General features: G+C 36.9%; 48 protein-coding genes and 1 other RNA gene (2 of these 49 cut by a window edge). 23 read left to right on the top strand and 26 right to left on the bottom strand.

All coding sequences use genetic code 11. The annotated features are described in order from the left end of the window. Both JML65_RS14675 and rpsU read right to left on the bottom strand, forming a co-directional pair. Positions 1-281 carry the 5' end (the start) of a tyrosine-type recombinase/integrase gene (locus JML65_RS14675; RefSeq protein WP_202271259.1) on the bottom strand. It extends 607 nt beyond the left edge of the window, so the window shows 281 of its 888 coding nt (coding positions 1-281); the start codon lies at positions 279-281; its stop codon lies off the left edge, out of view. Positions 282-364: 83 nt separating this feature from the next. Continuing rightward, positions 365-562 carry a 30S ribosomal protein S21 gene (gene rpsU / locus JML65_RS14670; RefSeq protein ID WP_047493530.1) on the bottom strand — a complete coding sequence of 66 codons (198 nt, stop codon included), beginning with the start codon at positions 560-562 and terminating at the stop codon, positions 365-367. A gap of 313 nt (positions 563-875) precedes the next feature. Between rpsU and ssrA the strand changes: the two genes are divergently transcribed. Further along, positions 876-1274: a transfer-messenger RNA gene (gene ssrA, locus JML65_RS14665) on the top strand. A 138-nt stretch (positions 1275-1412) separates the two neighbouring features. On the opposite strand, the gene JML65_RS14660 is transcribed toward ssrA, so the two are convergent. Then, positions 1413-1745, bottom strand: a complete 333-nt coding sequence (locus tag JML65_RS14660; RefSeq protein ID WP_202271258.1) for a hypothetical protein — start codon at positions 1743-1745, stop codon at positions 1413-1415. Between the two features lie 18 nt (positions 1746-1763). After that, positions 1764-2219: a hypothetical protein gene (locus JML65_RS14655; protein ID WP_123863264.1), complete on the bottom strand. Its 456-nt coding sequence runs from the start codon at positions 2217-2219 to the stop codon at positions 1764-1766. 147 nt (positions 2220-2366) lie between these two features. Between JML65_RS14655 and map the strand changes: the two genes are divergently transcribed. From map to pyk, 6 genes are all read left to right on the top strand, one after another. Continuing rightward, positions 2367-3131 carry a type I methionyl aminopeptidase gene (gene map, locus JML65_RS14650; protein WP_202271257.1) on the top strand — a complete coding sequence of 255 codons (765 nt, stop codon included), beginning with the start codon at positions 2367-2369 and terminating at the stop codon, positions 3129-3131. 459 nt (positions 3132-3590) lie between these two features. Then, positions 3591-3830 carry an acyl carrier protein gene (locus JML65_RS14645; RefSeq protein WP_002976354.1) on the top strand — a complete coding sequence of 80 codons (240 nt, stop codon included), beginning with the start codon at positions 3591-3593 and terminating at the stop codon, positions 3828-3830. 34 nt (positions 3831-3864) lie between these two features. Next, on the top strand, positions 3865-5109 hold the full coding sequence (fabF, locus tag JML65_RS14640; RefSeq protein ID WP_047493506.1) for a beta-ketoacyl-ACP synthase II: 1245 nt from the start codon (positions 3865-3867) through the stop codon (positions 5107-5109). Positions 5110-5118: 9 nt separating this feature from the next. Beyond that, positions 5119-5883 carry a ribonuclease III gene (gene rnc, locus JML65_RS14635; RefSeq protein ID WP_047493503.1) on the top strand — a complete coding sequence of 255 codons (765 nt, stop codon included), beginning with the start codon at positions 5119-5121 and terminating at the stop codon, positions 5881-5883. After that, positions 5861-6334, top strand: coding sequence for an IPExxxVDY family protein (locus JML65_RS14630; RefSeq protein ID WP_115916387.1), 474 nt, complete (start codon positions 5861-5863; stop codon positions 6332-6334). Before rnc ends, JML65_RS14630 begins: the two co-directional genes overlap by 23 nt. Continuing rightward, the gene (pyk, locus tag JML65_RS14625) at positions 6327-7772 is read left to right on the top strand and encodes a pyruvate kinase (RefSeq protein ID WP_047493496.1); all 1446 of its coding nucleotides are present in this window, start codon (positions 6327-6329) and stop codon (positions 7770-7772) included. The genes JML65_RS14630 and pyk overlap by 8 nt, the downstream gene beginning before the upstream one ends. 100 nt (positions 7773-7872) lie before the next feature. Here pyk and JML65_RS14620 read toward each other — a convergent pair whose 3' ends face one another. From JML65_RS14620 to hutI, 4 genes are all read right to left on the bottom strand, one after another. Further along, complete coding sequence (locus JML65_RS14620; protein ID WP_202271256.1) at positions 7873-9165, bottom strand: aldehyde dehydrogenase family protein; 1293 nt, start codon at positions 9163-9165, stop codon at positions 7873-7875. A 138-nt stretch (positions 9166-9303) separates the two neighbouring features. Continuing rightward, a complete protein-coding gene (gene hutG / locus JML65_RS14615; RefSeq protein WP_047488979.1) occupies positions 9304-10227 on the bottom strand; it encodes a formimidoylglutamase in 924 nt (307 codons plus the stop codon). Between the two features lie 100 nt (positions 10228-10327). Continuing rightward, positions 10328-11404 carry a DUF695 domain-containing protein gene (locus tag JML65_RS14610; RefSeq protein ID WP_202271255.1) on the bottom strand — a complete coding sequence of 359 codons (1077 nt, stop codon included), beginning with the start codon at positions 11402-11404 and terminating at the stop codon, positions 10328-10330. Positions 11405-11423: 19 nt separating this feature from the next. After that, a complete protein-coding gene (gene hutI / locus JML65_RS14605) occupies positions 11424-12650 on the bottom strand; it encodes an imidazolonepropionase (protein WP_202271254.1) in 1227 nt (408 codons plus the stop codon). A 309-nt stretch (positions 12651-12959) separates the two neighbouring features. Here hutI and ruvB point away from each other — a divergent pair, with 309 nt between their 5' ends. The 4 genes from ruvB to coaE are packed head-to-tail and all read left to right on the top strand — an operon-like array spanning position 12960 to position 16141. Next, positions 12960-13982: a Holliday junction branch migration DNA helicase RuvB gene (ruvB, locus tag JML65_RS14600; RefSeq protein WP_047488973.1), complete on the top strand. Its 1023-nt coding sequence runs from the start codon at positions 12960-12962 to the stop codon at positions 13980-13982. 30 nt (positions 13983-14012) lie between these two features. Further along, positions 14013-14624, top strand: a complete 612-nt coding sequence (locus tag JML65_RS14595) for an FMN-binding negative transcriptional regulator (protein ID WP_115916379.1) — start codon at positions 14013-14015, stop codon at positions 14622-14624. A gap of 11 nt (positions 14625-14635) precedes the next feature. Next, positions 14636-15502 (top strand): MBL fold metallo-hydrolase, encoded by an 867-nt coding sequence (locus JML65_RS14590; protein ID WP_047488960.1) that lies wholly within the window; start codon positions 14636-14638, stop codon positions 15500-15502. A gap of 9 nt (positions 15503-15511) precedes the next feature. Continuing rightward, a complete protein-coding gene (gene coaE, locus JML65_RS14585; RefSeq protein WP_047488957.1) occupies positions 15512-16141 on the top strand; it encodes a dephospho-CoA kinase in 630 nt (209 codons plus the stop codon). Positions 16142-16194: 53 nt separating this feature from the next. Here the strand turns inward: coaE and JML65_RS14580 are convergent, their stop codons facing one another. From JML65_RS14580 to lpxB, 14 genes are all read right to left on the bottom strand, one after another. Further along, positions 16195-21216: a GEVED domain-containing protein gene (locus JML65_RS14580; RefSeq protein WP_202271253.1), complete on the bottom strand. Its 5022-nt coding sequence runs from the start codon at positions 21214-21216 to the stop codon at positions 16195-16197. Between the two features lie 259 nt (positions 21217-21475). Further along, entirely contained in the window at positions 21476-26185 is a 4710-nt protein-coding gene (locus tag JML65_RS14575; RefSeq protein ID WP_237390891.1) for a GEVED domain-containing protein, read from the bottom strand. 289 nt (positions 26186-26474) lie between these two features. Further along, positions 26475-29456, bottom strand: coding sequence for a reprolysin-like metallopeptidase (locus JML65_RS14570; protein ID WP_202271251.1), 2982 nt, complete (start codon positions 29454-29456; stop codon positions 26475-26477). 305 nt (positions 29457-29761) lie between these two features. Continuing rightward, positions 29762-30421 (bottom strand): DUF6048 family protein, encoded by a 660-nt coding sequence (locus JML65_RS14565; RefSeq protein WP_047488950.1) that lies wholly within the window; start codon positions 30419-30421, stop codon positions 29762-29764. Continuing rightward, positions 30387-30863: a DUF6452 family protein gene (locus tag JML65_RS14560; RefSeq protein WP_202271250.1), complete on the bottom strand. Its 477-nt coding sequence runs from the start codon at positions 30861-30863 to the stop codon at positions 30387-30389. Before JML65_RS14560 ends, JML65_RS14565 begins: the two co-directional genes overlap by 35 nt. Before the next feature lie 31 nt (positions 30864-30894). After that, complete coding sequence (gene rlmD / locus JML65_RS14555) at positions 30895-32304, bottom strand: 23S rRNA (uracil(1939)-C(5))-methyltransferase RlmD (RefSeq protein ID WP_047488941.1); 1410 nt, start codon at positions 32302-32304, stop codon at positions 30895-30897. Beyond that, positions 32273-32461, bottom strand: coding sequence for a hypothetical protein (locus JML65_RS23860; protein WP_047488938.1), 189 nt, complete (start codon positions 32459-32461; stop codon positions 32273-32275). Before JML65_RS23860 ends, rlmD begins: the two co-directional genes overlap by 32 nt. 15 nt (positions 32462-32476) lie before the next feature. Continuing rightward, a complete protein-coding gene (locus JML65_RS14550) occupies positions 32477-34021 on the bottom strand; it encodes a TlpA family protein disulfide reductase (protein ID WP_047488934.1) in 1545 nt (514 codons plus the stop codon). 309 nt (positions 34022-34330) lie between these two features. Beyond that, positions 34331-35098, bottom strand: coding sequence for a succinate dehydrogenase/fumarate reductase iron-sulfur subunit (locus tag JML65_RS14545; protein WP_047488931.1), 768 nt, complete (start codon positions 35096-35098; stop codon positions 34331-34333). A gap of 24 nt (positions 35099-35122) precedes the next feature. Next, complete coding sequence (locus JML65_RS14540; RefSeq protein ID WP_047488928.1) at positions 35123-37135, bottom strand: fumarate reductase/succinate dehydrogenase flavoprotein subunit; 2013 nt, start codon at positions 37133-37135, stop codon at positions 35123-35125. A gap of 15 nt (positions 37136-37150) precedes the next feature. Beyond that, positions 37151-37813, bottom strand: a complete 663-nt coding sequence (locus JML65_RS14535) for a succinate dehydrogenase cytochrome b subunit (RefSeq protein ID WP_047488924.1) — start codon at positions 37811-37813, stop codon at positions 37151-37153. Between the two features lie 146 nt (positions 37814-37959). Next, positions 37960-39732: a ComEC/Rec2 family competence protein gene (locus JML65_RS14530; protein WP_202271249.1), complete on the bottom strand. Its 1773-nt coding sequence runs from the start codon at positions 39730-39732 to the stop codon at positions 37960-37962. A 147-nt stretch (positions 39733-39879) separates the two neighbouring features. Further along, positions 39880-40971 carry a glycoside hydrolase family 99 protein gene (locus JML65_RS14525; RefSeq protein WP_202271248.1) on the bottom strand — a complete coding sequence of 364 codons (1092 nt, stop codon included), beginning with the start codon at positions 40969-40971 and terminating at the stop codon, positions 39880-39882. Between the two features lie 40 nt (positions 40972-41011). After that, positions 41012-42115, bottom strand: a complete 1104-nt coding sequence (lpxB, locus tag JML65_RS14520; RefSeq protein ID WP_047489041.1) for a lipid-A-disaccharide synthase — start codon at positions 42113-42115, stop codon at positions 41012-41014. Between the two features lie 159 nt (positions 42116-42274). Here lpxB and JML65_RS14515 point away from each other — a divergent pair, with 159 nt between their 5' ends. The 3 genes from JML65_RS14515 to JML65_RS14505 all read left to right on the top strand — a co-directional run bounded on the left by JML65_RS14515 (position 42275) and on the right by JML65_RS14505 (position 44786). Further along, positions 42275-42784 carry a DUF2480 family protein gene (locus JML65_RS14515; RefSeq protein WP_047488918.1) on the top strand — a complete coding sequence of 170 codons (510 nt, stop codon included), beginning with the start codon at positions 42275-42277 and terminating at the stop codon, positions 42782-42784. Between the two features lie 2 nt (positions 42785-42786). After that, positions 42787-44046, top strand: a complete 1260-nt coding sequence (locus JML65_RS14510) for a protein O-mannosyl-transferase family (RefSeq protein WP_202271247.1) — start codon at positions 42787-42789, stop codon at positions 44044-44046. An 83-nt stretch (positions 44047-44129) separates the two neighbouring features. Next, positions 44130-44786, top strand: a complete 657-nt coding sequence (locus JML65_RS14505; RefSeq protein WP_047488909.1) for a DUF937 domain-containing protein — start codon at positions 44130-44132, stop codon at positions 44784-44786. A 60-nt stretch (positions 44787-44846) separates the two neighbouring features. Here the strand turns inward: JML65_RS14505 and JML65_RS14500 are convergent, their stop codons facing one another. Together JML65_RS14500 and JML65_RS14495 are read right to left on the bottom strand one after the other, a co-directional pair. Next, positions 44847-44966, bottom strand: a complete 120-nt coding sequence (locus JML65_RS14500) for a 30S ribosomal protein THX (protein WP_081989009.1) — start codon at positions 44964-44966, stop codon at positions 44847-44849. 129 nt (positions 44967-45095) lie between these two features. Continuing rightward, the gene (locus JML65_RS14495) at positions 45096-46490 is read right to left on the bottom strand and encodes an MATE family efflux transporter (protein ID WP_047488906.1); all 1395 of its coding nucleotides are present in this window, start codon (positions 46488-46490) and stop codon (positions 45096-45098) included. Positions 46491-46700: 210 nt separating this feature from the next. On the opposite strand from JML65_RS14495, the gene JML65_RS14490 reads away from it, so the two are divergent. The 6 genes from JML65_RS14490 (at position 46701) to JML65_RS14465 (ending at position 52195) form a co-directional block, all read left to right on the top strand. Continuing rightward, positions 46701-47285, top strand: coding sequence for a DUF2975 domain-containing protein (locus JML65_RS14490; RefSeq protein WP_202271246.1), 585 nt, complete (start codon positions 46701-46703; stop codon positions 47283-47285). A 2-nt stretch (positions 47286-47287) separates the two neighbouring features. Continuing rightward, positions 47288-47491, top strand: a complete 204-nt coding sequence (locus tag JML65_RS14485; RefSeq protein ID WP_047488898.1) for a helix-turn-helix domain-containing protein — start codon at positions 47288-47290, stop codon at positions 47489-47491. A 12-nt stretch (positions 47492-47503) separates the two neighbouring features. Continuing rightward, positions 47504-47950 (top strand): ankyrin repeat domain-containing protein, encoded by a 447-nt coding sequence (locus JML65_RS14480; protein WP_202271245.1) that lies wholly within the window; start codon positions 47504-47506, stop codon positions 47948-47950. A gap of 173 nt (positions 47951-48123) precedes the next feature. Continuing rightward, complete coding sequence (locus tag JML65_RS14475) at positions 48124-48483, top strand: ankyrin repeat domain-containing protein (protein ID WP_202271244.1); 360 nt, start codon at positions 48124-48126, stop codon at positions 48481-48483. A gap of 134 nt (positions 48484-48617) precedes the next feature. Continuing rightward, the gene (gene aspS, locus JML65_RS14470) at positions 48618-50372 is read left to right on the top strand and encodes an aspartate--tRNA ligase (RefSeq protein ID WP_202271243.1); all 1755 of its coding nucleotides are present in this window, start codon (positions 48618-48620) and stop codon (positions 50370-50372) included. A gap of 497 nt (positions 50373-50869) precedes the next feature. After that, complete coding sequence (locus JML65_RS14465) at positions 50870-52195, top strand: M12 family metallopeptidase (RefSeq protein WP_202271242.1); 1326 nt, start codon at positions 50870-50872, stop codon at positions 52193-52195. A gap of 98 nt (positions 52196-52293) precedes the next feature. Here JML65_RS14465 and JML65_RS14460 read toward each other — a convergent pair whose 3' ends face one another. Together JML65_RS14460 and JML65_RS14455 are read right to left on the bottom strand one after the other, a co-directional pair. Beyond that, complete coding sequence (locus JML65_RS14460; protein ID WP_202271241.1) at positions 52294-53568, bottom strand: adenylosuccinate synthase; 1275 nt, start codon at positions 53566-53568, stop codon at positions 52294-52296. A gap of 209 nt (positions 53569-53777) precedes the next feature. Beyond that, positions 53778-54347 carry a Crp/Fnr family transcriptional regulator gene (locus JML65_RS14455; RefSeq protein WP_202271240.1) on the bottom strand — a complete coding sequence of 190 codons (570 nt, stop codon included), beginning with the start codon at positions 54345-54347 and terminating at the stop codon, positions 53778-53780. 143 nt (positions 54348-54490) lie between these two features. Between JML65_RS14455 and JML65_RS14450 the strand changes: the two genes are divergently transcribed. The 3 genes from JML65_RS14450 to ligD form a co-directional block, all read left to right on the top strand. Next, complete coding sequence (locus JML65_RS14450; protein ID WP_084085729.1) at positions 54491-55276, top strand: Ku protein; 786 nt, start codon at positions 54491-54493, stop codon at positions 55274-55276. Continuing rightward, complete coding sequence (locus JML65_RS14445) at positions 55276-55881, top strand: DNA polymerase ligase N-terminal domain-containing protein (RefSeq protein ID WP_202271239.1); 606 nt, start codon at positions 55276-55278, stop codon at positions 55879-55881. The genes JML65_RS14450 and JML65_RS14445 overlap by 1 nt, the downstream gene beginning before the upstream one ends. A gap of 71 nt (positions 55882-55952) precedes the next feature. Beyond that, positions 55953-57671, top strand: partial view of a DNA ligase D gene (ligD, locus tag JML65_RS14440; RefSeq protein WP_202271238.1) — the 5' portion only. 162 nt of this gene lie beyond the right edge of the window; 1719 of the gene's 1881 nt are visible here — the first part of the coding sequence; the start codon lies at positions 55953-55955; the stop codon falls past the right edge of the window.

Raw genomic sequence — 57671 nt, 5'->3', positions numbered from 1 at the left:
TCTACAGGAGAAACCTTAATTTCACCTATTTTTAAAAGGAAAAGGAAAAAACTGCGGAGGGAGGATAATTTTCTGTTGATACTTCTTTTTGAAATACCATGCTCACTTAATTCTACAATAAAGTTTCGGATGATTTTTTTATCTGCCTTAAAGATATCTTCTGACGACTCTGTTTTAAGGTAGAAACAAGAAAAGTCATCAAGGTCTTTTCTGTAGCTTGTAATAGTATGAGGAGAATACCTCTTTTCGAACTCTAAATATTCTAAAAACTTATTCAGCATTACTTCAGGTATAAAAACGAAAAATTCACTCCTCAAATATAAGAATTTAAGGAGTGAATTAGTATATGGTCTAAGAAAAAATCTTAAGCCTGTTCTTCTTTACTAAGTGCTCTTTGTTTGTAAGCAGCTTTCAGTCTAGATTGTCTTAAAGTCACAGAAGGCTTAATAAACTGTTGTCTAGATCTTAATTGACGAACTGTACCTGTTTTATCAAATTTTCTCTTGTATTTCTTCAGAGCTCTGTCGATGGATTCACCATCTTTTACTGGTATTATTAACATATTTTACATCTCATTTTGGATTGCAAAACTAGACATTTTTTCTTAAATCACAAAATATATACCCAAAAACTATCACATTTAAACTCAATATAGGATTAAAAACCCAGTATTAAAGGGCAATGCATGCGCTAATTATTTTATCCACAATTAATTAACATTCCGTGATAAGCATCCTGTTTTATTGATCCTACCCCTACCCTTTTCTCCTCTCAATCACACCAAATATACCTTCTTATCACTTATTCGTCACAAAAAAGACCTACAATAATGATATATAAACAAAAAGCATTATCTTTGCATTCACTTTATTCATGGGGTTGACTGGTTTCGACAGCAAGATCAATGGGTAAGTAAGCATGCAGAGAACCGTAGCGCGATCTCTTTAATCCCTTGCTACACAACTTTAACTGGCAACGAAGAGTTCGCTCTTGCAGCTTAATATCGAAGTATAGTAGATCAAGCGTTTTCCTGAAGATAGTAAGGAAGCAAGATATCTCACAAATGCTCTGTTCTGCGGCGTTTGATCCTGGGATATAGGAATGCGGGAATAAGGTTTCAGATGCTTTGGCTGAAACTCGAAAACTTTAGAAGACAAGCTGGAAGTTGGGTGTCTGCCCTCTGCCTTCAGTCGAAAATCAATGGTAGAATAAGCATGTAGAAATCTTATGTATTGCTTGTTTGGACGAGGGTTCGAATCCCTCCAACTCCACTAAAAAGATAAAAGAGAATTTGTAAATCATTACATTTTCTCTTTTTTATTTTACATCCAAAACGCTCCAATTTTAAACAAAAAAAAGAGCAAATGAATCATTCTTCACCTGCCCTTTATTAAGTTGTAACAAATCTTTGTTTATAAAATAGTCCAGCCTATTGCTGTATTTACCGTATTTCTTACGACATCCAGTGCTGCATTAATTGCATTTTCAACCGCTAATATCGTCAACCCATCTATGGTTAAGAGAACAATTCTCATGGACCCCTTTTGCATTTCAAGATACAATTTCGCTTTCTCTTCAGTGATTTTCCCATCAGATTTTAGCTTATTAATTAACTTGATATTGTCTACGAAAGAGTTTAATTCTGCTTTTGCGTAAGGCTGAGCATCATTCCAGTCATTGGTGAATGATTGTTTCATTGCTGTCAGCATATCTTTCAATAATTGACTATAGTCTATATCTGCCATTTTAATTCGTTTTTATGGTTATTTTTTTTCACCTCTTTTCAGGCCAAGCTGTAATTTAGTAAGGGCTGTAAAAATAGTATTACACTGGCTGTTGATAAGATCCACCTCGGAAACATCATTAAAACCCAACTTATGGACCTTCTCTAAATTGTCTATGTATGTGGCCAATGTAGAAACCTGATCCTGTACTATTTTATTATTATCGATGGCATTAGTGCGGATTTTAAGGGTTTCCAGATCCACTTTAACCTCCTGATAAAAGGGTTTATAGTTAACATACTTAGCCTTATCTGTACCAATTTCATCCCGGATTTTAACGACAAATCCGGTCACCTTTTCCTGCAGCGCTACAATCTTCTTGTCTGTGAGTTCGTCATAATCACTGATAAGCTTAATAGAGGTGCAGCTAGTCAATATAACAAGCAGGAAGCTCATCAGTATTGATATTCGTTTGTTTAAAATAATTGAATTCATGGAATTAAATTGTAATGGTTTTAGCTAGTCTAAATTTACCTGTTTTTCTTTATCAAAGACAAATAAATTTATATTTTAATGAATGTATACCTATATATATCAATAAAATAAAGATATAATACTTACATTTAAGAAAAAAAAAGAAAAATGTCAATAACAAATGAATATGAATTAACCGGAATGCAGAAAGTAAGTGAAGCAGTTGCATATACTTTGAAGGAGATGATTCATTATGCACAACCTGGCATGACGACCAAAGATCTTGACGAATATGGCGCCAAGATACTTTCAGGGTTCGGTGCCAATTCTGCTCCTTATCTTACCTATGGATTTCCAGGCTGGACATGCATAAGTGTAAATAATGAATTTTGCCACGGTATCCCTACAGAACAACGGATTTTACAGGAAGGAGACTTAATCAATATTGATGTTTCCGCAGAGCTTAACGGTTTCTGGGCAGACAACGGAGGTTCTTTTATTGTTGGAGAAGACATCAACCAACATCAAAAATTAGTAGATGCCTCTAAATACATATTGGAAAAAGCAATCAGCAATATAAAAGGAGGGGTAAAAATAGCAGACATCGGACAGCTTATGGAAACAGAAGCTAAAAAAAGAGGTTTTAAAGTCATTAAAAATCTTGGAGGTCATGGCGTAGGGAGAAGCCTTCATGAAGAACCGGATGAATTACTGAATTATAGAAATCGTTTCGATTCCAGGCGGTTCAAAAAAAATTCTGTAGTAGCCATTGAAACTTTTATTTCCACCTCTTCAACTATTGCAGTAGAGCTTAAGGACGGATGGACTATGGTAGGTAATAAGGGTGGACATATGGCTCAGCATGAACACACCATTCTGATTACCGATGGAGAACCTGTGATTTTAACAGAAATGAATGGTATATTGAATTAAAAACATTCATACGGCAACTTCGATCCGGGGTAAAAAGAATTAAAAACGAGCTTTATTTAAAAGATAATGGCTGTATTATATAAAAATTTCACCCCGAATCCGACCAAAGATCATTCTATTTTTCATGCAGCTTAGCTTTCAATATCAGAGATGCCAATGCAATAAACTTTGGAATTCAAGAAAGCTCCAGATGTCTTAGTTCTAATACTTTATTTATAAAATCAGGAGTCAAAAAAACAGAGATTTAAAAGATACAGGTCCTTACTTTACCCTCAATCTCTTTTAGAATTGATTTCACACCCATATAGAAACACAAAATATAACCTACTGAAAACGAAAACACTAAAGTCTAAAGTTCCAAAATGAAGGCTACAGGTCCACAAAAAAGACTAAAAAAATGTTTTATCGTAAAGAATTTTATATATTTGCACCATCTAACAATTAAAAAAATAATTTACTATGTCAGACATTGCATCAAGAGTAAAAGCTATCATCGCTGATAAGCTTGACGTTGAAGAAACAGAAGTAACTCCTGAAGCTAGCTTCACTAACGATTTAGGAGCTGATTCACTAGATACAGTTGAGTTAATCATGGAATTTGAAAAAGAATTTAATATTCAAATCCCTGATGACCAGGCTGAAAAAATTACTACTGTAGGACACGCTATCGCTTACATCGAAGAAGTAGTAAATAAATAATATTCTTCAACAAAAAAGAAATTAAACAAAGTTTATGGAATTAAAAAGAGTAGTTGTAACCGGTTTTGGAGCAATAACACCGATTGGAAATAATGCAAAAGAATACTGGGAAAACCTTGTGAAAGGTGAGAGCGGTGCCGCTCCGATTACTCTTTTTGATGCCACAAACTTTAAGACAAAGTTCGCTTGCGAAGTGAAAAATTTCGATCCTTTACAGCATTTCGATAAGAAAGAGGCTAAAAAAATGGACCGAAATACCCAATTGGGACTTGTTGCAGCCAGAGAGGCTGTAGCACATTCCAAAATTATGGAAGACAATGTAGATAAAAACAGAGTCGGTGTAATTTGGGGCTCCGGAATCGGAGGTTTAGAGACTTTTGAGACAGAAGTTTTAGGATGGGCAAACACGGAAATTCCGAGATTCAACCCATTCTTTATTCCTAAAATGATCGCGGATATTACGCCGGGACATATCTCAATAGAATACGGCTTCCACGGACCTAATTATACCACTGTATCTGCATGTGCTTCTTCAGCCAATGCTCTAATTGATTCCAAAATGCTGATCCAGCTAGGAAAAGCAGACGTTATTGTATGTGGAGGCTCAGAAGCAGCCGTTACAGCAAGTGGTGTCGGTGGATTTAATGCAATGATGGCACTTTCTACAAGAAATGATGATCCAACTACCGCTTCAAGACCTTTTGACAAAGACAGAGATGGATTTGTATTAGGAGAAGGGGCAGGATGTATTATTCTTGAAGAATATGAGCACGCGGTAAAACGTGGTGCTACAATTTATGCAGAATTACAAGGGGGAGGTTTAAGTGCTGACGCACACCATATGACCGCTCCTCATCCTGAAGGCCTTGGTGCTTATCTGGTAATGAAAAGTTGTTTGGAAGATGCAGGCTTAACTGCTGATGAAGTAGACCACATCAATATGCATGGTACCTCTACTCCATTAGGAGATATTGCTGAATCCAACGCAATTTCAAAGTTATTAGGCGAGCATGCTTATGACATTCAGATTAATTCTACAAAATCAATGACAGGTCACCTTCTGGGTGCCGCAGGTGTTATTGAAGCTATCGCTGCACTGGGAACTATTATTCATGGTATCGTTCCTCCTACCATCAACCATTTTACTGATGATGAAAATATTGACAGCAGACTAAACTTTACGTTTAATACAGCTGTGAAGAAAGATGTAAAAGTAGCCATGAGTAATACTTTTGGATTTGGTGGGCATAACGCTTGCGTTCTATTTAAGAAAATCTAAATTCAATGAATGGAGTTACAGAAATACTTTTCTAAATTCCTTCTTAAAAAAAGAAAAAGACAGTTAACGGAAAGAGAATATTTTCTCAGTACCGAGCTTAAAAAAGTGTTGGGTACGGAGGTACAAAATATTGCTTTTTACCGTGAGGCTTTCTCTTTGAAAAATTCTTCTAAAAATCAAGACAGCAATTATGAAAGACTTGAATTTTTGGGAGATTCTGTTTTGGGTACAATTATTTCTTGTCATTTGTTCCAGACCTATCCTCAGGCTAATGAAGGGTACCTGACTCAGATGAAATCTAAGATTGTCAACCGGAAAAATCTTAATAAATTAGGAGAAAACCTAAAGCTTACAAGCCTTCTGCAAAAACAGAACAGTTCTGCAGCTTTGGGCGAGAATATCTCCGGAAATTTATTTGAAGCTTTAATTGGGGCTGTATATTTGGACTTCCATTATGATATTTGCAGAAAGATTATTTTGGATAAGCTGCTTACCCCTTCCGAGATTAACAAACTTGAAAATAAAATTGTAAGCTATAAAGGCCTCCTGCTTGAATGGAGCCAGAAAAAGAAGGTCAATATAAAGTACGAAACCTGCGAAGAAATACAGGCCAATAAGGCGATTGTATTCAGATGTCATGTCTGGTTGGGAGATGAAAAAATTGCCAATGCAACAGAAACATCGAAGAAAAAATCAGAAGAAAAGGCAGCACAGCGGGCATTTTATATTTTAAATAAAAAAGAAAACATACTTGGAAATTCAAAAACTTTATGATCTTGATGATATAGAATTTGAAGATATTGCCATAGGATTGGTAAGATTAGCAAAAGATATACCCGATCATGAGTTTTTCTATAAAATAAATCAAACAAACGATCTTAAATTCTCCAGAAAAAAAGACCTGATCTTTCATGGAGATTATTATGACTATTTATTTCCGAGATTCGAGGCCTATCACAAGTCTACGAAGACCTGTTTTACTTTTATTTCAAACAAATCTTCGGAAAGTAAACAAAAAAAAGTTCAGACCGAGCTCTTTACAGAAGAAGAAAACATTAAATTTTTATTAAATAATCAGGCAGATGTGGAATATATTCTACATAGTTCGGAACAGTTTCCTGATTTTTCCGTAATTTTGCTCCCTGAAAATCTTGTGTTTCCAATTCAAGATTACACATTGAGTTCTGACGAAGAACTTTATCAAATTATCCAGTATTATGAATAAGTATTTAAAGAAGACAAAAATTATCGCAACACTAGGACCTGCTTCTTCATCGAAGGAGGTGATGTTAGATTTAATGAAAGCGGGTGTTGATATTTTCAGAATAAATTTTTCACATGCAGATTACGACTTAGTTCGAAACAATATTGATATAATTAGGGAACTAAACAGTGAGTACGGGTATTCAGTGGGTATTTTGGGTGACCTTCAGGGGCCCAAACTGAGAGTAGGTGTAGTAAAGGAAGGTTCTTACCTTAATCCTGGTGACATTCTTACTTTCACCAATGAAAAGATGGAAGGAGATTCTACGAAGGTATTTATGACTTACCAACAGTTTCCACAAGACGTAAAAGTAGGGGAAAGAATCCTTATTGATGACGGAAAATTGGTACTGGAAGTTACTGAAACCAACGAAAAAGATACAGTAAAGGCTAAGACCATACAGGGGGGACCTCTAAGTTCTAAAAAAGGAGTGAACCTGCCTAATACAAAAGTATCTCTTCCTGCCCTGACTGAGAAAGATATCCAGGACGCTAACTTCATGCTAGATATGGAAGTTGACTGGATTGCTCTTTCTTTCGTACGTCATGCACAAGATATTATTGATTTAAAAGAATTAATCGCTAAACACCCTAACGGTAAATTCAAAACACCAATCATTGCGAAGATCGAAAAGCCGGAAGGTGTTAAAAATATTGACGAAATTTTATTGGAATGTGACGGTCTTATGGTTGCCCGTGGTGACCTGGGTGTGGAAGTTCCAATGGAAGAGGTTCCTGCTATCCAGAAAAACCTGGTAGAAAAGGCGAGATTCTATTCCAAGCCGGTTATTATTGCTACTCAGATGATGGAGACCATGATCAATAGCTTAACACCGACAAGAGCTGAAGTGAATGACGTTGCCAACTCCGTATTGGATGGTGCTGACGCCGTAATGCTTTCAGGAGAAACTTCCGTAGGAAGATATCCGGTACAGGTGGTAGAAAACATGGCAAAAATCGTAAAGAATATCGAAACCACTCATTTCTATCAACATAAAAATGAACCGATTGAAAAAGACTACAACTGTATAGATGAAAGATTCATTACCAACAGAGTATGTCTTGCTGCAGTAAGAATTGCAAAAACAACAAATGTTTCAGCTATTGTTACGCTTACTCACTCGGGATATACGGCATTCCAGCTTGCTGCTCACAGACCGAATTCTCAGATTATTGTATACAGTGGAAATAAAAGAGTAATTACAATGCTGAACCTTCTTTGGGGAGTACATGCGTATTACTATGATATGAAGAAATCTACTGATGAAACAATCATTCAGGTGAATATGCTGACACACAACTACGGTTATATTGAAACCGGAGACTTTGTGATCAACATTAATGCAACTCCATCTTATGAAGGTGGAAAAACCAATACATTGAGATTGACCACAGTATAAAGAGAAAAATTTTCTTTTTTAACGATATAAAAAACCTCCCGAAATAATTTTCGGGAGGTTTTATTTTATCCATACAAAGCAATACTTTATACTTTGTACATTAATTTCCTACAATTGTCTTTGCCGTCACAAACTCTTTTAAAGCCAGTAATGATAACTCGGTTCCATATCCTGAAGCCTTGCTTCCACCAAATGGAAAACGTGGATCAGAACTTGTCATTCTGTTGATATTTACTGTTCCGGATTCAAGGTTTTCAATAAAGAACACCTGACGGGTCTTATCTTGAGTCCATACAGAATTAGAAAGTCCGAAAGGGATATCATTAGCAATCTGTAACGCCTCTTCATCACTTTTTGCAACCATCACCATACCCAAAGGCCCGAAAAGCTCTTCTTTTAAAATTGGGTTTCCTTCCTGGACCCTGATTAAACCAGGTTTAAATTGATTCTCTGAAAGTCTTTCCAAAGGAATAATAATTTCAGCCCCATTTTCCAGCGCTCTGTTGAACTGAGCTTCCAGCTCATCAGCCAGGTCAGGTCTTGCCATTCCGGCTAATTTAGTTTCTTTACTGAAAGGGTCTCCAATTTCGTATTTTTTATATTCTTCGATGAATATTGGTAAAAATTCATCTTCAACTTTTTCATCAATGATAAATCTTTTGGCTGCAGTACAGGTTTGTCCACAGTTTTGAAGTCTTGATTTCACCCCAGCTTTTGCTGCTTCCTTAAGATCTGCATCCTCAAAAATGATAAAAGCATCACTTCCACCTAATTCAAGTAATGATTTTTTGATATTTAATCCCGCAATTGAAGCTACTTCTCCTCCTGCTTTTCCACTACCTGTAAGACTCACCCCTTTTACAACATCGTGCTCAAGAATTTCTTTTACAGCTTTATGCCCTACCTCTAAATTCTGAAAAATACCTTCCGGGAAGCCAGCTTCCAAAAGAACTTCTTCGATTGCATTTCCACTTCCAAAACAAATGGAAGCATGTTTCAAAACCACTGTATTTCCCGCTAAAATTGCAGGAACAGCAAATCTCAATACCTGCCAAAAAGGAAAGTTCCAGGGCATAACTCCTAAAATGACTCCTTTCGGAACATAATGAACTTCAGAATAAGTAAATTCAGATTCAACTTTTTCGGGTTTTAAAATATCCTCAGCATCGGCATAATAATTCATCATTAAAGCACACTTTTCTACCTCAGCAATGGATTCCGAAATGGGTTTATTCATTTCTGTAGTAATGATCCTTCCAAATTTTTCTGAATTATTCTTTAAAATTTCCGCTGCTTTTGCAATTAACTTCTGCCTTTCCTCAAACGGCATTTTTCTCCACACTGAAAAAGCTTTATCTGCTTTAATAAGCTTACTTTCAATTAATTGTTCCATAATATAATTTCTGTTTTAAATTCAGCTAATGAATTTATTCGCGCTTTTATGTAAAAGCACGGAAAAGATCAGCAAATTTCGTTCCTTAAGGATAAATAAAATAGTGATTTTCTCTATCGGAAGAATATAACTTTATCTTTACATCATCAGCCATTCATTTACCAGACATGCTGCCAGCCTCGCCGTTCGATCCTGAATATCGAAAGAAGGGTTCACTTCAGCCACGTCCAGCGCAACAAGTTTGTTATTTTTTAAAATATGCCTGTAAAAATGCATAAAGGTTGCATCTGCAAAGATACCATTATATGCTGAAGCTGAAACTCCGGGAGCGATAGAAGCATTAAAAACATCCATACAAATGGTAAGATAAGCGAAATCAACATTGTCTAACAGCTCATCAATACGCTGATAAATAGAAGGAAGGTTTTCAAAAAAAAGTTCGTCAGCAAGAATATATTTCATCCCATACTGATGGGCGGTATCAAAAAGTTTTAAGGTATTTGAATTCCTCTGGATTCCGATATGAAGGGAATTGATTGGTCCTTCCTGCGCAATCTGCCAAAACCCTGTTCCGGAACTTGGGCCTACTTCTTTTTCGGGCTGCCTGTTATCAAAATGGGCATCTATATTGATGATTCCTATTTTCTGCTCCGGAAAGGCTGTTTTTAGCCCCAGATAATGAGCGTAGGTCACTTCATGACCTCCGCTGAGCACTAAAGATTTTCCGCCCTTTAAAAGAACTTTAGAAACATTCTTGGCAAGACTATTCTGTGCATTTTCCAAATGACCGTCTTCGCAGGTAATATTCCCGAAATCCAGCATGGAAAAGTCAGGAAGTACTACCGGAAAATTAGACATGTTTTTCCTGATCACATCCGGGGCATCTTTAGCACCCTGCCTGCCTTTATTTCTTCTTACTCCTTCGTCTACTGCGAAACCATGCAGAACGAAATCATTAGGTGAAATGTTATCGTAATTCTGCTCTTCTTTTACTCTTTGAAATATTCTGTGGAAAAGAAGCTCTTCTCCATCCCATCTACCCTGCCAAATATTTTGAACCATAATTCTTTAAAAATTCAATTGTATTTACATAGTTATATTCAGTAAAGCTAACCAATATTGTTTATATATAAAACTACTTTTTTTATTGTATCATTTGCCTTTAATGGGCATTTTCATAATCTTTAAAATATTGCCAGTATTTATCTTTGAAGATTCCAAATGATATTTTATATCCGGGATTATCCTGTATGATTGTTTTAAAAACTTTAGAAGCCTGTCTAAAGTCTTTACCCACAAAAAAGCTTTCCTTTATATTGTCCGCACTTTCCCTTCCTATATATAAATAGCCCCCTTTTTTCAGTTCTTCAATGGCTTTATTCTCAATATCGTTTAATTTTTCAAAATCTTCTTTTTCAGGGAGTCCATCGTTATCATCTCCATTATAGTGGATTTTAAGTACTGAAACCCATGGATAAGAAGCCTTTGCATCATATTGTAATAAAGAGAGATTCATACTGGCTATAAGGGGTCTGCTATTTTCCAGATATGCCCTGAGAATAGAAAATTTTTCTTCTTTATCATCTCTCTCTATACTTTTATACTTCTCTATAAACTCCCTTTCTCTCCAATCCAGAAAGTCCTTCAGCTTTTCAATGGGGACAAGCTCTTTCTCCGCCTGATCTATTCCTATAACCGTAAAGGTATCGATTTGCGTTGCAAAGTTTAATTCTCCCAAAAAATTATCTAAAAGAACACAAACTCCTGTAGTGACTGCCTTTTTATTTTCAGCAGTACCCTGATACACAAACACGAGATCAATCTCATCCGGATATTCTTCCTGTTCATTGGCATAAAAAGAAACAGTATCCTTTGAGAATTTATGATCTCCCAGCTCTATGTTTAGATTTTGTATATCTATTGCTGGTTTTAAAGCTGTAAATATCCAATGGTTAAGTTCGGGAGCAGCTTCAATAAGTTCTTCAGCGAAGACGATATTTTTGACTTCTCCTTCTACGGTAATAATCAATTTTGCTGTATCCTCATCAAACATTCCGGTAAGGAAATAATACCCCTCATTGACTTGATTAAGTTTAGGAGAAATGATATCAAAAAAGTCTTTTTCAATAGCTTCCTGTCCGCCTTCTTTTACAATTTCAAAGAATTTCTTTTCCATCGTTAAAAACCAGTCCCAAAAATCTTTGTACTCAAGCTTTTTCTTAAATTCCATTTCCTCCATATCCTGAATAACCTTTTACTTACCCTATCAGATTTCCATTAATATACACGTGTTCAGCTTTCAAACTTCCCTGATTATAAAGTACATTCTGGAAATTATGAGTCTTAAAAGTGACAAAATCAGCTTTTTTCCCTACTTCCAGGGTTCCACGATCTTCCAGGTTAAGTGCAAATGCCGCACGGAACGTCATTCCCGCCCATACCTCAGCTGTTGTCAGTTTTTGAAAAGTAGCTAATATGGAAGCCTGGGTAATTAAATTCCCCATTGGGGCTGATCCCGGATTCCAGTCACTGGCGATGGCAACAATAGCGCCTGCATCTAATAACTTCCTGGCCGGAGTAAACTTCTCTCCCAAACCTAAGCTTGCTCCCGGAAGGGCTGTTGCTACAGTATCAGATTGTGCTAAAAAGGCTATATCTTCATCAACAGTAGCTTCTAAATGGTCTGCAGATTTGGCACCTACTTCTACAGCAATTCTCGAACTTCCAGGGGTAAATTGGTCTGCATGAACCGTAATTTCAAAACCTAAAGATTTAGTTTTAAGCAAAAACGCTTTACTTTCTTCCGGCTGGAACGCAGATTTCTCAATAAAGATATCAACACGGCGCGCCAAACCTTCTTCTTTTACTTTGGGTAAAATTTCAGTGAGAATGTATTCCAGATATTCGGGATTGCTGCCTTCAAAATCTCTTGGTTTCAAATGCGCAGAAAGACAGGTGGGAACTAAAGTAGCCGGGGTAAATTCCTGGGCTCTTTTAATGATACGAAGCATTTTCAGCTCATTTTCCACATCTAATCCATACCCGCTCTTTACCTCAATGGTAGTAATTCCGAGATCAATCAGAAAATTAATCCTTTCCAGTAAGGTGGTGAGCAATTCTTCTTCTGAAGCATTTCTTGTATGCTGTACAGAGCTCCAGATCCCGCCACCACTTTCAGCAATTTCCAGATATGTTTTTCCGGCATTACGCATTGCAAAATCATTGGCACGGTTTCCTCCGAAACAAATATGGGTATGAGAATCTACCAATGCAGGAAGAACAACCTGTTCTCCTTCTATCTTCTCAATTTCTATATCAGGATTTCCGATCTTAAGATCTTCAAAATTCCCAACTTTCTGAATGCTATTGTTATCTACCAGAATTCCTCCATCAGCAATAATTTCCAGCTGTTCATCGGAAAGTTTTCCTCTTAATGGTAAGTTAGCAAGTGTTACTATCTGCTTAAATGGTCCTATTAATTTCATTTTTTTTTAGATTAAGGCTAAGATTTAAACTAAGGCTGATCTCCTCTCTTCAAATTGAATTTGTAATTAGTGGGAGTCATCAACTTTTATCTCTCTAAACAATCATTTTCTGAAAAATATGCTATCAATTATCAATATTTTTCTCTCTCAAAAATACTTAAAAAATCTCAATTTATGGGCCTTAGCTCTACTCATTCTACATCCTGCTCTTAATCTTAGCATAAACCTTATTCTCAATTCAACGTTTTATTAATCTAAGCTTCAACCTTAGTCTAAAATTCCTATCTTTGAAGTAAATGAAATGAATTAATGCCAGATTTTTTACATCCAGATAAGGAAAACTACTCACGCGAGGAGCTGATGCAGGAAGAACAGATGCGTCCCCAGAGCTTTAAAGATTTTGCAGGACAGAGGAAAACGCTGGAAAATCTTGAAGTTTTTGTTTCCGCAGCCAAAAGACGAGGCGGAGCACTTGATCATGTCCTTTTACATGGCCCTCCGGGTCTGGGGAAAACAACATTGGCCAATATTATTGCTAATGAACTCGGGGTAAACTGTAAGATTACCTCAGGTCCCGTTTTGGATAAGCCCGGCAGTTTGGCAGGCTTACTGACTAATCTGGAAGAAAATGATGTTCTTTTCATTGACGAGATCCATCGTCTTTCTCCTGTTGTGGAGGAATATCTGTATTCAGCAATGGAAGATTACAAAATTGACATTATGCTGGAAACAGGGCCTAATGCAAGAAGTGTTCAAATTGGACTGAACCCTTTTACGCTAGTGGGAGCAACAACCAGAAGTGGTATGCTTACCAAACCAATGCTGGCAAGATTTGGAATTCAAAGCAGACTGGAATATTATTCTATTGAGCTTTTATCTATGATTATCCAGAGAAGTGCCAGAGTTTTAGGGGTAAAAATCTATGAAGATGCCGCTATAGAGGTCGCCAGAAGAAGCCGTGGAACTCCCAGAATTGCGAATGCACTCCTAAGGAGGGTTCGTGATTTTGCAGAGATCAAAGGTAATGGGGAAGTTGAAATTAATATTACAAAATATGCACTCAACTCTCTCAATGTAGATGAGTTTGGCCTGGATGAAATGGATAATAAGATTATGCGTGTCATGATAGAAAACTTCAGAGGAAAGCCTGTTGGGATTTCCGCACTGGCAACATCGATTGGAGAAAACCCGGAAACATTGGAGGAAGTATACGAACCTTTTTTAATTCAGGAAGGCTTTATTATCAGAACCCCAAGAGGAAGGGAGGTTACAGAAAAGGCTTATATCCATTTGAATATATCAAGACCTAAAGGCCCGGGAGAGCTTTTTTAGATTTAATAATAGAAAAAGTATTACGGATTTATGTTTATACCTAAATTATACAGAAGTGAAGATTTTAATGTAATGAAAGCAATTATCAGTGAAAATTCTTTCGCTTTATTAATTTCTTCTGTTGATAAAATTCGCGCTACTCATTCTATGATGATGCTTAATGAGGATAATCCGGAAAATTCTTATATTGAAACTCATATTTCCCGAGCTAATCCTCAGGCAAAAATCTTGAAAAACGGGGATGAAGTGTTGTGTGATTTCTTGGGTGCGCATGCTTATATATCAAGCAGCTGGTATGATCACGTTAATGTTTCTACATGGAATTATGAAGCAGTACAGATCCGCGGAAATGTAGAATTGATGGATCATGATGAACTTTATGCTCATTTAGATAAATTAACATCCAAATATGAAAAATTTCAGCAATGCCCGATGATGGTGAAAGATATGGGAAAAGAGTTTGTAGAAAAAGAAATGAAAGGAGCCTTTGGTATTAAGATCATCCCTACAGAGATATTCATTAAACAAAAGCTTTCTCAAAATAGAAAAGAAAGTGATTTTGACAATATTATCTCTCAACTTGAAACATCAGATGATAATTCCAGAAAAATTGCTGGGAAAATGAAATTAATAAAAAAATAATCAAAATATATATGAAGCTATATCCAATACAATGTGGAAAATTTAAACTGGATGGCGGTGCCATGTTTGGAGTCGTCCCAAAGAGTCTGTGGGAAAAAACAAACCCAGCAGACGAAAAAAATCTAATTGAACTCGGAACCCGTTCTCTTCTTATTGAAGACGGTAAAAAATTAATCCTGGTAGACTGTGGTCTGGGTAATAAGCAGGATGATAAATTCTTTGGACATTATTCTCTTTGGGGAGATGATAACCTGGATAAAAATTTAAAAAAATATGGTTTTGTAAAGGAAGATATCACAGATGTATTCCTTACTCATCTTCATTTTGACCACTGTGGTGGAGCCATAGAATGGAATGATGACAGAACGGGATACAGACCTGCTTTTAAAAATGCGCAATTCTGGACTAATGAAAATCACTGGAAATGGGCAACAGAGCCTAATGCAAGAGAAAAGGCAAGTTTCCTGAAGGAAAATATTATTCCGATACAGGAAAGTGGCCAATTGAATTTTCTTCCCCTTCCTACTACCGGAAATTACGGTTTTGCTCCGGACTTAAAAATGGATGTCATCTTTGTAGATGGACATACGGAAAAACAAATGCTTCCGGTAATCCAATATCAGGAAAAAACAGTTGTTTTCGCAGCGGATCTTATTCCTACTGCCGGACATGTGAATCAGGTTTATGTAATGGGATATGATACAAGACCTCTTTTAACTTTAGAAGAAAAAGGGAAATTCCTGAAACAATGTGTAGATAACGAATATCTATTGTTTTTAGAACACGATGCCCATAATGAACTGGCAAGCCTTAAGATGACGGAAAAAGGAGTAAGACTTGATGAAACATTCACCTTTAATGATGTTTTTGGATATTAATTTTTAATTATGGAAGAATTACATTCAGAGACACAACAGACCGAACCGGAACCATCACCCAAGATCATTGGATTAACGGGAGGTATAGGCTCGGGAAAGACAACAGTTGCCCGTTTTATTGAGGAATTGGGCTTTCCGGTTTACTATTCTGATGACCGGGCTAAAACAATTGTCAATGACGATAAGGATTTACAGATCCGGATCAAAGAACTCCTCGGAGAGCAGTCATATGATAAAGAGGGTTTATATGACAGGAAATTTGTAGCAGATAAGGTTTTTAATAATAAAGATCTGCTTCAAAAATTAAATGAAATTATTCATCCTGCTGTACGTATTGATTTTGAGAATTGGATACGAAAACAGACCAAATATTTAGTTTTTAAAGAAACGGCATTGTTGTTTGAGTTAAAATTAAACAGACAATGTTATAAATCCCTTCTGGTCACTGCAGAAGATAATATCAGAATTAAGAGGGTCATGGACAGAGACCATAAAACCTACCGGGAGGTAGAAACAATTATGGAAAAGCAAATGCCTGAAAAAGATAAAATCAAAATAGCGGATTGTGTAATCTATAACAATACCAATCTTGAAGATTTAAAAGAACAGACGGAAAAAATCGTCTTTAGTATAGAATAAAAAAGAACTCGTTAGAAAATTCTAACGAGTTCTTTTATTAAAAAATCTAAAAACTATTCTTTGATAAACTTCTTCTGCACGGTTGTTCCGTTGTTATCAATATCTATTACATACACTCCATGGATGAGTTTACTTACATTCATCTGATTATTCAACAGGATACCCTCAGCTACTACCTGCCCTACTGCATTATAAATTTTATATTTAGCTCTCTTACTGATATTTTTCACATATAATATGGAACTTACAGGATTAGGATAAATCAAAATATCAGTCTGGTTTAGAGGGTTTGAAATTATTTTTCTGGAAATCCTTACCGAATAATCCTCCACTTCCCCATTGCCAAAATTGATACAGTTTGCCGGAACTCCATCCCTCTGCATAGCTACCCTCATCAATACATATTTATAGTCTGTCATGCTTACAAATGCATCTGCAGGCACACTGAATCTTCCGGAAACAGGTGTCGTGGTATTTGGTGGTGAACTAAACACACGTTCATTGATGTCAAATTCACCGTTTCTGTTGAAGTCAATCCATACTGCGATTCCTTCATTATAATTTTGGCCGGTCCATGCTTTTTCAATACTGATTTCATTGTCTGCGGACCCCTGAATAAGTTCTATAAACGCGCTGGAAACTCCGGAATAATCTGTATAACTAGAAGCTCCTGATGCGTTTTCCATGACAGGTTTCCCATTAGGTTTAACGGTAACTTTAGCAATATGCTCTCCTGCCGAACTTCCCGACGCCATTTTACAATAGACCACTGTAGGAGTTGTAAAATAATACAGAGGAGTAAAAGCAGCCGGAGTACCGTTACAAACATTAGCAACCTGCATTTCATATTTTGTGAACTCCAAAAGCCCTGTTAGCGTATAAGTATTCGTTGGCACCTGAATAGTACTCCAACTTGGTATCCCTACCTTTCTATATCTCAGCACATAGGTGGCTCCGGGGAAAGCATCCCATCTGATGTATGCGGATGTTGGGAATAACTGTGTTATGGTAAGCCCCGGAGGGGGCAGTTCACATATTCTTTCTGTTGTAAATACAGCTGGATTTGAATACGGATTCCATGTGGTTTCCCCTGCACATCTGTTGGCAATCTGTACTTCATAATGGGTATATGGAGCTAAATTACCAAGTGTATAGGTACTGGCAGGAGCTGCAGGCAAGGTAATATCCGGATTTGGCCAACCTGTAGTTCCTACTTTTCTCCATCTCATCATATAGGATACTCCCACTACTGCAGGGTTCCAGGTAATCAGTGCAGAGCTTGCCGTGATATTGCTGATTGTAATATTGGGAGGTGTAGGATCGCATCGGGTAGAGAATGTTCCAATGGGTGTAAATGTTCCATTTGTAATCCCACAATTAGCAGCAACCTGTACTTCATAAGTAGCAGAAGGCACAAGGTTGTTTAACGTGTGCGGAATAGCAGTAACATATACATCCGTCCAGGTAGCTGTTCCCTGTACTCTATACTGTAAAAGATAGGTAAGGTTATTGGTCGCTGCAGTCCAGTTAACGATCGCAGAGTTATGAGTTATGGTATTGAATGTAAGTCCTGTTGGTGTACTGGTACTGCAGGGTTTCAGCTGTACGGCATAGTCTTCTACTTCTCCGTTTATTGCATTTTGGCACATTACAGGAGCTGTTCCACTTAAAACAACTCTCATGGTAGTTGTCAATGGCCCTGAATAAGCACCTGAGGGTACATCAAATGTCGCAGAAATAGGCGTTGTGGTACTTGCTGAAGAAATTAGAATTCTTTCAGTATTTTCAAACTGTCCGTTTCTGTTAAAGTCAATCCATGCTGTAACCGCCGCATTTCCTGTTGCTCCCGTCCACCCTTTTGCTACAGAAATTTTATTGGCTGTAGATCCGATTTCCAAAGTAATCAAGGTATTAGGAGTTGTATAACTGGTATAATTGGTTTGTACGGAATTATTACTCATAACCGGTAATCCGGGATTGATCGAGGTAACCGTTACATTTGAGATATGATGATTAGTTCCTGTACCTGTCATCGGGCAATAGGAGACTGCTGGAGTCGTAAATTGCTGTGAAGCAGAATAATTTCCCTGACTTCCATTACATTTGGTGGCTACCTGGACTTCATATTGAGTTTGCTCTGTTAGACCTTGAATGGTATAATTATTTACAGGAGCTGGTACAGGATTTATGGTTGTCCATGTAGCTGTACCCACTTTTCTATATCTCAGTATATAAGTTGCTCCGGTAGTTGCCATCCATGATATATTAGCCGATGTAGGGGTAAGGTTTGTAATGGCAATATTAGAAGGAGCAGCACTGGTACACGCTGGTAGATCAATAATCCTTACTGCATAATCCTCTACTTCCCCATTTGCAAATGAGGCGCAGGCTGCAGGATTATTCATATCTCTAAGCACTACACGCATACGGGTGGTAAGCGTTCCTGCATAGGCTGTGGCAGGTACCTGAAATATTGTTGTTACCGGAGTAGTTTGGTTATTAGAATTATTTAAAATTCTTTCAGCAGTATCAAATGTCCCATTCTTATCAAAATCTATCCAAACACTTACCGCCTTATTACTCATGGCAGCCGGCCATGATTTAGAAACAGAAACAGTATTGTTGGCTGTTCCCCTCACCAGTGTTATTAATTTTGTTACAATTGTCGAGTAATCCATATAATTATTTGCTCCGGAATCATTGCTCATGGTATAAGCGTTGGTTCCCGAAACCGTTACATTTGAAATATATCCATTACCCGTATTGCTGGAAGTAGCAGTACAGTAGGGAGTCATAAAAACTGTAACTGCAGAAAAAGGTCCTGTTACTCCTGAACAAATATTGGCTATCTGAACCTCATAATGTGTTCCGGCTGTTAAACCGGTAAGGTTTACCGTATTTGTAATAGGGGTCGGAGTATATGTTGTCCAGTTTGCCGCTCCTACTACTCTGTACCGCACTACATAAGTAGCATTAAATGACGCATTCCAGGTAATGGTTGCAGATGTTTGTGTAATAGCCGATACCACAACTCCACCCGGTGGATTGGTGGTACTACAGATAGGCAGCGTTTCAATAGGAGCATTACCGACAGCATAAAATACATTATTAATTGCACTTACTCTAATCTTTGCTGTTCCTCCAACGATAAGTGGGAAAGGGCTAAAATCAAGAGATTCGGTTCCGTCATTAGGGGTGGAAGCTGCCACCACATTCCAGGTTACTCCGTTATCTGTTGTAAAATCTATTTTAACGTTAGCGGCATTATAAGGAGCAGCATTGGTATTCACCACATCCCAGGTTACATTGGTAGGACCATTATTATAAACGGTTGTCGGATTAACTTTAAAAGGTCCGTTATTTCCTACAATAATGGTCTGAACCGCAGACTGAGTCTGTTGCTGGTTGGCAAGTGGGTGATTATCCCTTACTGTTATTGAAAATTTTGTTGTTCTCGCCACAGTAGATACAGCTTCCCAACCATTGGTATCATGTAAAACTCCCGCTAATACTGAGGACAATTTAGGAAAATAACGAGTAGGGCTTGTAGATGGTATCACAGACCTGAATGATGCACCTGAAGTTGTATTTCCTAAATTGATATTATCAATAGGAGGAGTATTATTAAGCATGGCATCTGCCTGTTCCCAGGTATAGGTCATTGGATCATTTTCAACATCTGTGGCAGAAGCTGTCAGAACAAATGCCGTTCCTTTAGGAATATTATAGGTAGGCAGAGCAGCGATAACAGGAGGATTATTGGTTATTGGCGTTTCTATGTCACATGTCGCAGTAGTTAAGACTGTCTGAACCTGATTAATACTGTTTCTAAGGAAATAAGCATCACTATTGGGCTGTATATCAAACGTGCCTCCAGGAGAAGGAGCAGTACCGGCATTACCGTTTGCTACCCCAGCATAGCCCATAATCGTTGTACCTGAACCGGGTTCAAATTGCACATTGGGTGTTTGATATTCGTACATAAATGTATGATTCCCCCCCAGTTGGTGCCCCATTTCATGAGCAACAAAATCAACATCAAAAGTATCACCTTGTGGAATATTATTGGAAGGAGAAGTATATCCTGATCCTTTACCATTTCCTGTTGCCGGATTTGGATTACCCGGATCTAAACAAACGCATCCTATACATCCGGCCATTCCTCCTCCTCCCGATGCACCAAACAAATGCCCAATATCGTAATTGGCATGGCCCACATTGGAAGCTAATGTCTGCTGCAGTTCTGTACTCCATGGAAAATTGGGAGGAGAGTTTCCTATGTTTGCAGGAGAGTAAGGATCGCTATTGGGATTTGTATATATGACATTCGGGTAGTTTTGTAAATTTAAATGAAGGGCAAAGTCTTTTTCAAAGATTCCATTTACCCGGGTAAGCGTAGCATTAATAGCTGTTAAAGCTCCTGCCACTGTACCTCCAAAAAATTGAGTGTATTCACCCGTCACAGACATGACCAACCTCAACGTTCTATATTTTCGGTCAGAAGATCGCCTAAAGTCTGTAGACTGATTAGTAAAAGATTTACCCTCGTGATAAAGATTTTCTATTTCTTGGTGATCACTTTCTCTTTCCCTAGTTGAGCATACAAAACCGTTTTTACCACCCTGAGTTTTAGGATGTACACTATAAATTGTTTTAGCTGCATTGGCAGGTTCTATAAATTCGGAACCTTCACTGGTAATGATCATGGATTGAAAATCATTAGGCGCTAAACTGAATCTTAAATATTTTGTTGGATCATCTATCCCTACTCCCACATAAGAACCTAATTGATATTGATCCGCCAGCTCTTTCACGACAACAGGAAAACTATATACAGCAAACTGTTCTATTTTCCCTTTTAAAGTCGGCAAAGAAACCACCACAGGTTTGGCACTTTTTCCTGTTTCCTGTGCTTTTGAGAGTTGAGATCTTAACATCGGAAGGTCTAAAGAGTAATAGCTCCTGGTTTTAGATCCGTCTCCGGTTTCTTTTCCATTGTATATTGTTGGTGACCATTGAGCCTGAACCATTACAAGTAAACAAAAGAACAAGAAAGAAGTAAAAGTTTTTTTCATAATTTTATAAAACTTTATATTAATCTCACAAACCTAAGCCTTTTTTTATGAATTAACAATAATTTAATGCATATAAATTACGAATACAATAATAAAACTCGATGTTAATTAATAAAATAAACAAAAATATACATTTGAACGAAAAAATTCAATAAATCACAACGTATAGATATATATTATTCAAATATCAAGTTTATATTTATATCAAAAAAAATAAGCCTCCATTGCTGGAGGCTTATTCTATAGAAATTTTAATGAATTATTCTTTGATAAATTTCTTTTGAACCGTATTGCCATTATCTTCAATATCTATTACATAAACACCGTTGATTAATTTGCTTACGTTGATTTGGTTGTTCAACAGAATTCCATCGTTGATCACCTGTCCTGCTGCATTATAGATTTTATATTTAGCTCTTTTGCTAATATTCTTCACATATAATACTGAACTTACAGGGTTAGGATAAATCATGATCTCAGTTTGATCAATAGGATTTAAAACTGCCTTTTTGGAAATTCTTACTGTATAATCTTCAACTTCACCGTTAGCAAAGTTAACACAGCTTACAGGTACTCCATCTCTTTGCATAGCTACTCTCATCACTACATATTTGTAATCTGTCATGCTTACAAATGCATCTGCCGGAACACTGAATTTTCCTGATACCGGAGTGGTAGTATTCGGAGGTGAAGTAAACACTCTCTCATTGATATCAAATTCACCATTTCTGTTGAAATCGATCCATACTGCAATTCCTTCGTTATGATTAGTTCCTGTCCATTTTTTCTCAATGATAATTTCATTGTCTGTGGATCCTTGAATCAACTCTATAAACTTAGCAGTAACTCCTGTGTAATCTGTATAAGAAGAGGCACCGGATGCGTTTTCCATACTAGGTTTTCCGTTTGGATTAACAGTAACCTTAGCAATATGCTCACCCGTAGAATTCTGAGAACCCATATTACAATACACTACGGTAGGTGTTGTAAAGTAATATAGAGGTGTATAATTACCCGGTGTACCATTACAGATATTCACTACCTGCATTTCATATTTTGTAAGTTCTGTCAATCCTGACAATACTACATTATTAACAGGTGTTGGAACTTCTGTCCAGCTAGGAATACCTACTTTTCTATATCTCAACACGTATGTTGCTCCTGGGAAAGGATCCCATTTAACTTCTGCCATTGTTGGCAATAATTGTGTAATCGTTAATCCAGGAGGAGCAATTTCACAAATTCTTTCCGTCGTAAATACTTTTGGATTTGAATATGGATTCAGGGTATTTTCTCCTACACACTTATTGGCAATCTGAACCTCGTATGTAGTATAAGGTAATAGCGGAGTTGCACTACCAAGCACATAGGTATTGGCAGGAGCAGCCGGTAAATTTACTTCAACCCATCCTGCTGTACCAGATCCCACTACTCTGTATCTCATCACATAAGTAGAACTTGCCGCAAGCGGTGCCCAGGTAACCAATGCTGTTGTAGGAGTAATAGCGCTGATCGTAACATTTGGAGGCGTAGGATCACATCTCGTTGTAAATGTTTTTATAGGTGTTGCAGTACCAATAGTAGTTCCACAAACAGCTGCAACCTGAACTTCATAAGTGGTAGCCGGAGTCAGACCATTGATAACAAGTGGCATATTACCTAAAATTGCAGAAGCATATACTTCAGTCCATGCAGTAGTTCCCTGTACTCTATATTTTACAAGATAACTTACATTAGCTCCTGTTGCCGTCCAGGTAATAGTAGCACTATTATGAGTAGCTACAATAGTAGGAGTTCCCGGAGTAGCACTGCTACATGGTCTCAACATTACTCTATAGTCTTCCACTTCTCCATTCACTGCATTCTGGCACATTACCGGAGCACTTGAACGTTTTAACACCACTCTCATTGTAGTAGTCAGTGGTCCGGAATAAGATCCTGCAGGAACAATAAATGTAGCTGTAACAGGAGTTGTTGTACTGGCTGCAGAATTAAGAATTCTTTCTGCATCAGTAAACTGTCCGTCTCTGTTGAAATCAATCCATGCTGAAACAGCATCATTATTGGTAGCACCTGTCCAACCTTTCGCTACTGATATTTTATTATCTGTAGATTCAATATCAAGAGTAATCAGGGTTTGTGCATTGGTATAGCTGATGTAATTCGTCTGCACTGAAGTATTACTCATAGCAGGTACCCCAAGGTTAGAAGAAGTAACTGTTACATTTGAAATGTGGTCGTTATTTCCACTACCTACCATCTGGCAATAAGATAAAGGTGGTGTTTTAAATGGTACTGCTGTTGAGTATGAACCTGTACTACCATTACATACTGTAGCCACCTGAACTTCATAGTCCGTTTGCTCAGTTAAAGGTGCTGTACCAGGAATAGTATAAGTATTTCCTGTAATACCGGTTACCGTTGTATAGGCACCCACTGGATTGGTTCTTCTGTATCTCAAATTATAAGTTGCTCCTGTAGCAGCTACCCATGAGAAAGTTGCACTCGTAGCTGTAAGGTTTGAAACCGTAACATTCGTTGGAGGTGTAGTAGAACATACAGGCTGATCAATAAATCTTACCGGATAGTCTTCCACTTCTCCGTAATCAAATGCATCAAATGCACCACATGGAATAGGAACGTCATATTGTTTCATAGCAACACGCATACGTGTAGGCTGAGCTCCACTATAAACAGCTCCAGCTGGTAAAGCAGCTAATGAAAAGGTATTGTTTACCGGAGTAGTGGTACTGCTTGAAGTATCCAATACTTTTTCCCAGGTTTCAAATAATCCGTTTCTATTATAATCAATCCATGCCACTACACCGTAAGAAGATGTAGATCCCGGCCAGTATTTATTAACACTAATTTTGTTTCCTGCTGATCCTCTTACCAATATAATTGTTTTGGTAGCATCTGTTGTATAATCTTTATATACATCATACCCTGAATCATTTACCATAAGTGGTGCATTCGTAGGGGTAACGACTACCTTATTGATATAACCATCCGATGTTGTATTTACAGGGCTTGGATCACAATAAGTAAGAGCAAGGGTGGTAAAGTTCGCCACAGGAGAGAATGCTCCCTGAGTTCCACCACATATCGTCGCTATCTGAAATTCATACTGAGTTGCATCAATCAGGTTAGGAATAGTATAGCTATTTGATAATGGAGCAGTTAAATCAACCACAGTCCATGGTAAAGTTCCAGTTCTTCTATACTGCAATTTGTATGTTGCTCCTGTAGAAGGAACCCAGCTTACAAGAGCAGTACTTGCCGTAATATTTGAAACGGTAATATTACTTGGAGGCAATGTATTACATGGCTGTAAAGCAATTACGTTTAAATTGAAATCTACATAGTTACCACTTGATACCGGTCCACATGGAACCATTGTACCGGAATATGTTGTACCAACTCTTACTCTATAGTTTCCGGGAGCCTGAGTTGCCGGTATAGGAATGGATACAGATTCAGTGGCATTATACGATGTGGAAGCAAAAATAAGTTCACCAGTACCGGTAAAACTCATATCGTTATTCCAGTCAATCCAAACATAATAATGATATGTATTATTTCCGGCAGAAGCCAAATTCAATGTTATTGTATTTGTAGGTATTGCTGAAAATACACTGGCTGTACTGTTAACATATGCCTGGTAAGCAGCAGCAGTATAATTTAAGTTAGAAATACCTCCGGTACTCGTAATATTATTCAGGTAATATGAAGTTGATCCCGTACCTCCTGTAGGTACACAATACCCTGTATAGAAGGAAATTGGTCCGCTCCATGAGCTTTGATCAGTTGCACTACATCTTGCTCTCACCCAGGCATAATAGGTTGTATTAGCCACCAGTGGAGAAAGTGTTGCTGTTAATCCTGTCACTGTTTGTGAAGGAGGAGTTGCCCCAGTAGGAGCTGTATTATTGGTACTGTAATATACATCATATCCACCTGCAGGGGTATACCCATAAGCTGTCCAGTTCAGTACTGCACTGGTAGGTGTGATCATTCCCATAGATAATGATCCCGTAGTAGGCATTGGAGGACAAGTAGGTGGTGTAGTTAAAGCGATTGGTCCTACCCACCAGCTTTGATTCGTTCCACTACATTTTGCCCGTACCCAAACATAATAATTGGTATTCGGCACCAGTGGAGAAAGTGTTGCTGTGGGTGCTGTCACTGTTTGTGAAGGAGGAGTTCCTGCTGTTGGTGCAGTATTGGTCGTACTGTAATATACTTCGTATCCTCCTGCAGGTGCAGGTGTGGATGCTGACCAGTTTACTACAGCACTTGTAGCAGTGATCGTTCCTAAACTCAAGGCACCAGGAGGAATACATGAAGGTGGCGGACCAAAAGTAATCTGAATATTTGGTCTGCTGGAAGTCACGGTTCCTGTTCCTGTAGGAGCATTGGTATCTCCTTGAATATACATATGTTTTGATGTAGCAGTACTATACGTAACTGCACTTCCTGATGAAGATCCTGTTCCGGATCCACCATAGTTTGTTTCAACCAACACTAACAGGTTATCTGACCCATTATAATAAAAAGGGTTTTGTAATGTAATGGTATTCCATCCTGTTGGTAAATTAGTTAAACTGGCATCATAGACTAAAGTAGCTCCTGCAGTGGCATTAACCCAGTTTTGTGCAGTAAGAGTTGTTGTTGCAGCGGGTACAGATTTCAAATAAATCTTTACCGGCATGGTGGCAGTAGAGGCTGCAGTCACATTCCATCCTAAGGACAGGACGGTTCCTCCCGCAGCTGTATTAATTTCTGCAGCTGTATAAAGTGAAGATGATCTTTCGAATCCATAATAACAACTCAAAGGATATCTTTGAGTTGATGTTCCTGTACCAATCGTGATTGTTTGTGCTTGCAGGAATAGACCGAAGACCATACAAAGTAATGTTATGAGAGTCCTTCTGGGACTGCTCATTTTACAGAGTAAAAGTACACTCATATTTTTTTAAATTTAATAGTGATAAGAATAGTCAAGAATTATAAGGTTTTCCTAGTTGAGACGTTCAAACATATTTTTCGAAACATCTCATTTTACAGATAAACTGTATTAAAAAAGTAATTTTCATTCCATATGTTAATATTTTAATAATTACACAAATCTAATAATTTTTTCACTATTACACATCTATTAAAATATTTTTTTGAAAAAATTTCACAATAATGCCCAATATGATTTAAAATAAAAAATCCCCAAGAAACTTGGGGATTTAATGTTATAAAGATTTACATTACTTTTTGATAAACTTAGATCTAAACTGATCCTGACCTTTATCTTCAATTGTAATTACGTATCCACCTTTAATTAATGCTGAAACATTAATTTTTCCACTGTTGATATTTCCGCTGTCTATCAGCTGACCCGCTGCACTGTAAATTTTGTAAGCTGCTTTATCAGAAACTTTAGTTACATTTAAAACATCATTTACAGGATTTGGATAGATCTGAATTCCATTGTTTTTAGTACCTGTCTCAGAAGTTCCAAGATTAGTTGCAATAATTACATTATAGTCTTCAACTTCTCCATTAGGGAAATCTCCACATGCAAAATCATCAGGAAGACTCTCGCCAATATAATCTGGATTTATTAAAACTGTAACAATTCTCATTCTTACCGGAGTATTAGTTACCGCAGTTGATGGCACTGTAAATGTTGCTGTATTAGGAGTAGTTCCAAGTATCAAAGAAGTTATTGGCATATCAAGAACTCTTTCAGAGGCTTCAAATAATCCATTTTTATTATAATCAATCCATGCTGCCATTCCATTCACTAATGCACCTGCATTATTGGTAGTAAGAGAAACATTAATTGTATTTGAGCTGTTTACTAACAAAACAGGCTGTAATGCTGTATTGTTTGTAAAGTTAGAGTATGTTGTTCCTCCAGTTGTATTGTTTACAGTTCCCAATGTAACATTGGAGATATAATTATACTGACCACTACTACTTGCTGATGTACAGTAAGTAACACATGCAGAAGAGAAGGCAGTAGTTGCAGAATAAGGACCTGTTACCCCACCACAAATAGCAGCTACCTGAACCTGATATGCAGTACAGTCTGACAATCCTGATAATGTTGCAGAGTTCGTATTGCTATCCGGAAGCTGAGTCCAAGGAGTAGCAGATGCTAATCTATATCTCACAGCATAAGAAGCAGCTCCAGCAACCGGGCTCCAAGAAACAGAAGCACCATTCAGTGTAATATTTTGAGCTACTAAACCAATAGGAGCAGAACCACATGCTACCTGGTTAGTTACAGGAATTTTCTTAAGAGTATAGAAAACGTTTCCAATAGAAGAAACCCTTACCACAATAGTTTGTCCGTTTAAAGACGAAGGTATTGTAAAGGATTCCGTACCGTCATTAGGAGTAGAAGCAGAAAGAACTGTCCAGTTTACTCCGTTATCTGTTGAATAGTCAATTTTAACATTGGCAACATTATAAGGAGCCGATGATGTATTGGCAACATCCCAAGTTAAGTCAGAAGGAGCATTCGCAAAAAGGAAATTCTGAGTGATCTGGAATGGTCCGTCATTTCCAACTGTAATAGTCTGTTGTGCAGAGTTAGTTTGCTGCTGTGTTACATCAGCATTATTATCTCTTGCTGTAATGGCAAATTTAGAAGTTCTGGCTACCTGTGAAGTAGATTCCCAGGTATTTAATGAATTATCTAAAGCTCCTGCAAGTACAGAAGAAAATTTAGGGAAGTATCTTGTTGGGGTATTAGAAGGAGATACCGATCTGAATGACGCCCCATAAGTTGTTTGTCCTAAATTATTTTTATCAATAGTCTGGCTGGCAGTCATTCCACTATCCATTTCTTCCCATGTATACGTCATTGGATCCCCGTCAGCATCTGTAACGTTAGCTGTAAGTACAAATGCAGTTTTCTTAGGAATTGTATAAGGAGAAAGCGCTGCGATTGCAGGTGCATTGTTTGCAACACTGGTTTCAATATCACATGTTTTACTGATTAGGTTGGTTTGAATCTGACCAATACTTGCTCTATGGAAATAAGGATCGGAATGCGCCTGCACATCTGTAGTCGCTCCTGTAATCCCTGCATATCCCATGATAGTAGATCCTGATCCCGGTTCAACATTTACCCCAGATCCTTCGATCCCATGGGAGAATGTATGATTACCACCCAACTGGTGTCCCATTTCGTGAGCTACATAATCTATATCAAAATTATTACCCATTGGAATCCCATCTGCCGGAGATGTAAACCCAGATCCTTTTGCTTTAGAAGTTGGAGTTGCAGGATCTATACATACACATCCGATACATCCAGCATTTCCACCACCACCTGTAGCTCCAAATAAATGTCCGATATCATAGTTTTCATTTCCTACTACACTGGTAAGCGTTTGCTGTAACTGAACATTCCAGTTATTCATTTGCGCAGCAGGAGAATATGGGTCTGTTGCAGCATTCGTAAAAATCAAACTTGGATAAGACTGTAGATTTAAATGCAATGCAAAATCTTTTTCAAAAACAGCATTCACACGGGTAAGTGTAGCATTCACCTGTGCTAATGCACCCGGAACACCTCCAAAATAAGCCGTGTACTCAGCAGTAGTTGAGATTGCCACTCTCATTGTACGGTACTTTCTATCGGAATTCTTATTAAAAGTTCCGGAATTATGAGCAAATGATTTTCCGCTGTTATATAAGTTCTCAAGGTCTTTTACAGCACCTGGTTCTTCCATTGTGCTACATACGAAAGGTTTTTCTCCTGTCTTGTTCTTTTTAAGCTGTAGAGAATATATTCCGTTTGCTTTGTCAACAGGTTCAACGAACTCATAATTTCCATCTTTAAATAACATAGACTGGAAATCATTTGGAGCTACAGAGAATCTAATTTGTCGGGAAGGGTCCTCAACAGAAGTTCCTATGTATGAACCAAGCTCATACTTATCTGCAAGTTCTTTTACAACCACAGGAAAACTGTACACATTAAATCTCTCGATTTTACCACTTAAGGTCGGGATGGAAATAACAACAGGTCTAGCATTAGCTCCCATTTCTTGAGCTCCTTTCAATTGAGCTCTAAGCTGATTCAAGTCCAATTTGAAATTAGATCCTACGTTAGTGGCCTTCATGTCCACTGCTCTTTTTTTGCTGTCTACCTTAATAGTAGCGGGCGTCCACTGTCCGAACGCTGTCCCCCCTACTAAAGCACACATCAAAGTAGTAAGTAGTCTTTTCATAAAAAGTTAATTATATTTTTTTCCAAATATAATTATTTTATACTACTAATTATTAAATTTTAATCATTATTTAAAACAAATACGATAATCAAAAGTAAAATACATTATAATAATACAAAAACAATTCAAAAATTTAGTTTTTCAATATAGACAAAAAACAAAAACTTTCGTAATAAACATGGCACTTTTACCGGATATACTATTATAATATCACAATTAGTCTTATCATAAAAGTAAGCCGGAATGAAGACCAGTTTACTTCCCTATAAAACGTAATCACAAAAAAAAGGAGCTCAACGCTCCTTTTAAAATTTATATGCTATATTCCATGCAAATCCCATATTAAATTTGGAAGAGCTTCTTCCAAATCCGGGAATAATCATTGGGGATATATCGTCCTGTTTTGTAGTATATACCAAATAACGGGGCTGCAGATTTACATCGATATAGAAGTTGGACTCAAAGAGCTGTACCCTGCCTCCCAATGTCCCTTCCAGCCAAAAAGAGGATTGTGACGAAGAAGGAAAAGCTACCGAAGAGCTGCTTCCCCCAAACCCACGCACCGGTATGGCCATATATTCCTGTTTATAAAATGACCCACCCAGCTTTCCACCTGCATAGAAACCATTGAATTCATTTTCTGCATCTTTCGCCAACATATAAAATGCACCCAATTTAACAAAGGGTCCATTTACTTTGGCATCATATCCATTTTTCTGATATATATTTTTCTCAAATCCAGCTTCAGCAACAGCATGAACATTTCCTCTTATTTTTGAAGAAATAAATCCCTGATACAATTTCCTGTCTGAAAAGAAAGCGGCCCCTGTATTCAGAACATCAAAACCAACCATAAAATTAGGTTCATATTTCAATTGTTCTTTTTTGGTCTCTTTCTTATCTTGTGCCCAGCTCAGTATTCCTAGTATACTAAAAAAGAAGGTAAAGATTAGTCTTGTCTTCATTCTCTATTTGATTTTGTCCGGCTTCCAGGTTTTGAACAGGATTGGGAGTTATTAATTCTGAGGTTAAATTCTCATATGCTTTTTTCATACCACATCCAGGAGATACATAGGTAGACTTTGTCGTGTACTTCACTCTCACTTTGGCTTCAGATCCCTTATTAGTTAATCTAAAATACACATCAGTATATGGAGAGTCATCTACTCTTAAAGGAATAAGTTTGGAATCGGCTTTCGCTACTCCTCCTAACTGAACTTTTCCGGAACCGTAATCAACGGCTACATATAGCGAATCCAATGTTCTATCTTTTCCCGATTCCGCTGATCTAAATGCCACTTTCATTCTCGGGGTTCCTTCTCCACTTTCGCAGATATCATCGTCTCCACCACAGGAAAAAAGCATTCCCAAAAGGCAGGTTATTATGAAAAATTTAAAGTATCTCATACTAAGATTTGAAATTCAAATTTAAATAAATTTATTTTTTAACCAATAAAGCAATGTTTTCCACGTGATGGGTTTGTGGGAACATATCTACCGGTAATATTTTCACCAAAGTATAATGATCTTTCATCAGTGCCAGATCTCTCGCCTGTGTTGCTGAGTTACAGCTCACATAAACTACTTTTTCCGGGGCAAGCTTTAAGATTTGCTCTACTACTTTCTGGTGCATTCCGTCCCTTGGTGGATCCGTGATTAAAACATCCGCCTTAGGATGATTTTCCATGAATTCATCATTAAAAACATTTTTCATATCTCCACAATAGAAAGTACAATTGGTAAGACCATTTAATTCAGCGTGTTCTATTGCCGCGTCTATAGCTTCCTGCACAGATTCTATTCCTATTACCTGTTTTGCATTTCTTGCTACATATTGTGCTATAGTTCCTGTTCCTGTATAAAGGTCATAAACCACTTCATCCCCTTTCAGGTCTGCAAATTCTAATGTTTTTCTATATAATTCTAAAGCCTGTTTATAATTGGTTTGAAAAAATGATTTTGGTCCTATTTTAAACTTTAGTCCATCCATTTCTTCCATCAGATATCCTTCTCCAAAATAAACATTGATATTTAAATCATAGATTGAATCATTCTGTTTTGGATTAATAGCATATACCAACGTTTTGATCTGTGGAAACTTCTCCAGTAAAAATTCGAAAAGTTTTTCTCTGTTTTCTTTTTCTTCTCTATAAAGCTGGAATAGTACCATCCATTCTCCTTTAGAGTTTTGTCTCATCATTAAAGTTCTTAAGAAACCTTCCTGATTTCTCACATCAAAGAAATCCAATCCATTGTTGACACCATATTGTTTTACGGCAAGTCGTATTGCATTGGAAGGGTCTTCCTGAAGAAAACATTCTTTAAGATCGAGAATCTTACTCCACATTCCCGGGATATGGAAGCCCAGAGCATCCTTACTGCCAAAATTTTCTTCAGAGCTTATTTCATACTGTGTAAGCCATCTTGCGTTAGAGAAAGAGAACTCCATTTTGTTTCTGTAGAAATACTGCTCTTCAGCCCCTAAGATCGGAACCGTTTCAAACTCGTCAATCCCTCCGATTCTCTTAATATTATTGTATACTTCTTCCTGCTTAAAGTCAAGCTGTTTCTCGTAGCTCATATTTTGCCACTTGCATCCACCGCACGTTCCAAAATGAATACATTTAGGCTCTACCCTAAATGCCGAAGGCTCCACAACTTCTACAGTTTCTGCCTCATAATATTTGGATTTGGATTTTTTTACTCTTGCATTCACTACATCACCCGGAACCGCTCCTGAGATCAGTACTGTTTTTCCTTCTTCTGTTTTTCCAATCGCGACACCTTTTGCCCCTGCTCCGAATAACTTAATATTTTCAAGAATTATATCTTTCTTCTTCTTTTTCATCCGTAAACTCAATTTCTTTTAATGGCAGGACGAAACCGGAAGGTTTCATTCCTACATCTCTATTTCTATTTTTTCTAATACAGCCGAAAGAAAACTTTCGGTTTAATTCTGCAAAAATACAATAAAAAAAAACCTTATCCGAAGATAAGGTTTCCATCTATGTTAAAGTTTATTATTTCGTTTGAGCTGGTTGTGGATTTGCCGGTTGTGGAGCCTGTTGCTGTGCAGACGGATCCACTTGTAATCCTTGTGGCATTTGTTGCGGAGCTTGATCTACTCTTGGCGCTGCAAGACCTGTCAATTTATCCAAAATAGTTACCAATTCCTGTTCTCCCAGGTTCACAAATGATCTGCTGGCAATTTTACCATCTTTGTCTATGATTACAAAACAAGGTAATTTAAATCCGTATACACCATATTTTTTAGCGATCTCAGATTCCATACCTTTTTCTCCGTAAACATTTACTCCCTGAATACCTTTCAATAGAGAATTGCTGGTTTTTACAAACTGATCTTTTGTATCATCTACATTGACAAACACAAAGTTCATTTTAGATTTATAAAAGTTAACAACTTCTTTCAATACAGGTACTGTAGCTTCGCTGATATAAGGGTTCCAAGATGCATAAAAGAATAACATATAGGGTTTTCCTTTATTTTCAGAAAGATTATAAGCCTTTCCGTCCTGTTTCACCAAAGGAGCTTCCGGAGCTGCATCTCCAATTTTAAGCCCTGTAATAGCCATCTGCATTTTAAGAAGGTCACTTTTAATAGTCGCATCTTTAATATCTGAATCAATAATTTTCTTGATTTTATCAATTCTGTTGGCAGGAGTCGTTGGATGAATATCAGTCTGAGCCATTACAAAAGCTAAAAGATAGTCTTTTGCAGTTTGAGAGATATCCTTTTTAGTCTTCAGATATTGTGCAAACAATTCTGAAGTGGTAATATCAGTCTTTCCTTTACTGTTTGCTTCTGCATACTTTTGGAAATCAGGCGTCATTTTTACAAGTAAATACTGTCTGTAAAGCGGTATTGTTTTTACCATTGCTTCTTTATCATCTTCCAACTTCACTTCATAATCTTTAAAAGCTTTAGAAGATTTATAAGCTAGATTACCAGCCATTGGACCATGTGACATTTCGTAATTAGCCAATAAATTAAGGATCGTTACTTTAATATCATTTTTCTTCCAGGTGATAAGTCCTTTACTAGGATTATTTTTCGCAGCCAGATCATCTACATTTTTGTTGATATCAGCTTCTATTTTATGAATGCCCTTTAAGAATGCTGCTTCATCACCAGCCATCAGCTGGTTTAGATTTAGCTTACTTCCGTACTCACCCAAAAATTTCTGGGTAGCCTGAAGAAAATCATTATTCTTTTTAGCATCTCCGGTTATAACAAATTCATTTGGGAAAGTCATTCCATTTCCTGAGATATTTACATTTTGTCCCCCTTCAAGATAGATCAGGTTTTGTCTGTTAGCATAATTAATAACATACATTCCATCTTTAGGAGCTTCGAAGCTTCCTGAAAAGTTTCCGTCTTTATCTAAACCTATATTAATTAAAGGCAGAGTCCCTACTCCAGAAGCTTCTACAAATTCAATTCTTTCTAATGGAGCACCTCCGGTAATTTTCCCTTTTACTTCTACTTTTTTTGAACAAGACATCACGAAAATCGCGATGATAAACAATAAAAGATATTTTTTCATTTCAATTTTTAAATATTACACAAAAATACGCTTTTTAAGGCTTCTTAATTAACACTAATAATTTTTTTTAGAAATTTTCTTATCCCCTATGAAAACAGGCATTTAAGTTTCTGTTTCAGACATAATTAATCTCTTTGCAATGTCTCAGAATTGTTTATTAAAGCAATTCTATTACCCACCAAATATAGACTTATTAAACAAAGAATACCAAAGCATATTAATAAGTTAACAAACTTTAACAGGGGGAATATTCTGCATAAAAAAAGTCGCCTTCAAATGAAGACGACTTTTTATGTATCTGAATCAATTCTATCCTTGATCTACAAGAGCAGCCATATATTCTCTGTTCATTCTTGCGATATTCTCAAGAGAAATACCTTTAGGACATTCTATTTCACATGCTCCGGTATTTGAACAGTTTCCAAATCCTTCTTCATCCATAGCTTTCACCATGTTCAGAACTCTTCTTTTTGCTTCTACCCTACCTTGAGGAAGTAAAGCAAACTGAGAAACTTTAGCTCCCACGAATAACATGGCAGATCCGTTTTTACATGTTGCTACACAAGCTCCACATCCGATACAAGCAGCAGCATCCATAGCTCTGTCTGCATCTTCTTTAGGAACCGGAATAGCATTCGCATCCAACGTATTTCCTGAAGTATTCACAGAAACGAAACCACCTGCAGCCATTACTCTGTCAAATGCACTTCTGTCTACCATTAAGTCTTTAATAACCGGGAAAGCAGCACTTCTCCATGGTTCAATAACGATGGTTTCACCGTCTTTGAACATTCTCATGTGAAGCTGACAGGTAGTAATCCCTGTATCCGGACCATGTGCTCTACCATTGATGTAAAGAGAACACATTCCGCAGATCCCCTCACGACAGTCATGGTCAAAAGCGATCGGCTCTTTTCCTTCGTTAATTAAATTTTCGTTCAGGATGTCCAGCATCTCCAAAAATGAAGAATCTGTGGAAACATCTGATATTTTATAGGTCTCAAACTGACCTTTAGTTTTACTATTTTTTTGTCTCCAAATTTTCAGCGTAAGATGTAAGCCTTTTTTTGCACTCATAATTTTTTATTTATAGGTTGGAGATTATTTGTAACTTCTAGTTTTAACCTCGATGTTGTCATATATCAGGTCTTCTTTATGCAACACTTCCGCGTTGATATCTCCTCCCTGATATTCCCAAGCTCCGACGTATTTGTAATTTACGTCATCTCTTTCCGCTTCTCCGTCTGGAGTTGAGTGATCCTCACGGAAATGTCCACCACAAGACTCGTTTCTGTGTAGTGCATCGATAGCCATTAATTGTCCTAATTCAAGGAAGTCTGCTACTCTGAATGCTTTTTCAAGCTCAGTGTTCATCCCTTCTCCTTCACCAGGAACTTTTACATTTTTCCAGAAGTCGTTTCTTACTTCTTCAATTTCTCTGATCGCTTCTCTTAATCCTTCAGGAGTTCTTCCCATCCCTACTTTATTCCACATAATGTGTCCTAATTGTTTATGGAAATGATCTACTGAATGAGTTCCTTTATTATTTAAGAAGAAATCAATTTTCTCTTTAATCCCCTTTTCAGCTTCATCAAATGCTCCTGAATTGGTAGGAATTTCTCCTGTTCTGATATCTGCAGAAAGATAATCTGCAATAGTATAAGGAAGTACAAAATATCCGTCAGCAAGCCCCTGCATCAAAGCAGATGCTCCAAGTCTGTTTGCACCGTGATCAGAGAAGTTAGCTTCACCAATTACGAAACATCCAGGGATAGTAGACTGAAGGTTATAATCAACCCAAACACCTCCCATAGTATAGTGAACTGCAGGATAAATCTTCATTGGAGTTTTGTAAGGATCATCAGCAGTAATCTTTTCGTACATTACGAATAGGTTACCGTATTTCTCCTCAACCCAGCTTTTACCTAAATCATAAAGCTGTTGATCAGTTGGGTTATGAATATGTTTTTCGATAGCGGCTTCTTTACCTTTCTTCATGATTTCTGTAGAGAAATCCAGGTAAACACCTTCCTGTGTATCATTATTTTCAATTCCGAAACCAGCATCACATCTTTCCTTAGCTGCTCTTGACGCAACGTCTCTAGGCACAAGGTTACCGAATGCAGGGTATCTTCTTTCTAAATAATAATCTCTATCTTCTTCTTTAATATTTTCCGGTCTCAGTTTACCTTCTCTGATGGCTACTGAATCTTCATGTTTTTTAGGAACCCAGATTCTTCCGGAGTTTCTTAATGATTCAGACATCAAAGTCAGTTTAGACTGCTGTGTCCCATGAACAGGAATACAAGTCGGGTGAATCTGTACGTAACAAGGGTTTGCAAAATAAGCTCCTTTTTTGTGGATCTTCCATGCTGCAGAAACGTTTGATCCCATTGCATTGGTAGAAAGGAAATATACGTTTCCGTATCCTCCCGAAGCAATTACTACAGCGTGTGCAGAATGTCTTTCAACTTCACCTGTTACCAGGTTTCTTGCAATAATACCTCTTGCTTTTCCGTCAACAATAACAAGGTCTAGCATTTCATGACGGTTGTACATCTTGATTCTACCTTTACCGATCTGACGACTCATTGCAGAATAAGCACCTAACAACAACTGTTGTCCAGTCTGTCCTTTTGCATAGAATGTTCTTTTTACCTGAACCCCACCAAATGAACGGTTATCTAGCTGGCCACCGTAATCTCTACCGAAAGGAACTCCCTGAGAAACACACTGGTCAATAATATTTGCAGAAACTTCAGCTAATCTGTAAACGTTAGCTTCTCTTGCTCTATAGTCACCACCTTTGATTGTATCATAGAACAATCTATAGGTAGAGTCACCGTCACCTTGGTAATTTTTAGCAGCATTGATCCCCCCTTGAGCCGCAATAGAGTGCGCTCTTCTTGGAGAATCCTGATAACAAAATGCTTTCACATTGTATCCTTGCTCAGCTAAAGTAGCAGCAGCAGAACCTCCTGCCAAACCTGTACCTACAACAATAATATCAATCTTATCTCTGTTGTTTGGTGCAACAAGGTTCATATGGTCTTTATGATTTTTCCACTTGTCTTTAAGAGGACCCGCTGGAATTCTTGAATCTAATTTACTCATACTAGTATATTGATATTATTGAGTTATAAAATGAAAAACAGCAACTAAGATAAACCCTGCAGGAATAAGGATTGAATACCATTTCCCAAAAGCTTTGATTACTGGTGTATACTTTGGATGTCTTGCTCCCACAGACTGGAATGAAGACTGAAATCCGTGCGCTAAGTGCAATCCTAATAATACAAAAGAGATCACATATAGAGCCACTCTCCAAAGGTCAGCAAACTTCTCATGAAGTTCCGGCCAGAAACGTTCTGCATCAGGAGCGATTCCTTCCACATACTTGTAATTAATTTCATGAAGCCAGAAATCATACAAGTGAAGCGCTAGGAAAGCTAAAATAACAGCACCGGAAATAATCATATTTCTGGACATCCATGAAGAATTCACAGAAGCATTGTTTGCTGCGTACTTTACCGGACGCGCTTTATTATTCTTAATTTCCAGTACAAACCCCATCGCAAAATGGAAAATTACTGCAAAACCAAGAATAGGCTGCATTAAGAACTGCACAAAAGGATTATAGCCCATAAAGTCAGAAGCCGTGTTAAAGGCGTCCTTATTAAGAACTGATAACAAATTGGTCGTCAAATGCAGTATAAGAAAAATCAGCAAAAACATAGCTGATAATGCCATAGCATATTTTCTACCTATCGTAGAACTCGTTAAACCTGCCATATAAGTTTAAATTTGAATTTCCCACAAAATTAAGGAATGTTAACAATATTGAAAAGTGAGAAATCTCACAATTAACCAGTTTGTAATCTTTCTAAATAAGACTACGCAACGATAAACAGAGCGTAATTAATCAGAAAGACTCTATCCTATTTTACTTCATAAATCTGATCCTGAAAAACAATTTTCCGAACAGAAGAAGGGAAGCTTTTTATCTCAAAATGTGCGATCCTCCTCGATGAACAGTAAGGATTGATAAAATACCGGATAACCCTGTCCCGATCTGTCCTTTCTGAAATCCAAAAACAGGCCTCATTTCCTTTCTTTACCAAAAACACTTTATTTTTATTGAATTCTTGAAATAACACCTCTTCTCTCTGATTTTCAAAAACATCACTCCCTGTTCTTATTATTAAAAAGGCCAAAAAAGACATTGAAAGCCTCATGGAACTTTTAAAATTAAAGTCTAAAATTACAGACCTCAGTAAGTAGACCACTCCCAATACTGATATGACTTCAGGTAAATTCATAGGTATATTTTCAAAAAATAACACATCGGTCTCTGCAAACCAGTGAATCACCTTTAGTAACAGCAAGATAGCATTATCATATACTACAGTAATGAACATAAAGTCAATCCTAAAAGCGATAAGAATTGTCATTAAAAATGAAAATACAATAATGACTTCTGAAAAAGGAACAATAATACAATTGGCAATGACTGAAATAAAGGAAAACTGATGGAAATAATATAACACCAAAGGAAGTGTTGCCAGCTGTGCAGCAATGGAAATCGTAATCGTATTAAAGAGTAATTTTTTCCAATAATGATCCTGTTTTGGAAATTTTCTCAACAGAGGCTCATTTAACCAAAAAATTCCCAAAACAGCCAAAAAGCTGAGCTGAAATCCAATATCAAAAAACTGCTGGGTATCAAAAACAAGAATAATAAATGCAGATAACCCCAGTGCATGCAGCAGATCTGTTTTTCTCTGAAGTAAAATATAAATAAAATATACCGTCAGCATAATGCAAGATCGTAAAACAGAATTTCCAAAACCTATAAAACCTGCAAACAGCCAGATAAAAACCAAACTGAAAATGACAGCATACTTTCTTAACCGCAAAGACATACACCGAATCTGTAAAAAATAAAACATCCCAAAGATCACAACAATATGAGTTCCAGAAATAGCCAGTAAATGAATCAACCCGGATCTGTTGAAGTCCCGGACTGTTCCTGCATCAATTTCTGTCCGGTCAGCCAGGATAATTCCTTTTAAAAAAGTTTTGGCTTTTTCAGACATTCCCGTTTTGTCAATTCTTTGCAGAATCTCAAGTCTCTGTTGCCTCACTTTATCAAAAAAACTTAAATCTCTTTTCTCAGCTGAAAAAATACTTTTTGAAAGATAACATTGGTATTCAATATTTTTCCTTTTCAGATACCTGGCATAATCGAACTGAAAATCATACTTCGGAGATTTTATGCGTGTCAGATAAGCTTCGGCTTTGTAGTAATGTTTAAAATCAAGTTCATGAGCATCTTTCGGAATGTATAAAATGGTATTAAAGCTCTTCTTCCCAACCATGGCTATTCCTTCGTACCTTTTATACTTCTCCGTTGTATTCAATTTCTGAGAAATATTGAAAATAACAGTTTCTTTTTCTTTAACAGCTAATCCTGCAACAGAAGAAAAGGTATTGAAAAAATGAAAAATAATTCCCAATCCAAAAAACAACACACCCAGCAAAACCGGTTTAGATTTGTTCAAAAAATAGGAATAAAAAAATAACGAAACTACAATTCCAAGGCAAAGAAGCATGCCGGAATAAACAGTAATACCTTCCCATAAAAAATGATCCTGAAAAAGAATTCCAAGGATAAAACATAACGTTAGAATAAGGAGAGGTTGTTTGTTCACATTTCCAATCAATTACATTACCAAAGTAGGAAATTAATCAATTGGATTTCGACTCTACGATCACTAAAAAACGCTCTATACCTCATCAAAGAGATTAACAGAGCGCTTATTTTTTTGCTATCAATTTAAGTTTTTATAAAAAAGTTTTTACTTCCCTTTTAAAAACTTATCCGTTAAACGTTTTGTTTCTTTAATGTACATCCATGGATCTTTTCCATAGTCTTCATATGTAAAACTACTTGTCTTTTTGGGGCTAGCAGGTTCTATTTGTGTGCCTTCATGCCATTCATTAAAAGATGTGACTCCAATCCATTCAGGCTTCACTTTTATAGCAGCATCAAACATACTTTCATAATATTTTCCATTCTCACGGCTTTTGAAATTAGCTTCATTCCACGGCCTGATCCTAGTATCAGAATACCCAGGTCCTACACAAGGTATAAAAATTAGCTTATGGTCTTTTGCAAATCTGGAAAGAAAATCCCAGTTTGAAGTGGTGCTTCCATATACAAAACCTTCACTCGCAAAATAGGTATAAAAACCATCAAAGCCGGAAGTTTCAAAAAAAGCAGCATCTTTTTCCTCCACCCACAACCCTATATAAAGAGCGTCAAGTTCCGTATCACGCACCGTTTTCTCTCCATTCTTAGAAAGAAGCTTTGACCATTCTTCCGGAGAAATTTTATAGCTGTCATAAACGTAAAACATAGGTTTCCCATCTTTTTTATAAAAGGCATGATGAGCAGAATAGGTTTTAACAAGATAGGAAAGCTGATCTCTGAGCTCAGTAATTGTTTTATAAAACGGCTCTATGTGAAATGCAATTTTCAGATTAAAACGATCTGCAATATCTAAATATTTCGAAACACTTTTATCTGTAAAAGAATCTTTTCCCAACCAACTGATAACCACAACACCAACACCTGATTCTTTGATCATTTTCATATGTTTTTCAATGATCTTTACATCATTAGAGCTGTAGTTTCCTAAAGCAGGATAAAAATTGGCTCCAATATCATCATCTCCTTTATAATGTCCCAGATTATTCCATTTAGGATTATTCCAATGAGGGATAATTTCATGATTCCAATGCTGAAGACTCCCATCTACTGCCTGATTTCCATACCAGCCGTAATAAAATATCTGAACTTTATCTCTTGGAATATTCTCCTGAGCAAAACTTTTTGAGAAAAAGAACGTACATGCAACAAGTAATAAAAAACGTTTCAAATGATTCATTTTCAATAGAGTAATTAAATTATCAAGAATTAAATAAATTTCAGACCTTCAAAATCACCTCAGCCGCATGGTCACTAGCCCCTTTACCTCCCAGCTTTTCTCTTAGAAGGCTATACTCTTTCAGTACCTGTTCTCTTTTTTCTCCTTCTAAAATTTTGGCAAGCTCATCTACCAGATTTTTAGTGTTCAGATCATTTTGAATCAGTTCTTTCACCACTTCTCTGTCCATAATCAGATTGACTAAAGAAATGTAATTGATATTTTTCACTAATCTTTTGGCGATTGCATACGAAATTGTACTGCCTCGGTAGCAGACTACTTCAGGGATATTCAACAGGGCGGTTTCCAGAGTAGCCGTTCCGGAAGTTACAAGAGCTGCTTTTGAACATCTCAATACATCATAAGTTCTGTTGGAGACAAAATGAACATTGTCATCCACATATTTTTGATAAAATTCTTTCGGAAGACTGGGTGCCCCGGCGATCACAAACTGGTAGTTCTTGAAATGAGCCCTTACCGAAAGCATTATTTCAAGCATTTTTTCCACTTCCTGTTTTCTGGAACCCGGCAGAAGGGCTATAATTTCTTTGTCATTCAATCCGTTTTCCTTCTTAAACTGCTCTGTACTGATTTCTTTAAGATCCGAAATAGCATCAAGCAAAGGATGTCCTACAAAATGGGAATGAACACCATGTTTTCTGTAAAAATCTTCTTCAAACGGAAGTATGACCATCATTTCATCCACATATTTTTTAATGGTTTCCACACGTCCTTCCTTCCATGCCCAAAGCTGTGGAGAAATATAGTAAACTACTTTGATTCCCAACTCCTTGGCAAATCTGGCAATTCTTAAATTGAAACCGGGATAGTCTACCAATATTAAAACATCCGGTCTGTTTTTTCTGATATCTTCTTTGCAGAATGCAATATTATTTAGGATGGTCCTCAAGTTCATAACAACCTCCAAGAATCCCATAAAAGCCAGGTCACGGTAATGCTTAACCAGTGTTCCTCCCTGAGCTTCCATCAGATCTCCGCCCCAAAACCGAAATTCCGCATTCGGATCTTTTTGTTTTAAAGCTTTCATTAAATTGCTCCCATGCAGATCACCGGAAGCTTCTCCTGCAATAATGTAATATTTCATTTCTTCCGAAATCTTTATTATTTGTTTTTTAATACCCACTGTAAACCTACCATTATCGGATCATTATGAATCATGGGCGGTCTCTATGGTAAGGATAGAGAACAAATTAAAATATATATTGATCTTAATTTGTAAATTTGTTCAAAGATAATGATAAAAATGTCAGAAGAATTTGAAATCCGAAATAAAGTTGCGGAAAGCGGCCTTGTAAATTTTGACCTTAGTACGTTGCTTCCAAAAGGGCAGAGAAAGGGTATTGACCTTAAAGACTTTCTTTTTCAGGAAATGATTCTGAAAGAAAAAGATTTCCGTGAAAAAGTGGAGCTCATCAATGTTGATGAATATAAGGATGCTTATATTTACATCTATAATTCTGTGGATACCATTATTCCTCTTTGGGCTTATTTTGTATTGACAGCCAAGCTTACGGAGGTTGCTAAAAAAATAGTTTTTGGAAACCGTGAGGATCTGGAAGTTATTTTGATGCACAATGCTATTCAGACTTATGATTTTGAAGAGATGAGAGGGAAAAGAGTTTTAGTAAAAGGATGCTCAGATAAAGAAATTCCGGAAAATGCCTACATCGAACTGGTAGAACAGCTAAAGCCACTTGTAAAGTCGCTGATGTTTGGAGAAGCATGCTCTAATGTCCCTATCATAAAGAACTAGGAATGAATAAATATATATCTGCAGGTTTTATATTTTTTATTTTCTTACTTATTTACTATCTCGGCAGTTTTACAAGAATTCCTTTCGCTGACGCTATCGGTTTTATACTTCCCGTAGAACAGGGAGATTTTGAGACAACGGCTACAGCGACTACTCATTTTCTGTATGTCAATACCGCTATTTTTATCAAGAATATTACAGGAATCAATGCTATTGAAGCCAGTCGGTTTTTAATTATCACGTCTGGTGCCCTTACTGTTTCCGTAATCTATCTTACCGTAAAAAGTATTACAAAGCTAGAATGGGCTTCTGTTGCAGCAGCATTTATTTTTGGATTTAGTTTTACGTTTTGGAAAAATGCAGAAATTGTAGAGGTTTATACCTATAATTCACTATGGCTAAGCCTTTTCTTTTTTTCCCTGGTCAAAAGTTTTGCAGAGCAAAAGAAGCTACACATTCCTTTAGCCGGATTCTTTTTTGCCATCAGTCTTTGGGTGCATATTCAGAATATTCTGCTGATTCCAGCTTTTATTTTATTTCTGTATTATTTCAGAAAAGAAACTAAGTATGTCTACTCCTCTTTATTGATTTTTTTACTGATCTTCGGGTCCATTACCGTTCTTAATGTTTCCCAGGGGTTATCTTTAAGTTCTCCTTATTTTTCTGAACGAGGAGAATGGCTTTCCAATTCATTCAAAAAAACATTTGTACAATACCTTCAGGACCTCGTTAAATCTGTAGTCTATATCATTTATAATTTTAATGTCTTTACACTTTTAGGGATTGCCGGGATCTATTTTTTATACCGGACAAATAAGAAAATGTTTTTTGTTTTCTTTACCGCTTCGTTATGTGTATATGGTTTTGCAACGTTCTATGCTGTTACGGATAACTACGTTTTCTTTATCCCTTTCAATATGATTTTTGCTTTATCTATAGGCTATGGACTATCTCAGGTACAATATCCGTGGGTAAAAAAATGGTCATGGGTATGTATTTTCATTCCCCTCTTCTATGTGCTATCCCTTCAAATTGTTTCATCAACTGAAAAAGGACAGGATTTTGGTAATTATAAAAAATACAAGGGCGGACTGGAATATTATATGTATCCATGGATGAATAACAATGTGGGGATTCTGGAATTCACAATAGACAAGAAAGTAGCCCCCGATCTTATCTTCTGGATGACCGAAGAGGCAGAAATATATATTGAGCTCCTAAAAAGCAAAGGATTTACTGAAAAAGAGATCAGAAAACTTTAACAATAATTATGACCTGAAGGCATTTTATGAACCATATTTTTTGATAACTTTGAGATAGTTAATACTTTAAACAAACACAAAAAATGAGCTTAATCGACCTACTTACAGGGAACACCAGCAACCAGGTTGCTGAACAGGCTGAAAACAAATTTGGAATCAGCAAAAATCAGGTCATCGCCTTATTGGCAGTAGCCACACCTCTTATCATTTCTTACTTAAGAAATAAATCTCAGGATGCTAAAGAAGCGGAAGCTTTAAACAGCGCTTTAGATAAAGATCATAATGGCAGTATTTTAAATGATGCATCACAAGTTGAAGCAAGACAGGCTGAAGGAGGATCTATTCTTGATCACATTTTCGGAGGGCAAAAAAGCACTGTAGAAAACCAGCTTTCCCAAAATACAGGAATTTCAATAGATAAACTGGGACCAATCCTGGCCATGCTAGCTCCTGTAGTAATGGGATATATTGGCCAACAAAAACAGCAAAACAATGTAGGTGCCGGAGGCCTAGGTGATCTTCTGGGGGGAATCCTTGGAAACGCATCCAGCCAGGCACAGGCTCAGCAATCAAGTCCTTTAAATGACATTCTTGGCAGCGTACTTGGTAATGGTGGACAATCACAATCATCAGGAAATCCACTGAATGATATACTGGGAAGTGTACTTGGTGGTGGAGGTAATACTCAACAACAGCAAGGAGGCCTGGGAGGTATCCTTGGAAATATTTTTGGAAAATAATTAGTTTAATTTGTTATAAAAAAAGACCGGAGATTAATTCTTCGGTCTTTTTTACTTATACTATTTCTTAGTTTTTTCTTCAGAGGCTACAATAGATCTTGAAGCTTTCCTAGGTCTCTTTTTCCCATAACTTCCCGAATTAATTTTACCTCTTCTAGATTTTTTGTCTCCTTTTCCCATAGTATTAAATGTTTGTTGTTCTACGAATATAGGAAATATACCATTAAAATCCAATCAATTACAGTGTTAAAAACTGCTAAAACAGGATGGATTTTAGGTAAGAGTACAATAGTTCTGCCTTAGTCTTTGTTACACTTTAACATTTTTCCATTTTCCTCTTTTAAATAAAATAAAGGCTACGATGGTAATAAGAGTTTCTGCTGCCGGGATTGAAATAAAAACACCTTTAGGTCCCATTCCAAAATGCTTTGCAAGAAAATAAGCCAAAGGAATCTGAAACAGCCAGAACCCAAAAAGATTGACCCATGTAGGTGTCCAGGTATCTCCAGCTCCATTAAAGGCATTGATCATCACCATACCTATTCCATAAAAAATAAATCCTATACTCATAATATGCAGGGCATTCTTTGCAAAATTCATGATCTCGGTTTCCTGAGTAAAGAAACTTACCAAAAAATTACCCATAAAAAGGAATATCAGACTGACGGCTAACATAAAAATCACATTATACTTCACCGTTTTCATGACTGCCTGCTCTGCTCTCAGCATTTCATTAGCACCCATATTTTGCCCTACCAAGGTGGAGGCGGCATTACTTAATCCCCACGCTGGAAGCATAAAAAACATCATCAGTCTCAGTGCGGTCTGATAACCGGCGGAAGCATTTTCTCCACCTGTGGTAGCTACCAGTTCCGCAAGAAAAATCCAGCTGCATGAAGCAATCACAAATTGAAAAATTCCAGGGGTTGCAATTTTTATAATAGATTTGATAGATTCAAAATCCGGTTTAAAGTAATCCATTCTAATCCTGATCTGGGTATCCGCAATCAAAAGATGATAAAGCTGATACAGCACTCCAATACTTCGTCCTATGGTTGTGGCCAATGCTGCCCCAGTAAGCCCCATTGCCGGAACCGGTCCTAATCCTTTAATTAAGATGGGGCAAAGGATGATGTTGGCAATATTGGCGATCCATAAACTTTTCATTGCAATCATAGCATTTCCTGCTCCTCTGAAGATTCCGTTAATTAAAAATAAGAGCATAATCACTGTACTGCTTCCCATCATAATTCTTGTAAAATCTTTACCATAAGCTGCCGCTTCGGGTTTTGACCCCATCAGGATTAAAATTTCCTCTGCGTAGACAACCCCCAGTAAACTCAAGACAAACGTGATAACAAATGAAACCAATACAACCTGTGCAGCACTTCTGGAAGCCTGCTCCGGATTCTTTTCTCCAATTCTTCTCGCTACCAATGCTGTGGCAGCCATACTCATTCCGATAGCAATAGAATACATTACAGAAAGTACAGATTCTGTAAGGCCCACTGTCTGAATGGCAAAACCGCTCTCTTTCAAATGTCCGACAAAATACAGGTCCACTAAAGCGAATACCGATTCCATTGCCATTTCCAACATCATAGGTATTGCTAAAAAAAGCACAGCACTTCTTATACCCACTTTAGTATAATCTACTTCTTCTCCGCTTAGGGCTCTTTTTATGAAATTGATATATTTTGTCATTCTATTTTTGGTTTACCTGACAAAAATATCAATTCAAAAACAATTAAGACTTAGCATATGGAAAGTTTTATAGAGATGACAAATCTTTGCTCTGTTCCGGGCAGAATTGAGCTTTATTGAGCTAACAATTCATTCAAAAATAAAATTACAATAATTTTTTATCGTAAATCAATAAATATTTATATATTTACAACAATAAAATGAACACCCATGAAATTAATTGGCGAAAAATCTATCTCTACAATCTTAAGCAAAATATTACTGATTGGCTGTATGGGTCAATTGCTGTACTTAGGTTATCTCATCTTCGGATTTATTGTTGCCTACACCAACCTTCATCAGGAAACCCTTTTTTTCTCTGATATTTTTAAAACCGGAAATTTTAATAATGAGGTCGACAGCACTGCATCCAATGCTCTTGCATTCCAGTTCAATATACCATTTTCTGAAGCTGTTATTAAAGGAAATTTTACGTTCTCTACATTCACTTCAATATTATTTTTTCTTGGGTTCTACAGCCTGTTTACTTTTTATTTGTTCAGGATTTTTAAAGGAATGAGTACGGATATCATTTTTAATAAAGAAACCATCCGGTATTTAAGAAAATTTGCCTTCCTCAACATCATATTCATACCGATTTACTCAATCGTTTTATATTTCATAGATCAGTCAGTATACAGCATTGATCCTATGTTTATCCTGCTTCACCTTGCTACAGGTATCATCATTATATTCATTATCGAGTTCTTCAAAAAAGGATATGAACTCCAGACACAAACTGACTTAACAATATAACTATGCCTATTATTATCAATATAGATGTAATGCTTGCTAAACGAAAAATGCAATCTCAGGAGTTAGCTGAAAAAATAGGAATAACTCAGGCTAACCTCTCCATTTTGAAAAATGGAAAAGCCAAGGCCATAAAAGTTTCTACTTTGGAAGCAATATGCACTGCTTTAGACTGCCAGCCAGGTGATATATTAGAATTTAAACCTTAAAAATAAAAAACCATGAAATTATCTTCAATCCCTAAGAAAATACTCAGTCTGGTATTCGGACTGTGCACTGTACTGTTTATCTCTGCTCAGGAACTCACCCACGAGCATAAACAAATGCTGAAGTATGATAATACAGCCTACTTTCCCACACTGGTCAATAAAGAGAATATCAACTCATGCTATCAAATAGAAAACAATGCCTACACCTTATTAGGATTAACCATTAAAATGAACAGTAAAGAGGTGTTTCAAAAGCTGATTGATGAAAAAGCCGATATAGAAAAAGCATGTGATGGAAAGACTCCTTTAATGTTTGCTGCCAAGTATGGCAATACAGAGCTGCTGAAAAAACTTTTAATAAACGGTGCTAAAAAAGATACTAAGACTGAAAAAGGGTATACTGCCTTGGACTATGCCAAGAAATATGAAAAGCCAGAGGCTGTTAAGCTTTTGGAATAATAATGCAATTCTTTTTATTCGACATTTTCAAATGACAATAAAGAAAGGTTTTTAGATAATTTTTATTATTATTTTCGAACCAATACCCTAGATAAACCACTACAATTATTAACAAAACTTAGCAATTGATAATAAAATTTAGTTAGATTTGTATATTCTTAAAAATAGTTCTTATGAAAAAAATAATCTCTACACTCTTTCTATTTGGAATATCATTATATGCAGGTATGCTTTCTGCACAGCAACTTTCCCAAGCGAAAATGAGAGCAATCAATTCTGACAATATAGCTGCCTTTAAAAAACAGTTTGCTCCCGGAGATTACAATAAATGTTTTACGATTGGCCAGGAAGCATATACCCCACTTGGATTCAGTTCATTATATGGAAGCAAAACTCTTGTCAAGTTTCTACTGGACAACAAAGCAAATATTAATAAGAAATGTAAAGACAAGACTCCGTTGGAATTAGCAGAAATAGGAAAAAGTGAAGATACTGCAAAACTCCTGATAGAGCATGGAGCAGTTAAAAACTAAAATTCATTAAAAATATACAAGACTTCCGAAAGGAAGTTTTTTTGTTTATAAAACCTGTAAAAACCTTATCTTTGCCATCGAAAAAAACAAGGTTCGGATAGGAACCTTAAACATTGAACTTTAAACAAATAATTATGTTTCGATCACACACCAATGGAGAACTATCTCTAAAAAATCTGAATGAACAAGTTACACTATCAGGATGGGTACAGACTATCCGTGATAAAGGATTTATGATTTGGATAGATCTTCGAGATCGTTACGGAATTACTCAGTTGGTTTTTGACCAGGATCGCTCTTCAGCACAGCTAATGGAAGAAGCTAAGAAATTAGGCCGTGAATTTGTAATTCAGGTTTCCGGAAAAGTCATTGAAAGAGTAAGTAAAAACCCCAATATTCCAACGGGGGAAATTGAACTTTTAGTAGAAAAACTGACTGTTCTTAATAATTCACAACTTCCACCTTTTACTATTGAAGATGAAACCGATGGTGGAGAAGAGCTGAGAATGAAATACCGTTACCTTGATATCAGAAGAAATCCGGTAAAAGATAAGCTGATCTTCCGTCACAAAATGGCACAGAAAGTAAGAAATTATTTATCTGATGAAGGTTTTATTGAAGTAGAAACTCCTGTTTTGATCAAGTCTACACCGGAAGGAGCCAGAGACTTTGTGGTTCCAAGCAGAATGAATCCTGGGCAGTTTTATGCATTACCACAGTCTCCACAGACTTTCAAACAGCTTTTGATGGTAGGTGGAATGGATAAGTATTTCCAGATTGTAAAGTGTTTCCGTGATGAGGATTTAAGAGCGGACAGACAACCTGAATTTACACAGATAGACTGCGAAATGGCTTTCGTAGAGCAGGAAGATGTCATGAATGTTTTTGAAGGAATGACTAAAACTCTTTTAAAAGATATTACAGGTCAGGAATTTGGAAATTTCCCAAGAATGACTTTCGCAGATGCGATGAAAAAATATGGAAACGACAAACCCGATATCCGTTTCGGGATGGAGTTTGTAGAACTTAATGAACTGGTAAAAGGAAAAGATTTCAAAATATTTGATGAAGCTGAACTGGTTGTAGGGATTAATGTAGAAGGATGTGCAGACTATACGAGAAAACAGATTGACGAGCTTGTAGACTGGGTAAAACGTCCACAGGTTGGTGCCTCAGGAATGGTATGGGCAAAATTCCAGAATGATGGTGTGAAGACCTCATCTGTCAACAAATTCTACAATGAAGAAGACCTTGCGAAGATCATTGAAAAATTCGGAGCGAAGGAAGGAGATTTAATGTTAATTCTTTCCGGAAATGAGAATAAAGTAAGAGCACAGCTTTCTGCTTTAAGAATGGAACTTGGAAACCGTTTAGGGTTGAGAAAAGGAAATGTATTTGCTCCTCTTTGGGTAGTTGACTTCCCTCTGTTGGAATGGGATGAAGACACTGAAAGATTCCATGCAATGCACCATCCGTTTACTTCTCCAAAACCGGAAGATATCCACTTATTGGAAACTGATCCGGGTAAAGCAAGAGCTAACGCTTATGATATGGTATTGAACGGAAATGAAATTGGTGGTGGATCTATCAGAATTTTTGATAGAGATTTACAGTCAAAAATGTTTGACCTGTTAGGATTCACAAAAGAAGAAGCTGAAGCTCAGTTTGGATTCCTAATGAACGCATTCAAATACGGAGCACCTCCACATGGTGGTTTAGCTTTTGGATTTGACCGTTTAGTAGCTATCCTTGATGGCAATGAGGTCATCAGAGATTATATTGCATTCCCTAAGAATAATTCAGGGCGAGATGTGATGATCGATGCACCGGCTTCCATTGCTGATGCACAGCTTGATGAACTAGAACTTCAATTGAATTTAAAAGCATAAATATAAAGCGGAGATTTTTTCTCCGCTTTTTTTTTACCCAAAATTACTGAAACATCCAGTCTAGCTCCTCATTTGCCGATATCATTCTTTTTAAAAGCAACTATTCGGATGTGATACTACTCTACTGTCTATAAGATGGATTCCCACATACGTTTGAGTTTACCAGAATAAAACAAACTTTCTCATAATATTAGGATTATATTAATCTTATATCAACTACTCATGAAATAACTTCATTCACGATTTAATAGGAAAATTTAAACAAACAATCAATATTTCAACGAAATAAATACATAAGTAAAGCAAAGTAAGCAGTAAAACAACCATTATATTATGTATATAAATACAACTTTTGTTATTATATTTACAAAACACAGCTGAATGATAATTAAGATCAAACTTAGGAATTAATTTACCTCTGTACTATGTTCCATATGCTGATGAGCCGCTGTTCGTATTTGGAAAAATTTATCAATAAAACCAATATTTAATATTATATGAAAAGCAAATTATTAGTCTTATCAGGATGCCTTGTTTTGGCAATGAATTCATGTAGGTCAGATACCGAAAACGCTTCAATTGATCATACAACATCGAAGCTCAATGGCACAACGATTCACAAATTATCAATTAATGGGAATTATACTTATGTCAATGAAGTAAATGGTGAATATTTTTATGCAGATGATATTACTATTACCTCCGAACAATTTAACAAATTAAAGATGCAGGCCAATTCTGAATTGTCAACAATGGAGAAAAGTACAATTGTCAGCTCCTTTATTAAGACATGGCCAAATGCAACAGTATACTATACATTACCTAGCCAGGGAAGCCTGAGTACCCAGAATTATAATACGTTTCTTACCAATATTAACAAAGCGTTTGAAATGATTTCCTCTCAAACCAGTGTTCAATTTATTCAACGTACCAATCAAACTGAATATATCACCTTTACTTATTCTACTAGTACAAACAGTTCTCCACTTGGATGGGGAAAAAACACAGTTAATGGTATTAAAATTTATAATATTACCTATCCCGCAATTATTGCTCACGAAGTGATGCACTCTATGGGAATCATGCATAAACAATGCCGTCCGGACAGAGATCAATATATTATTGTAGATGTTAACAGGGCAATAGAAGGAAGCCGACATAACTTCAACCTTTACCATGATTACGCAGGAAATGGTGAATTTGATTTCGGGTCAGTAATGATGTATCAGTCCACAGACTTTGCTATTGATACAAGCAAACCTGTAATGACTAAACTGGACGGTTCTACTTTTACCAAGCAAAGAACAGCATTGTCTGCTGGTGATTATGCTGGAATTAACCATTTGTATGGACCTGTTAATGCCACTTCTGCAATCAATGGAACTTATACGCTGACAACATCTTTAGCAAGTGATAAAAATTTAGATATTTCCGGAAGTACCATTACAGATGGAGTTAATATTATTCTGAACTCAGCCTCTACAGGAAATAATCAGAAATTTACGTTCACCAAGTCAGATCATGGTTATTATATCATCAAATCTTCAGTGGATCCTACAAAGGTATTAACCGTAAAAAATAGCGGAACACTGAATGGAACAGCTGTAGAATTAAGAACCAATTCTAATACAGATTCTCAGAAATGGTTATTGTTCAATCTGGGAAATAATGGCTTTGGGTTCGCTCCTAAAAATGCACCATCCTTGCGATTAGAGGTAAAAGATGGTTTGACAACTAATCTTACGCCTATTGTAATCGGTAGTACGGATACAACGGTTCAGCCGTATACAAAGCAACGTTTTAAACTTACAAAGGTCAATTAACTTAAACTTTTTCATTCTTCCAGACGTAAGGAGGTTAGGAAATAAATTTCCTAACCTCCTCTGTTTTATATAAACACCGGTAAACCTACTTGCCTTAACTATTTACTGCTTAATTTCAAAATCTGCTCTCTTCCCGGGCCTATAGAAAGGTAAGCTACAGGAATACCCAGCTCTGCCTCCAAAAACGTCAGGAAGTCTTGTAATTCTTGAGGCAATTCGGAGCTGTTTTTCATATTGGAAAAATCGGCGTTCCATCCTTCCATCCACTTCAGTACCGGTTTTGCATTATCCGGAAGCACGGCGGAAATCTTTTCTATTTTTCCGTCTTCCAGTTCATAGTGTGTACAGATAGCTACTGATTTCAATCCACTTAAAACATCAGCTTTCGTCAATACCAATTGGGTGACTCCATTGATCATAACAGCATATTTTAAAGCAGGTAAATCCAACCATCCAATTCTGCGTGGTCTTCCCGTATTAGAGCCGAATTCATTTCCTTTTATCCTGATCTCTTCCCCCAATTCATCAAAAAGCTCTGTAGGAAACATTCCGTTTCCAACCCTAGTACAGTAGGCTTTTGCAATCCCGTAGATCTCACCCATTTTTTTCGGTGAAATACCTAATCCGCTGCAGGCTCCCGCCGCCGTAGTAGACGAAGAGGTTACGTATGGATAAGTACCATGATCGATATCCAGCATGGCCGCCTGAGATCCTTCGGCCAATATATTTTTCCCTTCATTTAAAGCGGTATTCAAATAGATTTCAGTTTCTGTACAGTTGAACCTCTTAAGAAAATCTACCGCTTCAAAAAACTCGTTGCTTATTTCTTCCAAAGAAGGAAGCTCCACATTCCCTTCTGCAAGCATTTTGTAATCTCTCTCTAAAATATGCCGTACTCTGCTTTTAAAGTCAGGAGCAAACATATCTCCTACTCTTACATTCTGTCTTAAAATTTTATTTGAATACGCTTGTGCAATTCCGTTTTTTGTAGTTCCGATAGTTGTATAATCAGGACTCTCCTCCATAAAAACATCCAGAAGCTTATGAGTAGGCAATACAAAGTGAGCTTTCAATGAAATAATCACATTCGTTTCCGGCTGAACCGTTTCATCAAAAGCCTGAAGATTTGCAATTTCTTTTTTAAAGCTTACAGGATCTAAAACAGTTCCCGTACCAATCACATTCTGTACCCCTTTCATGAAGATCCCCGAAGGAATCATTTTAAGAGTGATTCTTCGCCCATTCCTTTCTATACTGTGTCCAGCATTAGATCCACCATTAAAACGTGCTGTAATGTCATAATTTTCACTGATAAGATCAATAAACTTTCCTTTACCTTCATCTCCCCATTGTAATCCTAATACAATATCCATATTTTTAATTTTATGCTGCAAAATTAGGTTAGCCAGACATGAGAACCATTGTCATTTGGCAAAAAGCGTGGGATTTTATATTGTGCCACGTACAATGTACCAGACTGACAGTCTGCCCCTTAAACTTTGGTAAAGTTTTGGGGATTGATCATTTTAGGAAACAGAATATGCTCTGCCTCTTATGGAAATTGGTATTGTCTGTTAAAATACTATAAGATATTTCTTCTGATCCTGCTTAGGGAAGATGGCGTAATCCCAAGATAGGAAGCCAGCATAGATTGAGGAACCCTGTTAGCAAGGCCGGGATAATGGTTTAAAAAATGAATATAGCGGGCTTTAGCATCCTGGTTCAGCATGATACTCGCTACTTTAAGTTTATTTTCTGCTACAAAGACATGAATTCTGGCAAATAAGACAGGCCATATGACAATTTCTTTTTCCAGAATCTTGAAATGATCCCAATCAATAACAAGCAGTAAGGCATCGGTTACAGCTTCAATGTATTCATGAGAAGATACCTGATCTGTAAAACCCTGAAAGTCTCCGATAAACCTTCCTTCATAGATAAAATATCGCGTAAAGTCATCTCCCTGCTTATTATAATACAAAGATCTGAAAACGCCTTCCTTCACAAAAGCAATCTTTTTACTTACTTTTCCTGCTTCTACAAAACTGTCTCCCTTTTTTACACTAATCTCATGGATTCCCTGAGAGATGAGTAATTCTTCCTGATCACTCAGTACCCCAAATTTTTTGATGTAATTAAAAAGTTCATCCATGATTATTTGCCCGCAAATTGGAAAACATAAAGGTATAAAACTATATCTGTAAAACAATTGCCATTTGACAAAAAGCGTACAAACACATACCACACAAGCTTCCAACGGCATGTTAATTGCTTGATTTTTAAAAACGTAAGACAATGAAAGCAATTTGGAATGGTGCCATTGGATTCGGTTTAGTAAACATTCCCGTTAAGATTTACTCTGCCACGGAAACCAGTAAATTGGACCTTGATATGCTCGATAAATCTGATTTTTCCAATATCCGGTTTAAAAGAGTGAACGAGAATACGGGAAAAGAAGTCAAATGGGAAAATATTGTCAAAGGTTATCTCATGGATGACCAATACATCGTTCTGGATGAAGAGGATTATGAAGCGGCAAGTCCCGAAAAAACAAAAATACTTTCTATTGATCAGTTTGTAAAGGAAGAGGAAGTAGACAGTGTCTATTTTGAGACTCCTTATTATCTGGAGCCTCAGAAAAACGGTGAAAATGCCTACAGGCTTCTGTTAAAAGCACTTGAAGAAACAAAAATGGTCGGAATAGGTACTTTCGTACTCCGCGAAAGTGAAACAATCGGAATGATACGCCCATACCATGATAATATCTTAGTTTTGAATCGCCTGAGATTCGATCAGGAGATAAGAAGTTATTCGGATTTAAAAATTCCGGCACTTAAAGCACCGAAACCGGCAGAACTAAAAATGGCGGTAAGTCTTATCAAGCAACTTTCACAAGATTTTGATCCTGCCATGTATAAAGACACATATTCTGCAGACCTTATGAAGATTATCAAACAGAAGGCGAAAGGTAAGAATATAAAAGCTCAAAAAGCCCAACCCGCTAAAGAAGGCAAAGTGATTGACCTTATGGCCCAGCTAAAAGCCAGCCTGAGTAATTCTAAATCTAAATCTGCATCATAATGGCTCTCAAAGATTATCAAAAAAAACGGAAGTTCGATGAAACCAGTGAACCTAAGGGGAAAACAAAAAAGAGCAAAAACAAATTGATTTTTGTCATTCAGAGGCATGCAGCATCAAGGCTTCATTATGACTTCCGATTGGAGATGGAAGGAGTTTTGAAAAGCTGGGCTATACCCAAAGGGCCGTCATTAGATCCGCAGGATAAACGCCTGGCAATGATGGTAGAGGATCATCCTTATGATTACAAAGATTTTGAAGGAAATATTCCTGAAGGAAACTATGGCGCCGGGCAGGTAGAAGTATGGGACAGCGGAACCTATGAACCGTTGGATGAAAGTACTGCACTTTCTGACGAAAAGGAACTGTTGAAAGAACTGCATTCCGGATCATTAAAGTTTATCTTACATGGTAAAAAGCTGAAAGGCGAGTTTGCTTTGGTTAAAATGAAAAATGCTGAAAACAATGCATGGTTGCTGATTAAACATAAAGATGAATTTGCAGAAAGCCCATATGACGCTGAGGAAAACACCTCATCAAAATCTTTAGTCACCCAATTTTTAGAGGAAAAAAAAAGCCTGAAAATAAACGCAAAAAAGAAGTTATAACTTCAGGGAAACCTTTCAAAAGCTTTAATTCTTTAACCAACGAAAAAAAGCTTACAACCTTTATCAAACCTATGCTGGCGAAGCTTTCGGAAAATGCTTTTAATGATAAAGACTGGGTTTTTGAAATAAAATGGGATGGCTACAGAGCAATCGCAGACCTCCGCCATAAAGAACCCCTATTCTACTCCAGAAACGGAATTTCATTCTTATCAAAATTTGAAAGGGTAACGCGTGATTTCGCAAGACAAAAGCATCATATGATCCTGGATGGAGAAATTGTAGCATATGACCACAGGGGAAAACCCAGTTTTCAGCTTTTACAGCAAATTGGTGATACTCCCAGTCTAAGTCTTGTTTATCAGGTTTTCGACATTCTGTGGCTAAATGGCCACTCCACAGAGGAACTGCCCCTTATTCAGCGAAAAGAGCTTTTAAAAGAAGCGCTGGTTGAAACTGAAACCATTGTCTATTGTGATCATATTCCTGAAAAAGGTATTGAGTTTTTTAACCAAATGAAAAAAATGAAACTGGAGGGAATGATTGCCAAACGGGCTGACAGCCCATATATCGAAAATCAAAGAACCAGTGACTGGCTTAAAATAAAATTCACCAATACGGATGAAGCTATTATTTGCGGTTTTACAGAACCAAGAGGCTCACGCCAGGGTTTTGGAGCCCTGATTTTAGGGAAGTATATTGATCAAAAACTCACCTATTGCGGCCATACAGGAACAGGATTCAATAAAAATTCATTGCAGGAACTTTACAAAAGACTTCAAAAATTAACAGTCAGGATTTCACCTTTTGAAATAATTCCCAAAACGAATATGCCCGTAACATGGATAACACCTGAACTGGTGTGTGAAATCAAATATTCTGAGATTACTAAAGACGGAATTTTCCGGCATCCGGTTTTTATCACCATCCGTGAGGATAAAGAACCTGAAGAAATTAAAAGTCTGCTGAAGAGCAGTCAAAACGAAAAATCTAAAGGAATGAAAACAAAAACCACTTCCAGAAAAAAGGAAACTTCCGAAAAAGAAACTGAACTCATACTGAATAAGCATCATGTAAAGCTCACTCATCAGGATAAAGTATATTTTCCAAAAGATGGTATTACCAAGGGTGATGTAATCACTTATTACCAATCAGTCGCAGACTATATTTTACCTTACCTGAAAAACAGACCTTTGTCTCTCAACCGTTTTCCCAACGGAATAGAAGAACAGGGCTTTTATCAGAAAGACGCCGGAGATCATATCCCTGACTGGATCAAAACAACAAAGGTATACTCGGAATCTAATGATAAATACATTGATTATATCTACTGTAATGATCAGGCAACGTTGGCATATCTTAATAATTTAGGGTGTATTGATTTCAATCCATGGAATAGCTCTCTGCCGGATCTTGAGCATCCGGATTATCTGGTTTTGGATCTCGACCCGTCATCAAAGAATACATTTGATGAGGTTATTGAGACCGCCCTTCAGGTGAATGAAGTTTTACAATCTATTACAGTAAAAGGCTATTGTAAAACTTCAGGGAGTACAGGGATTCACGTTTATATTCCGATGGGTGGAAAATATGAATTCGACCAGGTAAAAGATTTCGCTCATATACTCATGAAACAGGTCAATGAAAAGCTCCCAAAGATTACCACCTTAGAAAGGAGCCTTCAAAAAAGAGATAACAAAAAAATCTATCTGGATTATCTTCAAAACAGAACCGGACAGACTTTGGCCAGTGCCTATAGCATAAGACCCAAACAAGGAGCATCTGTCTCCATG

The sequence above is a fragment of the Chryseobacterium sp. KMC2 genome (assembly GCF_016756935.1).
In the GTDB taxonomy this organism is placed as follows: domain Bacteria; phylum Bacteroidota; class Bacteroidia; order Flavobacteriales; family Weeksellaceae; genus Chryseobacterium; species Chryseobacterium rhizosphaerae.
The sequence above is the reverse complement of the archived record's forward strand: the minus strand, read 5'-3'. Positions and strand labels throughout refer to the sequence as shown.

What these genes read in the sequence shown, in the direction of transcription:
- rpsU (WP_047493530.1), bottom strand. Translation starts at nt 562, where the DNA reads ATGTTAATAATACCAGTAAAAGATGGTGAATCCATCGACAGAGCTCTG.
- JML65_RS14660 (WP_202271258.1), bottom strand. Translation starts at nt 1,745, where the DNA reads ATGGCAGATATAGACTATAGTCAATTATTGAAAGATATGCTGACAGCA.
- JML65_RS14655 (WP_123863264.1), bottom strand. Translation starts at nt 2,219, where the DNA reads ATGAATTCAATTATTTTAAACAAACGAATATCAATACTGATGAGCTTC.
- map (WP_202271257.1), top strand. Translation starts at nt 2,367, where the DNA reads ATGTCAATAACAAATGAATATGAATTAACCGGAATGCAGAAAGTAAGT.
- JML65_RS14645 (WP_002976354.1), top strand. Translation starts at nt 3,591, where the DNA reads ATGTCAGACATTGCATCAAGAGTAAAAGCTATCATCGCTGATAAGCTT.
- fabF (WP_047493506.1), top strand. Translation starts at nt 3,865, where the DNA reads ATGGAATTAAAAAGAGTAGTTGTAACCGGTTTTGGAGCAATAACACCG.
- rnc (WP_047493503.1), top strand. Translation starts at nt 5,119, where the DNA reads ATGGAGTTACAGAAATACTTTTCTAAATTCCTTCTTAAAAAAAGAAAA.
- pyk (WP_047493496.1), top strand. Translation starts at nt 6,327, where the DNA reads ATGAATAAGTATTTAAAGAAGACAAAAATTATCGCAACACTAGGACCT.
- JML65_RS14620 (WP_202271256.1), bottom strand. Translation starts at nt 9,165, where the DNA reads ATGGAACAATTAATTGAAAGTAAGCTTATTAAAGCAGATAAAGCTTTT.
- hutG (WP_047488979.1), bottom strand. Translation starts at nt 10,227, where the DNA reads ATGGTTCAAAATATTTGGCAGGGTAGATGGGATGGAGAAGAGCTTCTT.
- JML65_RS14610 (WP_202271255.1), bottom strand. Translation starts at nt 11,404, where the DNA reads ATGGAGGAAATGGAATTTAAGAAAAAGCTTGAGTACAAAGATTTTTGG.
- hutI (WP_202271254.1), bottom strand. Translation starts at nt 12,650, where the DNA reads ATGAAATTAATAGGACCATTTAAGCAGATAGTAACACTTGCTAACTTA.
- ruvB (WP_047488973.1), top strand. Translation starts at nt 12,960, where the DNA reads ATGCCAGATTTTTTACATCCAGATAAGGAAAACTACTCACGCGAGGAG.
- JML65_RS14595 (WP_115916379.1), top strand. Translation starts at nt 14,013, where the DNA reads ATGTTTATACCTAAATTATACAGAAGTGAAGATTTTAATGTAATGAAA.
- JML65_RS14590 (WP_047488960.1), top strand. Translation starts at nt 14,636, where the DNA reads ATGAAGCTATATCCAATACAATGTGGAAAATTTAAACTGGATGGCGGT.
- coaE (WP_047488957.1), top strand. Translation starts at nt 15,512, where the DNA reads ATGGAAGAATTACATTCAGAGACACAACAGACCGAACCGGAACCATCA.
- JML65_RS14580 (WP_202271253.1), bottom strand. Translation starts at nt 21,216, where the DNA reads ATGAAAAAAACTTTTACTTCTTTCTTGTTCTTTTGTTTACTTGTAATG.
- JML65_RS14575 (WP_237390891.1), bottom strand. Translation starts at nt 26,185, where the DNA reads ATGAGTGTACTTTTACTCTGTAAAATGAGCAGTCCCAGAAGGACTCTC.
- JML65_RS14570 (WP_202271251.1), bottom strand. Translation starts at nt 29,456, where the DNA reads ATGAAAAGACTACTTACTACTTTGATGTGTGCTTTAGTAGGGGGGACA.
- JML65_RS14565 (WP_047488950.1), bottom strand. Translation starts at nt 30,421, where the DNA reads ATGAAGACAAGACTAATCTTTACCTTCTTTTTTAGTATACTAGGAATA.
- JML65_RS14560 (WP_202271250.1), bottom strand. Translation starts at nt 30,863, where the DNA reads ATGAGATACTTTAAATTTTTCATAATAACCTGCCTTTTGGGAATGCTT.
- rlmD (WP_047488941.1), bottom strand. Translation starts at nt 32,304, where the DNA reads ATGAAAAAGAAGAAGAAAGATATAATTCTTGAAAATATTAAGTTATTC.
- JML65_RS23860 (WP_047488938.1), bottom strand. Translation starts at nt 32,461, where the DNA reads ATGGAAACCTTATCTTCGGATAAGGTTTTTTTTTATTGTATTTTTGCA.
- JML65_RS14550 (WP_047488934.1), bottom strand. Translation starts at nt 34,021, where the DNA reads ATGAAAAAATATCTTTTATTGTTTATCATCGCGATTTTCGTGATGTCT.
- JML65_RS14545 (WP_047488931.1), bottom strand. Translation starts at nt 35,098, where the DNA reads ATGAGTGCAAAAAAAGGCTTACATCTTACGCTGAAAATTTGGAGACAA.
- JML65_RS14540 (WP_047488928.1), bottom strand. Translation starts at nt 37,135, where the DNA reads ATGAGTAAATTAGATTCAAGAATTCCAGCGGGTCCTCTTAAAGACAAG.
- JML65_RS14535 (WP_047488924.1), bottom strand. Translation starts at nt 37,813, where the DNA reads ATGGCAGGTTTAACGAGTTCTACGATAGGTAGAAAATATGCTATGGCA.
- JML65_RS14525 (WP_202271248.1), bottom strand. Translation starts at nt 40,971, where the DNA reads ATGAATCATTTGAAACGTTTTTTATTACTTGTTGCATGTACGTTCTTT.
- lpxB (WP_047489041.1), bottom strand. Translation starts at nt 42,115, where the DNA reads ATGAAATATTACATTATTGCAGGAGAAGCTTCCGGTGATCTGCATGGG.
- JML65_RS14515 (WP_047488918.1), top strand. Translation starts at nt 42,275, where the DNA reads ATGTCAGAAGAATTTGAAATCCGAAATAAAGTTGCGGAAAGCGGCCTT.
- JML65_RS14510 (WP_202271247.1), top strand. Translation starts at nt 42,787, where the DNA reads ATGAATAAATATATATCTGCAGGTTTTATATTTTTTATTTTCTTACTT.
- JML65_RS14505 (WP_047488909.1), top strand. Translation starts at nt 44,130, where the DNA reads ATGAGCTTAATCGACCTACTTACAGGGAACACCAGCAACCAGGTTGCT.
- JML65_RS14500 (WP_081989009.1), bottom strand. Translation starts at nt 44,966, where the DNA reads ATGGGAAAAGGAGACAAAAAATCTAGAAGAGGTAAAATTAATTCGGGA.
- JML65_RS14495 (WP_047488906.1), bottom strand. Translation starts at nt 46,490, where the DNA reads ATGACAAAATATATCAATTTCATAAAAAGAGCCCTAAGCGGAGAAGAA.
- JML65_RS14490 (WP_202271246.1), top strand. Translation starts at nt 46,701, where the DNA reads ATGAAATTAATTGGCGAAAAATCTATCTCTACAATCTTAAGCAAAATA.
- JML65_RS14485 (WP_047488898.1), top strand. Translation starts at nt 47,288, where the DNA reads ATGCCTATTATTATCAATATAGATGTAATGCTTGCTAAACGAAAAATG.
- JML65_RS14480 (WP_202271245.1), top strand. Translation starts at nt 47,504, where the DNA reads ATGAAATTATCTTCAATCCCTAAGAAAATACTCAGTCTGGTATTCGGA.
- JML65_RS14475 (WP_202271244.1), top strand. Translation starts at nt 48,124, where the DNA reads ATGAAAAAAATAATCTCTACACTCTTTCTATTTGGAATATCATTATAT.
- aspS (WP_202271243.1), top strand. Translation starts at nt 48,618, where the DNA reads ATGTTTCGATCACACACCAATGGAGAACTATCTCTAAAAAATCTGAAT.
- JML65_RS14465 (WP_202271242.1), top strand. Translation starts at nt 50,870, where the DNA reads ATGAAAAGCAAATTATTAGTCTTATCAGGATGCCTTGTTTTGGCAATG.
- JML65_RS14460 (WP_202271241.1), bottom strand. Translation starts at nt 53,568, where the DNA reads ATGGATATTGTATTAGGATTACAATGGGGAGATGAAGGTAAAGGAAAG.
- JML65_RS14455 (WP_202271240.1), bottom strand. Translation starts at nt 54,347, where the DNA reads ATGGATGAACTTTTTAATTACATCAAAAAATTTGGGGTACTGAGTGAT.
- JML65_RS14450 (WP_084085729.1), top strand. Translation starts at nt 54,491, where the DNA reads ATGAAAGCAATTTGGAATGGTGCCATTGGATTCGGTTTAGTAAACATT.
- JML65_RS14445 (WP_202271239.1), top strand. Translation starts at nt 55,276, where the DNA reads ATGGCTCTCAAAGATTATCAAAAAAAACGGAAGTTCGATGAAACCAGT.